Below are 57,671 nucleotides of genomic sequence, written 5' to 3'. Positions count from 1 at the left end.
AAAAGATGAGCGTCTGAAGCAAGAGAAATCAGGTGAAAGCGCACGTCAAAAGACGATCGAGAAAGAACTTGAGTGGGTTCGTCAAAACCCTAAAGGTCGTCAAGCTAAATCTAAAGCTCGTATGGCTCGTTTCGAAGAACTAACGACTGGCCAATACCAGAAGCGTAACGAAACCAACGAACTGTTCATCCCGCCAGGTGAGCGTTTAGGTGACAAGGTACTTGAAGTTAAGAACCTAACGAAGTCATTTGGTGATCGCGTTCTTATCGACGACCTATCATTCAGCATGCCTAAAGGCGCTATCGTTGGTATCGTTGGTGCCAACGGTGCAGGTAAATCAACACTGTTTAAGATGCTAAGTGGTGCTGAACAGCCAGATTCAGGTACAGTTGAACTTGGCGAAACGGTTAAGCTTGCTTCTGTTGATCAGTTCCGTGACAGCATGGACGACACTAAAACAGTATTCCAAGAGATCTCTGAAGGCGCTGATATCATTAAGATCAACAACTTCGAAATCCCTGCTCGTGCATACTGCTCTCGTTTCAACTTCAAAGGCAACGACCAACAGAAAATCATCGGTCAGCTTTCTGGTGGTGAACGTAACCGTGTTCACCTTGCTAAACTGCTGAAAGCGGGCGGCAACGTACTGCTACTCGATGAACCAACCAATGACCTTGATGTCGAAACTCTACGTGCACTTGAAGAAGCGCTGCTTGAGTTCCCTGGCTGTGCAATGGTTATCTCGCATGACCGTTGGTTCCTTGACCGTATTACGACCCATATCTTAGACTACCGTGATGAAGGTCAAGTTAACTTCTACGAAGGTAACTATACTGAATACACAGAGTGGCTGAAAAAGACTCTGGGCGCACAAGCGGCTGAACCGCACCGTATCAAGTACAAGCGTATTGCTAAGTAAATTAGCTTGTATTTTGAACAAAGGCCGCGATAATAGCGGCCTTTGATATATCTGGCTTACTATTTACCTATTGATATAGAGAAATTACCTATGCTTGAAAGACGTCAATTTTCACGAGTTATTTATCAAGTCCCGACTGAGATCTCACAAGGACAAGTAAATGTATCAGGCTCGGTGCAAGACTTATCTCTTCATGGTTTACTCATTCAGTGTGATAAATGGCAGCAACTCAGCCATGATATTCCTGTTCAAGTCAGCTTTAAGCTCACCAACAGTGATATCAATATTCAGTTAGAAGCAACGATAGTCTCTACCATCAATACCTCAATGCGTTTACGCATAGAGCATTTAGATATTGATAGTATTAGCCACCTTAAGCGCCTTGTTGAGCTTAATGTCGGCGATGATGAACTGCTTTATAGAGAGATTGAACACCTTACCGATTTGGGTCAGGAATAATATCTCCATTACCCTTTTTTCTATTAGAAGCATTTAGTTAATACAGAACCATGTCTAAAAAAATTTCCATTACTATTCCCTCTAACAATGGGGAACAGACGTTTTACTTCGGCCGAAAAGCCGTGCTCATGTGCACCACTGCCATTTTTTCAGTACCGCTGTTAATTGGCGGAGCTGCATACATGCACGTCGAAGGTAAACAAGAACTCGCGATGCAAGCGGGCGATGCACAACAATTGATTGAAACGCTGATTGTTGAAAAAGAGCAAACCGAGTTTCTTTACGCTGAACAGGTAGAAACCAATCACTCGTTATCGCAAACACTCACCGAGAAAGAAGGCACTATTCAACTGCTTGGTAAACGTGTATTTGATGTGGAATCCGTGCTTGGCCTTGCCGATGAAGAGCTGCTTACCGATGACGTCTCTTTAGAAGATCGCATTGATGCGGCTGCGGTAGATTCAGCAGTAAGAGCCACGATGTTTCGCTTGATTCCAAACGACAGTCCGATGGCTTATCAACGTATCTCTTCTTCTTATGGTAGCCGCACTAACCCTATTTCAGGTAAACGCCATGTACATACTGGCATCGACCTTACGTGTAAACGTGGTGAAGATATTGTAGCGCCCGCCGATGGAGTCATTGAAACGGTACGCCCAAGTAAAAAAGGCTTCGGTAACTTTATTACTATGCGTCACTCGTTTGGTTTCATGAGTTCTTACGCACACCTACAAAAATTCAAAGTACGCAGCGGTCAGTTTGTGAGTAAAGGTGATGTGATTGCTAGCTGTGGCAACTCAGGTAACTCAACCGGGCCACATTTGCATTACGAAGTACGCTTCCTTGGTCGTTCACTAAACCCTCAATACTTGATGGATTGGACACCAGAGAACTTCAACTACGTGTTCGAGAAAGAGAAAAAGGTTAAATGGGGCCCACTGGTTCAACTGATTGATAATGTGGTTCGCTTGCAGATCAACCTGACTAACGTGCCTTACATCAGTTCAACCATCGACACGGTATCGAGTGAAGAGAGCAAAAAACCTATCACGACTAACTAGTTGTTAATGAATAACTATTTGTTAATGGCTAAGATCTGTTGGTTTGGCCTATGATGATCTAATTGCTTTTAGACTACTGCAGGCCAAATGCTTTCATAGCGTTCAGCACAAACAAAAAGAGCGACCATCAGGTCGCTCTTTTTTTTATGATTTCAAATAGTGATTAGCCACGATGAATCGAGTCATGTGCTTGCTTTAAAAGATTTTGACTCTCTTGCAAGAACTGCTGCGAGTAGTCGCCAAACCAATCACTGACTTGATTAAAGCTATCAACGAACTTGGCTTTATCTTTCCCATCCAAGATTTCTAATGCTTCACCGAAACGACTATGGAAACGTCGAATCATCTCAATATTCTCATCTGAAGAAAGAATGATATCACCGTACAAGTTCGGGTCTTGAGCAAACAGACGACCCACCATCGCAATCTCAAGACGGTAGATTGGTGAGCTTAACTTCAAAAGCTGGTCGATGTTCGGGTTCTCTTTACTCAGGTGTAAGCCGTAAGCAAAAGAGGTGAAGTGGCGAAGTGCTTGAATCAAAGTCATACCATGGTCGTGTTCAGCAGCATCCATTTGGCACAGGCTAGCGCCCCAGATACCAAATTGATTCAGCAACCATTGGTAGCTTTCAGAACCACGTCCATCACTGTAAACAATCACTTGTTTCGCAAGGCTTGGAACATCAGGACCAAACATTGGGTGTAATCCAACTACAGGGCCTTGGTGCATGTTCATCATGGCTTGTAGAGGCTTTGATTTAATCGACGTCAAATCACAAAGAATACAATCGCTTGCTAGGTTACCTAGCTTCGCAATCACACCTTCCGTTAGGTGAATTGGAACCGTAACAACCACAAGACCGGCATTATCTAAGATCTCATCGGCTCTATCCCAATCTTGGCTGCCAAGAATTTTTACTTCGTAACCAGAAAGCTTGAACATACGGCCAAACAGGCCGCCAAGTTGACCATTACCACCAACGATAACCACTGAACGCAACTCTGGGTTAAGACACTTAAAACCAGAATCTTTTTCACTGGCATAAGACTCACGCATCGTACGACGCAAAATATCTTCGATTAACTGTGGCGGAACCCCTATTCTCTCGGCTTCTTGACGACGAGATGCCAACATCGCGGCTTCACGTTCCGGTACATAAATAGGTAAACCATGTTCACTTTTCACTTCGCCGACTTTCTCTACTAGAGCCAGTCGTTGAGCCAGTAAATCCAACATTTGTTTATCGACAGCATCGATTTGGTCGCGTAATTCGTTCAGTTCAACGGCCATTTTATTCCTTACTAATCTATAAGCCCGTACTAATCTAAAAGCCCGCATTGACGCAGGTTCGTTAGCGACAGATCTTAAAATGCCCCATTAGATGAGGCACTTAAATTTAAACTCTGACTAACCTTTCAAGCGGTTCTCTAAGAACGGGACTAATTCCGTATGTGCATGCTTCAATAGTGCCTCAGTTGAATCCCAATTGATACATGCGTCGGTAATAGATACACCGTATTTCATCTCATCGAGAGGTATATCTGAAGATTGGTTTCCTTCGTTAATATGGCTCTCAATCATTAAGCCAATAATAGAATTGTTACCTTCACGAATCTGGTGAATGACATCTTCAGCTACTAACGTCTGACGTCGGAAATCTTTGCGAGAGTTTGCGTGGCTACAGTCGACCATTAACGCAGCCTCTAAGTTAGATTTACCCAGCTCTTGCTCACATTCATGTACTGATACTGAATCGTAGTTAGTCTGCTTACCGCCACGTAAAATCACATGGCCATTTGGGTTACCCTGAGTCGTGAGTAGTGCAACTTGTCCTTCACGGCTGATACCCATGAAACGGTGGCTAGAAGAAGCCGCCTGCATTGCATTGATTGCAGTACCCAAGTTGCCGTCTGTACCGTTTTTAAAACCGATTGGCATTGAAAGACCACTCGCCATTTCGCGGTGAGTTTGTGATTCAGTCGTACGAGCGCCGATTGCTGCCCAGCTGAATGTATCTGCTAAGTATTGCGGGCTGATTGGATCTAGTGCTTCTGTCGCTAGTGGAATTTCCATCTCAGCGAGTTCAACAAGTAGCTCACGACCAACATGCAAACCATGCTCAATATCGAAAGTGCCATCTAGGTGAGGGTCATTGATCAAGCCTTTCCAACCAACAGTGGTACGAGGCTTCTCAAAGTAGACACGCATTACAATATACAGTTGGTCGCTAAGCTGCTCTGATAAAGCTTTTAAGCGTTTCGCGTATTCTTTCGCAGCTTCAATATCATGGATAGAACATGGGCCACATACTACAAGCATGCGATGATCTTTCTTATGAATGATATTCGCAATCGTTTCACGAGATTCTTGAATGAAACGACGAGCATTATCACTCAAAGGTAATTTCGCTTTTAACTCCTCTGGAGTAATCAGTACCTGTTCGTCGATGATATTGACATTGCTTAATTCACTTTTTTGCATAACTCAACCTGTATATATATTTTTACACCCAATATTTCCATTTGGGCTAACAATCTTTAAAAACACAATAACAGCTACAAAAACGATTGCAAGTGTAAACAATAAAAAACATTTACTGTAAATTTAAATTTACACACCCTCTTTAATTCACTCTGATACACAAACCAGTTTAAATCTCGCCCCACGCATACAAAAAAGGCGATATTTCTCATATCGCCTTCTTCAAACTTATAGAGTGTTTATTTATCACCCAGCGTTTAACATTCGCTTAATTTGCTCTGAGGCCTTTTTCCATCGACTATCCGAGTGAAGCGTCGATAAATCAAAGCTGTGCTTTTTAAGCAATGAATTGGCTAAAGGCACCTCTTGAATCGCTAAATGATCAAGAGCCTCAATTTGTGCATCTCGCTTATTACACATCAGCACCATGTCACACCCCGCATTTAGAGCAGCCTTCGCTCTATCAGCTGGCCCACCCATAATGGCAGCGCCTTCCATAGTTAGGTCATCAGAGAACACCAAGCCTTTGAATCCAAGCTGCTGCTTCAATACTTTCTGTAACCAATACTCAGAGCCACTCGCTGGTTGATCATCATAGTGAGAGAAAACCACGTGTGCTGGCATCATGGCATCTAATATTCCAGCTTCAATTTGAGCCTTGAAGATGGCCATGTCGGTTTCAAATATATCGTCTCTAGGATCGTAAGGCGTTTCTAAGTGAGAGTCAGCAATCACACCGCCGTGTCCTGGGAAGTGCTTCCCTGTTGTCGCCATTCCAACCGATTTCATGCCCTTAATAAAAGCACTACTGTGGCGAACGATAGTATCAATATCTTCACCAAACGCTCGGCTACCAATCGCTTTACAGTCGTGACCTTTATCTAATACGGGCGCAAAGCTCAGATCGATATCATGGGCAATCAATTCTGCCGCCATCAGCCAACCGGCTTGTTCTGCTAACTGCTCACCATTATTCTTAGTCGCGAATTCTTGAGCGGCAGGGATAATTGAAAAGCCATCACGGAAGCGCTGAACTCGGCCACCTTCTTGGTCAACACCAATCAAAATAGGACGTTTCGCTACCTTGCGGATCTCTTTGTTTAACGCCGAAAGCTGTTTGCTATCGTGGTAGTTTCGAGCAAATAAGATGAGACCACCAACGGTTGGATGCTCTAAAATTTCTCTGTCTTCAGCTGTCAGCTCATAGCCCGCAACATCTACCCACAACGGTCCCATATTTATCCCTTATTAAACCTAATTTCATAAACTTCCCGAGATTATTCTCTTTAAATTTGCTTTACAATGTTTTTAAACCAATCTGTGGAAGACTTTAAGAATGCAGGGCAAGAGCTTAGGAATGGATCATAAAGAACTGTATATCGGTGTGATGTCGGGAACGAGTATGGACGGTGTTGATACAGCGTTAGTCTCGATTGAAGACGATAGCATCACACTGCTTGCTCATGATGAGTTCCCGATGCCTGATGAGCTCAAAGCGCGTCTGCTTGAAGTTTGTATTGGTCAGAAAACGGATTTGATTGCTATTGGCGAATTAGACCACCAGCTTGGTCACCTATTTGCTGATGCGGTTCTGCAGCTGCTCAAAAAGTCAGATACTCTAACATCAGCTGTGACAGCCATTGGTAATCATGGCCAAACGGTATTCCATCAGCCAACGGGTGATTCACCATTCACCATACAGCTAGGCGATGCCAATATCATTGCCGCTAAAACGCAGATTCAAACAGTCGCTGATTTCCGACGTAAAGACATGGCGCTTGGCGGACAAGGGGCGCCATTAGTACCAGCGTTTCACCATACGATTTTTCACCCGCAAGACAGCTCGGTTGTGGTCTTGAATATTGGTGGTATCTCGAACATTTCAGTACTGCGCCCTAATCATCCTACGCTTGGCTATGATACTGGCCCGGGCAATATGTTGATGGACGCTTGGGTAGATAAACACACGGGTGAGAAGTTTGACCGTGATGCGCAGTTCGCACTAAAAGGCCAACTGAATCAAGCCTTGCTCGAACAGCTTCTAAGTGAATCTTATCTATCTCAAATGCCACCGAAAAGTACTGGTAGAGAACTGTTCAACCTACCTTGGCTAGAGCAACAATTAACAAAATTTAAAGACCTTGCAGCAGAAGATGTTCAGCGCACACTTTGTGAATACACCGCATTGACGATAGCCAATGAAGTGGAGACTTATCGCTTGGGTGACCAACCTGCGCTGTATGTGTGTGGCGGCGGTACAAGAAATCCATTGTTGATGAAGAGACTGTCTGAACTGCTTCCTAGTTGGGAAGTTGAGTCGACGACCAGTAAAGGCGTTGATGCCGATTATATGGAAGCCATAGCCTTTGCATGGCTTGCTCAACGTCATGTTCACCAACTTCCAAGCAATTTACCAGAAGTGACTGGCGCAAGCAGAGCGGCCTCTCTAGGCGTTCTCTATCGTGCAAATTAATTTGATAGCGCAGCTAACTTAGTCACAAGACTGACTTCGCGGTGCTGTCTAAACAAGTTTAGAACCATCATTTTAGAATCACCATTTAAGGATCATTATGAGTAACGACGCTCTCATATCAGCGCTCTCGCACCTCGTTTCGGAGGGGAGAAACCCTGACACTATGGATATTGATCTACTCACCTCTCTCGAAGTGGTCGAAAAGATTAATCAACAAGACAAGCAAGTTCCATTGGCGATCGAAGTAGAGCTGCCACAGATCGCTCTAGCCGTTGATAAAATCGCTCACGCTTTTCAAAACGGTGGCCGACTGATTTATATGGGTGCGGGCACAAGTGGTCGATTGGGCGTATTAGATGCCTCAGAATGTCCTCCAACTTTTGGGGTTTCTGACAAAATGGTGATCGGGCTAATTGCAGGCGGACCAGAAGCAATTTTGAAAGCCAAGGAGGGAGCGGAAGACTCGTTGACTCTTGGTATTGAAGATCTAAAAGCGATTCAGTTTTCAGAAAATGATGTCGTGGTAGGCATAGCTGCCAGTGGCCGCACACCTTACGTAATTGGTGCACTCAACTATGCGAATCAGGTTGGTGCAGTCACAGTTGCGCTGTCTTGTAACCCTGGCTCTCCAATTGCTGAGATTGCTCAAATCGCGATAAGCCCAGTGGTTGGCCCAGAAGCATTGACCGGTTCCACACGATTAAAATCAGGTACCGCGCAAAAATTGGTTCTCAACATGCTAACGACTGCGAGCATGATTCGCATTGGCAAGAGCTACCAGAATCTGATGGTCGATGTAAAAGCGACTAATGAAAAGTTGGTTGCTCGTGCTGCTCGTATCGTAATCCAAGCTACTGAGTGTGACAAAGCCCGTGCTGTTTCAACACTTAAAACGACCGATTATGATGTGAAGCTGTCTATTTTGATGATTCTGACAGGGCTGGATTTAGAATCAGCCAAGGCTCAGCTTGATCAACAAAATGGTTTCTTGAGAAAAGCAGTCGAGAATAATCAGTAATCTCAATTTGATTTGTAGCTTCTCATCTAGACAGCGACTTTAACGACAGACAAAAAGACCAGTACACATACGGCACTGGTCTTTTTAGTTTTTAATTTTTAATCGCTAACTTGAGCTTAGTAGTCGTTTGAGAACTCATCCCAGCCACGCTGCCATTCCATGCGAAAACGTTGAGCATCTTCCGTACCAGAACACACGCCTTCATACACCTGACCAGATAAGCCGATCTGATAAGCATGATTAGGATTACAATATTCAGTCACGCCTAGGTGATAACCTTCTGTGTAACTGGCTTGATCAACAGCACCAAGCTCAGTCATATCTGAATACGAACGCTGAGTGTGCCCTTTAATACCGTCACGGTAGCCGATCTCTTGCCAATTACCTTCAGCCGCTAAGTCTTGAACATTGGCGCTGCATCCTGCAAGGCTAAATGCTACAGCGAATAGTGCGATTATTTTTTTCATTTCAATCCTTTATTTTTACTGAACCACTTCCTGACGAAGCATTGCTTTGTTTGTGATTCTCCGCTGAACACCAACCGATGTCCACTCATTGTCTAATCTTCGCCGCTTTCGGCCGGTAACAAACCACTCAATCAGTTATAGCACCACTAAATTGACTATTCGACCACTCACTCTCGTAGCGGAAGTTTCTTCTCATCGACTCCTTTAATATACACCCTGACTTAATTAATACATTCAGGGATAACAAATTATGATGTGGTTTCTTACCTGTGTTGCAGCACTCATTGGTGGCTACTTTATTTACGGTGCCTTTATCGAGAAAATTTTCGGTATCAATGAAAAGCGTCAAACACCAGCTCATACTAAGCAAGATGGCGTGGACTACGTTCCAATGTCGACTCCAAAGGTTTACCTAGTTCAACTGCTTAACATTGCAGGTGTAGGTCCAATCTTCGGCCCAATCATGGGTGCCCTTTACGGCCCAGCAGCAATGCTTTGGATCGTGCTAGGTTGTATCTTCGCAGGTGCAGTACACGACTACTTCTCAGGTATGTTATCTATCCGTAATGGTGGTGCTTCGGTTCCAACCATCACTGGACGTTACCTAGGCAATGGCGCAAAACACTTTATGAACATCTTTGCCATTGTTCTACTACTTCTGGTTGGTGTTGTATTCGTTTCTGCTCCAGCAGGCATGATCACTACCTTAGTGAACGACCAAACTGATTTCGCAATGTCTACAACGACTATGGTTGTTATCATTTTTGCCTACTACATCGTCGCAACGATTGTCCCTGTCGATAAAATCATTGGTCGCTTCTACCCACTATTCGGTGCGTTGCTTATCTTTATGTCTGTTGGTCTAATCACTGCGATTGGTTTATCTGACGAGCACCAAATCATGGGTGGCTTTGAGATGAAAGACATGTTCACCAACATGAACCCTAACGATCTACCGCTTTGGCCTGCTCTATTTATCACCATCGCTTGTGGTGCTATCTCTGGCTTCCATGCAACTCAGTCACCACTGATGGCTCGTTGTATGGAAAACGAAAAGAACGGTCGCTTCGTATTCTACGGTGCAATGATTGGTGAAGGCATCATCGCCCTAATTTGGTGTGCACTTGCTCTGTCATTCTTCGGTTCAGTTGAGTCTCTATCTGACGCGATTGCAAACGGTGGCCCTGGTAACGTAGTTTACAGCGCTTCATTTGGCCTACTGGGTGTATTTGGCGGTATCCTTGCTTTCCTTGGCGTGGTTATCTTACCTATCACTTCTGGCGACACTGCATTCCGTTCAAGCCGTCTTATCCTTGCTGAATACTTCAACATGGAACAGAAAACACTGCGTAACCGCCTACTGATGGCTCTCCCATTGTTCGTTCTTGGTGGCATCCTGACTCAAGTTGATTTCGGTATCATCTGGCGTTACTTCGGTTTTGCTAACCAATCAACAGCAGTAATGATGCTATGGACAGCTTCGGCTTACCTACTTCGTCACAATAAATTGCACTGGGTAACCACGGTTCCAGCTATCTTCATGACATCTGTGTGTATCACATTCATCCTGAACAATAGCCAACTGGGCTTCGGTCTGCCAATGCAACTTTCAACCATCATCGGTGTGGTGAGTGCATTCGGTGTTGCGGCTTACGTTATCAAAATTTCAAAAGGCAAAGGCGATATCGACCTTGCTGATGAAGACGAAAAAGAAGCAAAAGGTGTCACCAAAACCGCCTAGTTCTTTCAGACTCTTGATAACAAGAGACACGTCTTCATAGAGAGACTAAAGAACAAGCCAAACACACTTCGCTTGCTCCCGTAATCACTCAGTGATTCGTGGAAACTAAGATTAAAGCCCATCCACCGTGATGGGCTTTACTGTATCTCAGCTTGAGAAGTAATAACCATTCGATATAACCAATGAAAACACAAGCAAAGCTACCGTTATCACACAATGAGCTTTACACTTAACCAGCGTCTCAATAGGTGAAAATATGGAACTCATTCTCTCTCTGCTGCAACAAACCTGTGTCTACTTAGTGATTGCTTACATGCTAAGTAAAACCCCGCTGATTCTCCCTTTGTTGAGCATCTCTTCGCGCTTAAGTCATAAAGTCAGCTGCTATGTTCTATTTTCCCTGTTCTGTATTATGGGCACCTATTTTGGGCTGCAGATTAATGACGCGATAGCCAACACTCGTGCGATGGGTGCGGTAATGGGTGGTCTGTTTGGTGGCCCTGTAGTCGGCTTTGCAGTTGGTTTTACAGGCGGTATCCATCGTTACTCTTTGGGTGGTTTTACTGACTTAGCTTGTGCTATTTCAACCACAGCAGAAGGCTTAATTGGCGGCCTATTGCACGTTTACTTAGTCAGAAAGAACAAAGCCAGTCAGCTGTTTAATCCGTTGGTTGTGTTTTCGGTGACCCTTTTTGCAGAAATCATTCAAATGCTGATTCTGCTAGCGGTCGCAAAACCATTTGAACAGTCCTATGCTCTGGTTTCTGATATTGCCGCGCCAATGATCATTGCTAACTCTGTGGGTGCCGCATTGTTCATGAGTATCATCCAAGACCGGAAAACCATCTTCGAGAAGTATTCGGCAACTTTCTCACGCCGCGCATTAACCATCGCCGAGCGATCAGTGGGTATTTTACATGGCGGATTCAATTCGGATAACGCGCAAAAAATCGTACGTATCGTTTATGAGGAGACCAATGTTGGGGCAGTAGCAATTACCGACCGAGAAAAAATCCTCGCGTTCATCGGTATTGGCGATGAACACCACATTCCAAACACCCCTATTTCATCGAAAAGCACGCTGACTTCGATGGAACAGAACGACATCATCTACCTTGATGGCAAAGAGAACCCATATCAATGTTCCCTGTCGAAAGAGTGTAAGTTAGGTTCTGCGCTCATTATCCCATTAAGAGCAGGAAACGAAGTCATCGGAACCATCAAACTGTATGAGCCAAAGCTGAAACTATTCTCGACCATCAATATGTCGATGGGTGAAGGTATAGCTCAACTGTTATCGAGTCAGATCCTGTTTAGTAATTATCAACAACAGCAAACGCTGCTCACCCAAGCCGAGATCAAACTGCTGCACGCTCAAGTGAACCCTCACTTCTTATTCAATGCGCTTAATACCATCAGTGCAGTAACGCGCCGCGACCCAGATAAAGCACGAGAGCTGATTCAACATTTGTCTCACTTCTTTAGAAGTAACTTGAAGCAGAACATCAACACCGTAAAGCTCAAAGACGAACTAGCGCACGTCAATGCTTACCTGACCATTGAAAAGGCGCGTTTTACCGATCGATTAGAAGTGGAATGGGATATCGACCCACAACTGTATGAGTCGCAACTGCCAAGCTTTACCCTACAACCACTAGTAGAAAATGCCATCAAGCATGGGATTTCTAACATGCTGGAAGGCGGTAAGGTGAAGATCTATAGCGAACCTTTCGAGTACGGGTTCAAGTTAATCGTTGAAGACAACGCAGGCAATTATCAGGAACCATCTCAAGATCATATTGGATTAGGCATGGAAATTGTTGATAAACGACTCACTAATTTCTTTGGACAAGACTCTGCACTAAAAATAGAATCTCAACCACAGCAATTTACTCGAATGAGCTTTATCATACCTATAATGAAATAAGAGCATTTTCGGAGACGAATTGCTCCGAGTAGAAACATTTGGAAGCAAGCAGTTAAAAGAAAAACGTGAATCAAGCAGGGATAGGACCAAGATGAAGATTGTAGGATGTTAAAGGCATTAGTTGTCGATGATGAGCTTTTTGCTCGCGAAGAACTGATTGAGCTACTAACCGAAACCGGAGAAGTGGAAATCATTGGCCAAGCGAGTAACGCGATCGAAGGACTGAAACAAATCAACCTGCTCAAGCCTGATGTCGTATATTTAGATATCCAAATGCCTCAGGTTACAGGGATTGAACTGTTAAGCATGCTTGATCCTGACACCATGCCTTACGTGGTATTCGTCACTGCCTACGACCAATATGCAATTCAAGCATTTGAAGATAATGCTTTTGACTACCTACTCAAGCCGGTTGAACCTTGTCGATTAAATAAGAGTGTTTGTCGTCTAAATAAAGTCATCAAACAAAACCAAAAAGTGCCAGAACAAGATATATCTGCGATCGCTCCCTGCCACTTAGAACAGATACCATGTATCGGCCACAACCGCATTGTGATCATGGCTAGCCAAACGGTCGAGTGCGCTTATTCAGATATCAGTGGTGTGCATGTTCGTAGCTCATCACAAACTGCGACCTCACAGTTAACTCTGAAGATCCTAGAAGAAAAGACCGATTTGATCCGCTGTCATCGCCAATATTTGATCAACATTAAATCGATCCAAGAGATCAAATTATTAGAAAATGGATTAGCAGAGATCATCACACTGACTGGCTTTGAAGTACCTGTCAGCCGTCGTTACCTCAAGACACTGAAAGAGCTGCTCGGTCTCCAGTAACCCGTTCGAAACTCGACAACCTGATCCAAAGCACGATCAAAAAAGCCAACGCATCAACGTTGGCTTTCTACTGTTTGCAAATCGATAGTATTTACGAATCGATAGTGTTACGAATCGATCTTGTCACCAATCAATAGCGATTAGTCGACTTGCTTAATCTGCAACTCTTTCGGCACTTCGAAGAACATGTTCTCTTCACGACCTTGAATCTCTTCAACCTCGGTAGCACCTAGCTCACGAATACGATCTAAGATTTGGTTTACCAACTCTTCAGGAGCAGAAGCACCGGCTGTCACACCAATTTTCTTTTTACCTTCAACCCATTCTGTCTGGATGTCTTCAGGGCAATCGGTTAAGTAACCTGGCGTGCCTAGCTTCTCAGCCAACTCTTTCAAACGTGTTGAGTTAGATGAGTTCTTAGAACCAACAACAATCACGACATCAACATCACCGGCCATCTCACGAATTGCGTCCTGACGGTTTTGAGTCGCGTAGCAGATGTCGTCTTTACGTGGGCCTTGAATCTCAGGGAACACGCGGCGCAGCTCTTCAATAACATCCGCCGTTTCATCCACTGACAACGTGGTTTGGCTAACATAATGTAAGTTACTAGGGTCGTTCACTACTAGGGTCTGTACGTCCTCTGGTTTCTCAACCAAGTACATACCACCAGTTTGGCTAGCGTACTGACCCATAGTGCCTTCCACTTCAGGGTGACCCGCGTGACCAATCAGCACCACTTCCATATGTTTGCGGCTCGCACGAGCAACTTCCATATGGACTTTAGTTACCAAAGGACACGTTGCATCAAATACCGTGAGTTCGCGCTCTTTCGCTTCTTTACGAACGGCTTGAGAAACACCGTGAGCAGAAAAGATCACGATGTTATCGTCTGGCACTTCACTTAACTCTTCGACAAAAATAGCACCACGTTGCTTTAGCCCTTCAACAACAAAGCGGTTGTGTACCACTTCATGACGAACATAGATCGGTGGCTGATACATTTCCAGTGCGCGTTCTACGATACTGATCGCACGATCGACACCGGCACAAAAGCCACGAGGGTTAGCTAACATTATTTTCATTTCATTGCTCATCATTTACCGCGGTACTAAGGTTGTTTCTATAGAGTTCGCTGTTAGCGAGGCTCGCATTCTACAGTGAAGCGTCTAGACAGTGAAGCTCTGGGTTACATCACAGGTGTAAGGCGGTGCTATTCTATCGTTGAGATAGCTATTTTACCGTTAAGATAGCAACTCCATCGCTAAGATAGTTCGTCCACCGTTGAAATAGCTACTCCACCGCAAAGAAGTTAATCCACAGCTAAGATGTTGACGTCAAACGTAACGTCTTGGCCCGCTAATGGATGATTAAAATCAACCGTCACTGAATCACCCGCGATCTCAGTAATAATACCAGGGATTTCCATACCATCAGGACCAGAGAAAGCCATAATAGTGCCAACTTCGACTTCAGAATCACCAACAAATTTAGCACGATCCATATGATGAATATGATCTGGATTTGGCATACCAAACGCGTCTTGCGCCTTCAATTCGATAGACTTTTCAGTCCCCGTTTCAAGACCAATCAGGCACTGTTCAAAGTTCTCACTTAGGCTGCCATCACCCATGACAAACTTCGCAGGCTTACCCATATTTTCGGTGCTATCGGCAACTGAACCATCCTTCATTTTAATCGTAAAATGTAGAGTTACTGCTGAATCATTTTTAATTGCTGCCACGTTACTTTCCTTAGATTTCTTTATTATTTGAGGGCGAATTCTGCTTTGCTCCCTTATTAAGTGCAGCATAAAAAAAAGCGCCGTCGGAATCAACCGACAGCGCTTAGGGCTATTCTATTCTGTGAGTCATAGACTGACTTTAGGGCAATCTATTTCAAAGCGATTTGCTTAATACTCATTAATGCTTGAGTAACCTATTTGCTTTCGTCTTTCTTGCGGAAGCCATCTAAGATGATCATCGCAGCACCGATACAGATCCCCATATCCGCTAAGTTAAACGCAGGCCAATGATAAGTGCCCCAGTAGAAGTCTAAGTAATCGACAACAAAGCCATGTACGACTCGATCAAATACGTTACCAACCGCGCCACCAATGATGATTGCGTAAGCTATATTGTTCCACTTTTCTGTCGCCGGTAGTTTGCTCATCCAGTATGTCAGCATACCCGTTACCGCAAATGCGATACCCGTAAACAACCAACGCTGCCAGCCGCTCTGATCGCTCAGAAAGCTAAATGCCGCACCATAGTTATGAACATACAAAAAGTTAAAGAATGGTAACACCTCAATACGGTTTGCCCAGCCATAACCCATATTGTCCATGACGAATAATTTGATGCCAATATCTGCCAAGAAGACCAACAGAGCCAGCCATAACCAACGCACACCAGATTGTTTTAACGAAACTTCACTCATTTCTATTCCTAGTATTTACGAAGCCAGCACCCATTTAATCGTCCCGTTTAAGGGATGATGAGCACGCAACTCGGTTAAACACATTTCCTATAATTAAAAATAACCCCAGTTGATACTGGGGCTATGATTTTTACAAAAAGTTCAGTCTTTCTCTGAGTCGTTATGCGTATTTACGCACTTCGCCTTCACCGTCGATGTTCGACACACAACGACCACAAATTTTCTCGTGACCTTTAATTGTGCCTACATCTGGAGTGTGGTGCCAGCAACGGTCACACTTCTCAGCTTCAGTTGCTGCAACTTCAACGTATAGACCTGCAACGTCTGTCGCTTGAGCTGCATCAGACTTATCGCTAAGTGGCTTAACAACAGCAGCAGAAGTAATAAGTACGAAACGTAGCTCATCTTCTAGCTTGTTGATTTTAGCAGCCAGTGCGTCGTCAGCGTATAGAGTCACTTCAGCCTGCAGAGCACCACCGATTGTTTTCTCTTTACGAGCATCTTCAAGAAGCTTGTTCACTGCGCCACGAACAGACTGGATTTCAGTCCAGAATTCGTTGCTTAGCTCTTCGTCGTCAGCAAGACCAAATAGGCCTTCGAACCACTCGCCTGTGAATACAAACGTGTCGCGTTCGCCAGGCATCTCGTTCCAGATTTCATCTGCAGTGAACGACATGATAGGCGCCATCCAACGAACTAGAGCTTCTACGATGTAGTAAAGCGCCGTTTGACAGCTACGTTGAGCATGACTGCCCTGTTTCGCTGTGTACTGACGGTCTTTAATTACGTCTAGGTAGAAAGAACCCATTTCGATAGAACAGAACTGCATTAGACGTTGAGTCACACCGTGAGTGTTGTACTCACCGTATGCTTTAATGATCTCTTCTTGTGCAGCTTGAGCACGACCAACAGCCCAGCGATCAAGTGCTACCATTTCTTCAGCAGGCACTAGGTCAGTTTCAGGGTTGAAACCGTTCAAGTTCGCTAGGAAGAAACGAGCCGTGTTACGAATACGACGGTAAGCATCAGCAGAACGCTTAAGAATCTCGTCAGAAACCGCAACTTCGTTAGTGTAATCCGTAGAAGCAACCCATAGACGTAGAATATCTGCGCCTAGCTTGTTGGTTACATCTTTAGGAGCAACCACGTTACCGATAGATTTAGACATCTTACGGCCGTTACCATCAACCACGAAACCGTGCGTTAGCACTTGCTTGTATGGTGCTTCATCTTTCATCGCGATAGATGAAATCAAAGATGACTGGAACCAGCCACGATGTTGGTCAGAACCTTCAAGGTACAGATCAGCACTGTGCGTTCTTTCTTCATTCGGGAAGTTGTACTCTTCACGAGAATCCACAACAGAGAAGTGCGTTACACCTGAGTCGAACCATACGTCTAACGTATCAAGTACTTTCTCGTACTTGTCAGCGTCTTCAGCACCCATAAGTTCAGCAGCATCTACATCCCACCAAGCTTGAATGCCTTTTTCTTCCACAAGCTTCGCTACTTTTTCAATAAGAGCTGGGCTATCTGGATGAAGTTCTGATGTTTCTTTATGAACGAACAGAGCAATTGGCACACCCCAAGTACGTTGACGAGAGATACACCACTCAGGGCGACCTTCGATCATACCTTCGATACGGCTTTGACCCCATTCTGGCATCCATTCAACACTCTTCGTTGACTCAAGTGCTTTTGCACGTAGGCCAGCTTGATCCATAGAGATGAACCATTGTGGTGTTGCACGGAAGATGATTGGAGTTTTGTGTCTCCAACAATGTGGGTAGCTGTGCTCGTAAGCGTGGTGATGCAGTAGTGCACCTTTCTCTTTTAGAACTTCTAAAACAGAATCGTTCGCTTTGAATACATGCTGACCAGCAAATAGCTCAGTATCTGGCAGGTAAACGCCGTTAGAGCCTACTGGGTTAGCGATTTCTAGGTCGTACTTCTTACCAACCACGAAATCCTCTTGACCGTGACCAGGCGCAGTGTGAACCACACCAGTACCTGAATCCGTTGTAACGTGGTCGCCAAGAACAGCAGGAACTGTAAAGTCGTAGAACGGATGGTTGAACTGAGAAAGCTCAAGCTCAGCACCAGTAGCAAAACCAAGGTTATGGAAGTGCTCGATACCTGCACGATCCATTACGTCTTTTGCTAGTTCAGAAGCAACAACGATACGTTGAACTGGCTGTTCGCCATTCGCTTCAACTTGGATAAGTACGTATTCAAGATCATCACGTAGACATACTGCGCGGTTTGCTGGCAGAGTCCACGGTGTTGTCGTCCAGATAACGATAGAGATTTCGCCCTGACCCGCGTGACCTTCCGCTAGAGTAAATTTCTCTAGTAGAGCCGCTTCGTCAGCTGCTGTAAATTTCACATCGATAGATGGAGATACTTTATCTTTATATTCAACTTCAGCTTCAGCCAAAGCAGAACCACAGTCAGTACACCAGTGAACTGGTTTGAAACCTTTAAGAAGGTGACCTTTATCTGCGATTTTGCCTAAAGAACGAATGATGTTCGCTTCAGTGCCGAAATCCATAGTGCGGTAAGGTTTATCCCACTCGCCCATGATACCAAGACGTTTGAAGCTCTCTTTCTGACCTTCAACTTGGCCCGCAGCATACTTACGACACTCTTCGCGGAATTCAGCAGCTGAAATCTTCTGACCAGGCTTACCTTTCTTCTTCTCAACCATTAACTCGATTGGAAGACCGTGACAGTCCCAACCTGGGATGTACGGTGCATCAAAACCAGAAAGGGTCTTAGATTTGATAATAATGTCTTTAAGAATCTTATTCAGCGCGTGGCCAATGTGAATGTCGCCGTTCGCGTATGGAGGGCCGTCATGCAGCACGAAAGATTTTTTACCTTTCTTTGCCTTACGGATTTCGCCGTAAAGATCTTCTTTGTACCAACGCTTCAGCATTTCTGGTTCACGATTTGCCAGATTGCCGCGCATTGGGAACCCTGTTTCTGGTAAGTTCAGGGTATCTTTATAATCACTCATCGATTCTTAATTCCGTTATATTGGGCGAAGTTAGACATTATGTTAATCGGTGGAATCATCCGACTAATTCTTTAGCTGAAGCAGCCACACCCTTGCGGCTTCAGCATCCAATTCTATTTGATTCTTTAGTGCGTCGAACGATTCAAATTTTATCTCGTCGCGCAGTTTGTGCAAAAGTCGTACTTCTAACTGTTTACCATATAAATTGGCTTTAAAGTCAAAAAAGTGCACTTCTAATTGCTGCCTTACACCATTAACCGTTGGTCGTTGTCCAATATTAGCAACGCCACCGACAGGAACACCGTCGATATCCAATGCTTCAACAACATACACTCCTGATACAGGAGAAACACAACGCTTTAATGGAATGTTAGCGGTAGGGAAACCGATAGTTCTCCCTAGTTTTCGACCATGGGACACACGACCACTAATACTGTAGTCACGCCCTAACATGGTAGCACTTGCAGCCAAATCATCGACCGCTAGTGCATTCCGTATCTCAGTGCTGCTTACTCGTAATTGATTTAAGCAATAGCTTTGGGTGCTGACCACCTCAAAACCATATTTTTCGCCCGCTTCTTTAAGCATCGCGAAATTACCTGTTCGACCTTTGCCAAAGCAAAAATCGTCACCAACCACCAAGAATTTCACACCAAGCTTATCTACCAAAAGATCCTTAATGAATGCTTCTGCGGATAAGCTTGCAAAATACTGATTGAAATTCACACACAACAACCGACTGATATCTAGCTTACTCAGTTGCACATATTTATCTCGTAAGCGAGTTAAACGTGCTGGCGCTTTACCTCGGGCAAACAGCTCCATAGGCTGTGGTTCAAACGTCATGACAACAGAAGGGAGCCCTAATGCTGCAGCTTGTTTAGAAACCTGACTCAGAACCTCTTGATGTCCTAAATGAACACCATCGAAGTTACCTATGGTTAATACACAGCCATGATGCTGCGCTTTAATATTGTGTATACCTCGGATCAGTTCCATTATGATCAGCTAAAACCTGTTATTTGCATCATTTATTGTGTGAAACCGACGGATTATATACTAATCAGTATTAATCTGTCGCTGCTTTTAAATGTTTTACTCGGATACCTAAAATCAGTACCGAAACAATATAAACAAAGCCACCAAGTCCAATCAAGCCTGTTAATGTCAGCGCTCTCTGGCTAAAGCTCCATTCAAGCCAATGTTGCATATTATCCAACTGCCATAAAATCGCCGCAACCATCACTACGCCTGAGGTAATCAATTTGGCACTGAACAACAAGGTTGTCTTAGATAATTGATACACACCAGCAAGATGTAATCCACGATATAACAAGGCCATATTCACAAAGGCAGACAATGCCGTCGCTATCGCCAAACCAACATAGCCATAGAAATACGCAAAAATCGCGTTGAACACCATGTTGGTGACCATGGCGATAATGCCGTACTTCACAGGGGTTTTAGTATCTTGGCGAGAGTAATAGCCCGGAGCTAGCACTTTAATCAACATGAAGTTAAGCAAACCCGATGCGTAAGCAACCAATGACATTGATGCCTGCTGTACATCATGTGGCGAAAACTCACCACGCATGAAGAGCACCATCAGCATCGGCTTAGCTAAAACTATCAGGCCTAACATCGCAGGAATACCAAGCAGCAACACCATACGTACACCCCAGTCCATGGTGTGCGCAAACCCTTCACCTTGAGCTTCAACGTGTTTACGAGACAAAGCAGGAAGAATGACAGTCGCAATCGCAATACCGAATAGACCTAGTGGGAATTCAAGCAGTCGATCTGAATAATACAACCAACTGATCGAGCCGGTTGCTAAGAAGCTGGCAATAAAGGTATCAAACAATAAATTGATTTGGCTGACCGACACGCCGAAAAGAGCAGGGATCATTAGCGTGCGGATCTTTACAACGCCCGGATCTCTCCAGCCCCACTTCGGCTTAACCAGAACACCCGCTTTTATCAAGAAAGGTATTTGGAAAAGGAATTGGACTAAACCACCAAGAAACACACCGATTGCCAAGCCAATTTCCGGTTGCTCTAGATTAGGAGAGATAAACCATGCGGCGCCGATGATCATTACGTTCAAGAACACAGGTGTAAAAGAGGAGACGGCAAACTTACCTAATGTGTTAAGAATGGCACCAGATAAAGCAACAAAGGTAATAAACCATAAATAAGGAAAGGTAATCTTGAGCATAAAGCTCGCCAGCTCAAATTTAGGGGCTGCTGGGCCGTCATTCAACCAGTCGATAAACCAACCTGCACCAAACATCGCAGTGATCGCACCCGAGCCCAAGACTCCGATAACAGTGACTATAGACACTAAAACCCCGAGCGTACCCGACACTTTAGCAATTAAATCTCGTGTCTTATCTTTATCACCTGCGGCGTGATATTCTGTTAATACAGGAACAAACGCTTGAGAAAACGCACCTTCTGCAAAAAGTCGACGTAAGAAATTAGGAATTTTATTAGCGAAGAAAAATACGTCGGCACTCGCTCCTGCTCCCATCAAATTTGCTACTACTACATCACGTACTAGCCCCAACACACGGGAAACAAAAGTCATTGCACTGACAATCAGGCCTGACTTTAATAGTCGTTTACTCACAGAAACCTCTGACACTGGTTGATTACTTTCAAGCAAGGATAAATACTATCCTATCCTTAGAAGCATAATTATTAGCATTGGTCTAAAAATGCTGTTAGAATCCCCGCCATCTTAACCGCGATGACCTTTCCATACCAAAATTTGTTTTGGTTGAGATTGGTTTTTGCACAAATCATTTGACAATTAAGCGCCTATGAGGGATAGTCCTCGCCCTTAAATTGTCACCGAACTAAGTTTTTGGGAGTTAGACCTTGGCAAACAGTAAATCTGCTAAGAAGCGCGCTATCCAAGCTGAGAAACGTCGCCAGCACAATGCTAGCCGTCGTTCTATGATGCGCACTTACATGAAAAAAACTATTGCAGCTATTGAAGCTGGCAATAAAGAAGCTGCAACTGCTGCTCTTGTAGAAGTTACACCTCTTCTAGACCGTATGGCGACTAAAGGCCTTATTCATAAGAATAAAGCTGCACGTCATAAGTCTCGTTTCGCTGCTGCAATCAAAGCTCTTTAATAGAAATTTGATTACAACGCAAAACGAAAAAAACCGGCCTCGGCCGGTTTTTTTATATCTAAATTTTGAGTAACACTGTGATTTGTCTTACTGAACGTTATTTTTCTTGCCTAAAGGCATGTAGCTTGTAGCTTGCTGACAGGTACTTGCTTCCCAAAAGGCATTTAGCTAACTGACAGGTATATCGCTTATTAAAAGGTATATCGCTTATCGATAAACAGCTAAGCAGATAAAAACAAACAACTAGAAAATAGACAGACAAGAAGGTAGGTAGGTAAATAGATATGCAGTAACATTCGATATGAAATACTGACACTTCCTTGTGTCGTTCTATCACTGATAAGAAATCCCCCTCCCACCAGCAACAAGCTACTTGCAGTAAATACCATGCAGTAGGTTAATCATCGCTTTTACTTCTTCACTGCTCAATGTGTAATACACAGTTTGAGCTTCTTTGCGAGTTTCGACCAAACCATCTCTTCTCAACCAAGCAAGATGTTGAGATAAAGCAGACTGACTCAGTTCCAACTTGCCACACAACTCCCCAACTGACAGCTCAGTACCATGTAATAGGCACAAAATCTGTAAGCGACGCTCGTTGGCCATAGCTTTGAGTAGAATCACAGCTTGCGCTGAGTTCTTCTCCATCTCTTTTAAGTTCATAGTTTGGCTCCCTACAACCTTTACACCAACTACGGGCTATTAGTATTTCCGGCATATGGTGGAGTTATGATAATCGATATCAATTCATTAACAAACCGCCTCACTCGAACAATTTGCTAAAATCTGCGTCACATACGTTTTTAACTGCTGGATGTTGGATCATCCTCTCAGCAAATATGACGTAGTACTCCTCTTTTAATTCTTCAATACCACCCAATAACTGCAGTGATGAATCCTCTTCAACTTCAGACATATAAAGCGTAGGCGCTAAGAAGATAGCGTCATCGTGATAACGAGCAAAAGCCTTCATCAATGCCGCATCATCAAACTCCCCTAAAATATCGGGTTTAAGTCCTTGTCTATCAAACCATTGCAGCACTTTACGCCCCATTGAGGTACGACTGCCTGGAATTAATAGCTTTCTTTGTTCTAATACCGCTGGGAAGTTAACACCTTCAACCTTACCTGAGCTAAAAAAGCTCATCCCACTCTCACCCAACTTCTTACTAAACAGGCCAGGGCTTTGACTCGAATCCACCGGACAATCAGATAAGATCATATCAAGCTTATGTTGAGAAAGTTGCTCAAGTAGCATTTCATGGGTCGATTCAAAGCAGCGTAAATGAATACTGTTATCAGGGGGAATGGTCGACATCAGTATCTTGCTAACAAGCCTTTTAGACAGCGCATCTGCAACACCAACATCAAACAGAATATTGGAGTGCTGGCTGTAATTCACGATATCTAGCATCTCGTAACTTAAGCCAAACATACGGTCGGAATATTTAAAGACCAGCTGTCCAAGCTCTGTAGGCTCAACACTGCGACCATTGCGCTTGGTTAACTTGCCATCCATACGTTCTTCTAACGCTTTGATCTGGCCTGTTACCGTTTGTGGCGTTAAAAACAGAGCTTCTGCAGCTTTAGTAACAGAGCCTTGCTTGCAAACCATCCAGAAGTAATAAAGGTGGTTATAGTTGAGGTGCGACATAGATATGCTGTAGTAAAAGAGTAGGTACCCTTTTATATCAAATATGACACCCCCACTCAACAAACTCGGAAAAACCTAACCTAATTGAGAGTTATCACTTATTTTCACGAAGTGTCTGATTTCATAATGTAATAATTCAGCAATTATTTTCAATTTTTTTCTAACTTTTAAGATCTATATCACCCATCAAAAAACCGAACAAAACCAAACAAAAACAATGATTTAAAACAACGCCATTTCAGTGATAAATATTTAAAGAGCAAATCATCACAAAAAAGTCTTACCTAAACCAAAATGTAATATTACTGAAATATTTGTTCTCTAACATCACGCTCAGATTAAACAAACAGACCAAACACAGACTTAAACGGTCCAATGGAGAAAACATTATGAACCAAGCTACTACTGCAGCAGCGCCTATTTCGAGCACTACTCGTTGGCTACGCTGGGCTAACTTGGCATTCATGCTTTACCTACTATTACTTTCAGTTTCAATGGTTGGTACAGGCTTCAAATGGGCAACAGGCGAGCAAGCAAAGGTTCTTTTCGAATTTGCTTCACACCCAGTTGCAGGCTTAATGATTGGTTTAGTGGCAACAGCACTGATTCAATCATCAAGTACAGTTACTTCAATTATCGTTGGCCTTGTGGCAGGTGGTTTACCTGTTGAGCTAGCAATCCCTATGATCATGGGTGCGAACATTGGTACTACAGTAACCAATACGCTAGTTAGCCTTGGTCATGTTCGTTGTAAAGATGAATTCAAACGTGCATTCGCAAGTGCGACAATTCACGACTTCTTTAACTTATTAGCCGTAGCAATCTTCCTACCACTAGAGATGGCGTTTGGTATCCTAGAAAAGATTTCTCACTGGTTAGTATCACCGATGCTAGCAACAGGTGATATGAGCATGGGTGGTCTTAACTTCATCAAGCCAATCACTAAGCCTGTAGTCAGTGCGATTAAAGAGCCACTATCAACGTTTGGCGACACTGTAGGCGGTATCATGCTTATCGTTCTTGGTATCGCAACAATCTTCGTAGCTATCACGGTAATGGGTAAGCTGATGAAGAGCCTAATGGTTGGTCGTGCTCGTGAGATTCTAAAGAACGCAATCGGTCGTGGTCCTATTCACGGTATCGCTTCTGGCTCTATCGTTACTATCCTTGTTCAGTCTTCTTCTACGACAACAAGCTTGATGGTTCCACTAGTAGGTTCAGGTGTTCTTAAAGTACGTGACGTTTACCCGTTCACTCTAGGTGCAAACATCGGTACGTGTATTACCGCTCTATTGGCAGCGACAGCAGTATCTGGTGAGTTCGCAGTATTTGCACTGCAGATTGCTCTAGTACACTTGGTGTTCAACATTATGGCAACGGTATTCATCTTTGGTATTCCGTTCCTACGTGAACTACCAGTAAAAGCCGCTGATATTATTTCTGACATGGCTGTGAAGAATAAATCTGTAGTGGCTGGTTACCTTATTGCGGTATTCCTTGTACTGCCTGGCACCGTGTTAGCACTGACGGCTTAGTCGCTAAATAATTAGATAGCTTAACCGCTAACAAGACACATCGCTTATAGCAAAGCCCGCAACCTCCTAGGTTGCGGGCTTTTTCTTTTATGAGCAGATGAGGGAAGCAAAAAGCAGATACGGGATGCGAGTGAACGAGTAACGAAAAGCCCGTTTTACTCGCATCTATATATCCCCGTCATTCCCTACAGCGAGGCACGAGCATGATAGGGAATCTCACAAACACACCACGAAAGAGATTCCCTGCTCCCTCCTTCGTCAGTCTAGGGAATGACGACACCTCATGCTCTGCGTGATCTACAGATACAAAAAAGACTGCACAGAGGCAGCCTTTCAATCAAACAAAGCAGATTAGATTAGATTAAACCGAGAATGGGTACTTAATCGCTTCGTGACATTCGTAACCTTCAACCCAGAAGTCATCCATCGTTACCCACGTTTCTAAATCCTCTAGAGACTTAATTTCAGGGTTGATATGGAATGTAGGGCCAGCTAGAGGCTCACGCTTCAACTGAACATCGCGCATTGGTGCAAGTTGATCTTCATAGATATGAGCGTTAACAAGCTTGTGATAAGCCACGCCCGCTTTCTTGCCCGTGATTTGCGCCATGATTGCTAGGAATACATACACTTGAACCATGTTGAAGTTCAGACCTAATGGAACATCACAAGAGCGCTGGGTGCTGTTTAGGTACAGAGTGTCACCAAGTAGAGAGAAATGGTGACTGTACATGCACGGACGCAAACAACCCATATGGAACTCACCTGGGTTATAGAAGTTTAAGATCTCACCACGGTCATCAATGCCGTTTGCTAGATCATCAACAATCTTCTTCAGTTGGTCGATATGACCACCATCAGGTTTTGCCCATGCTCGCCCCTGAACACCGTAAACACGGCCCATGTCATCTTCACCCTTGCGATAAGGATTATTCAGCCATGCTTCATTCAAGTTAGAGTTCGCATCCCAAGTTTTAGTCCCTAGCTTACGAAAATCTTCCGCATTGTCGTAACCACGGATATAACCAAGCAGCTCAGCAACTGCGGCTTTCCAAAAACTTTTACGTGTTGTTACCAGTGGGAATTGGTTATTACCAACATCATATTCAAGGTCAGCATTGATTACGGTTAGGCAGCGCTTGCCTGTGCGTTCATTTTCAATCCAAGTACCGTCATCAACGATACGCTGACAGAGATCTAAATACTGTTTCACACCAATTCCTTACTTCGTTTGTTGTGGTAATTCATCTTTGTAGTGACCGCGCTTGTATGCCCAAACCATCATCAGCGCACCGACAATAACCATTGGCAGTGATAGGATTTGTCCCATCGAGATAAACCCACCGAACAATCCAAGTTGAGCATCAGGTTCACGTACGTATTCAACTAGGAAGCGGAATGTACCATATCCTGCTAGGAATAACCCTGATACAGAACCTAGAGGACGCGGCTTTTTAATGAACCAGTTCAAGATGAAGAACAGCACAATACCTTCAAGCGCCATTTCATAAAGCTGAGATGGGTGACGAGGAAGTGGACCACCATTCGGGAACACGATCGCCCATGGCACATCAGTCACACGGCCCCATAGCTCGCTGTTCATGAAGTTACCCATACGCCCCATACCTAAACCAAATGGCACCAATGGTGCAATCATGTCTGCGACACCAAAGAAGGTTCGACCGTTCTTTTTGGCGTACCAAAACATAGCAGTGATAACACCAAGCAAACCACCGTGGAAAGACATACCGCCAGTCCAAACCTTAAAGAGGTAGAGAGGATCTGCGAGGAATAGGTCAAAGTTGTAGAAAATTACGTAGCCAATACGGCCACCAAGCACCACACCTAGAAAGCCAGCAAACAGTAAATCTGACACTTGCTCTCGAGTCCAACCGCTACCAGGTTGATCAGCTCGGCGATTTGCTAACCAAAGCGCGAACATAAAACCAACAAGGTACATTAGGCCGTACCAGCGAACTGAGATTGGTCCTAGTTCAATAAGAACAGGATCGATATTTGGGAATTCGATAAAACCCTGAGACATACTTGGCTCTCTATCTAAAATTGAATAACGGTTAACTCAACAGCTAACGAAAAAGACACTACAGCAGCATAGTAGCTGCTATAAACATTAAAAATACCGCAAAGAATTTCTTCAGTACGGGAGTTGGCAATTGAGTAGCCAGTTTAGCGCCAACTCGCGTGGTCAAAACTGAGGTACAAGATATCGCGATCAAAGCAGGTAGATAAACATAACCTAAGCTATACGCAGGAAGATCATCGACAGAAGATCCGTGCCAAATGAAGCCTAGCATTCCCGAAATCGCGATAACACAACCACACACCGAAGATGAGCCAACCGCTTTACGCATTTCCACACCGTGATGGTTAAGGAAAGGCACCGATAAAGAACCACCACCAATACCAGCTAAGCTTGATACCAAACCAATACCGCCACCACACAACATAGTCTTAGCTGAACCCGGCATCGACTTTTGACTCTTGGAGCGAATCGACAACAGCATCTGCAACGCCAATACCAATACAATCACACCAAAGACTTTTGGCAGATATTGAGCTGGAATAACGTCGGCGACAAAAGAACCTAGGAAACCGCCAATCACCACTCCTGGCATCAACCATTTAACGACAAAAAGCTCTACATTACCCAATTTCAAATGGTTAATCGCAGAGGATCCTGAGGTAATAATGATGGTTGATAGCGACGTAGCCAGTGCCATTTGCATCGCAAACTCTTGAGGAATACCCGCTTTAGGAAGCAAAAATAGCAAGGCAGGAACCACCAGCAAACCACCGCCAATGCCTAGCAAGCCAGCTAAAACACCAACAATAGCACCAAGGCCTGCTAACAAGCCTATCAGTTCATATGACACGTTAAATCCTATTTTTTACCTGCTCGAATGAAGCCTGTAAATTCACGCTCTTCGAAATAGTTCAGCATCATACTATAGATGTCACTACCATATGGTTTTGAAAGCGCTCTATTTGCCAAATCCTGTAATTCGCTCAAGTTAGATTGGCGAATCAAATATTTGGTTCTAGCGACATTCGAGGTATTCATACTTAGCGTCTGATATCCCAACCCAATAAGTAACAATGCGCCCATCGGATCACCGGCTAGCTCACCACAAATACACACAGGCAATTGATATTGCTTACAAGTATCATGAATTTGTTTTAATGCCATGATCACCGCAGGGTGCATTGATTCATAGACATCAGATACTCGTGAATTGTTCCGATCAACCGCCAATAAATATTGAGTTAAGTCGTTGGTTCCGACTGAAACAAAGTCGACCTTATCAGCAATCAGCGGCAGTATGTAAAGCATTGATGGCACTTCAATCATGATGCCAACGCGAGGCATACGCACTCGGTTATCAAGCTCATGAACTTCGTCATACGCTTGTTCAATAAGTTGTAGCGCGTCATCCAGTTCTTGCGCACCAGAGATCATCGGTAGCAAAATACTCAAATTATGGCTTTCACAACTCGCACGTAGCATGGCACGTAACTGAATAATAAAGATGTCAGGATGATCGAGCGTAAAACGAATACCACGCCAGCCAAGGAATGGATTGTCCTCTTCGATAGGGAAATAAGGTAACGCCTTATCGCCACCGATATCGAGTGTACGCATCACCACTTGCTTCTCAGGGTAACTTGCGAGTACAGAACGGTATTGCTTGAATTGTTCGTCCTCTGACGGAAACCTCTGCTGCAACAAGAAAGAAATTTCGGTTCGATACAGCCCTACTCCATCAACACCTTGATTGATAGCGATATTGGTATCGGCACTCAAACCCGCATTAAGCAGGATCTCGACTTGTTGGTTGTCTTGCGTTTTTGCCGGTAAGTATAATTCTCGATTGACCATAGAGGAGAGCTCGCTCTCTTCTAGAATCAGCCCTTGATATTCTTTGAGCAGGTTTTGAGTCGGCTCAATAAAGATCTCGCCACTATACCCGTCAACAATCGCTTGCTTACCATTAGCTTGAGCAAGATTGAGGTTAACCCCCATAACGGAAGGAATACCCAAAGCTCGAGATAAAATCGCGGCATGTGAGTTCGCCGCCCCTTCTAAAGAAATAACAGCTAATAGCTTTTCTTTGGGAATAGAGGCTAATACCGAAGCCGTTAACTCTCGAACCACCAAAATAATTGGCTTATCTAGCGTACGAAGTTCATGTTCAGAGTTGTGAAGGAAATAGAGCAGCCTTTGACCAAGCTCTCGAATGTCTTGTGCCCTCTCCCGAAGGTACACGTCTGACATACGAGCAAAGCGATTCGAGTAGCTCTCAACAACCTGCCTTAATGCCCAATCGGCTTTATCGCCTTTCTGGATTTGGCTCTTAAGATCCTTACGCAACATGGGATCGTTGAGTAAGTGAGTAAACAGGTCAAAGATCGCCAACGCATCTTTATTGATTTCACTGTCCAAGCGCTTGCGCATTCGCTTAAAGTCATTAAGAGCATTTTCAACGGCGACTGCCAGCATTTCATGCTCTCTTTCAACATTAAGCGTCGATGCTGGATAAACATCGGTGAGTTCAGGCTGAGTGTTGTCCCACCATAAATCACCAATCGCAACGCCCGATGAAGCTGCAATACCTTTAATCTTAGGTAGCTTCTGTTGGTCTAAAAGCCAATGGCCTTGAGTTTGAGCGTGCGCCACAATAACCGCAAGTTGTGCTGAGAGTGTGACAAGGAAGGATTCTTCCATCTCACTGAATAAACGAGGGGACTTCTGTTGAATGACCAATACGCCAAGCACTTGCTTGCGATGGATAATCGGAGTGCCGAGAAAAGAGTGATAAACCTTTTCTCCAAGCTCTGGAAAAAACTTATAAGCAGGGTGAGCAGACGCTTGTGCAAGGTTGATAGGTTCAGCACTTCTTTTAACAAGGCCAACCAGACCTTCGTCAAAACCAATGTGAATGCTATTGCCTTTGAAGATCAGGCCTTGAGTTGCCATCAACTCAAGGCGCTGCATATCATTATTTGCTAAATACACGGTGCAACATTCCGTCTGCATCGCACTGCATGTCTCTTTAACCAAAATATCAAGAGCCGTCGACACATCTTCAACTCTTGATACGTGTTCAACTATTTCCCTTAGTTGACTGAGCATGCTTAACCTCTACGCAATTTGCGTTTTCCTTTTGTTTTTCGCTCTTTAAACGGCATTGCTAAAGATGCGAATTCTTTCATCGCTCGACGGTAAACATCTCGCTTGAAAGAAACAACTTGTCGAACTGGGTACCAGTAACTCACCCAACGCCAACCATCAAACTCAGGTGTACTTCCACGCTGCATATTGATATGCGATTCATCGCAATCTAAGCGTAAAAGGAACCACTTCTGTTTTTGTCCAATACAGACAGGTTTAGAATCCCACCGAACCAGTCGTTTGGGCAGCTTATAGCGTAACCAATGACGACTTGTCGCGACGATCTTTACATCCTTTTTAGTAAGGCCAACCTCTTCATACAACTCGCGGTACATTGCCTGTTCCGGAGTTTCACCTTCATCTATTCCCCCTTGAGGGAATTGCCATGAATGTTGCCCGTATCGTTTAGCCCAGAAGACCTGACCATGGTTGTTACAGATTACAATACCAACATTTAATCGGTAACCATCGCCATCTATCACTGGCCAACCTCTATCTAAATTTTTAATTACACTGATTTTTCCACATATCCCCAATCGGAGCAAACTTAGTGACGTGACAAGCGCTATATTTATGAATATTAACTAAGAATATGGATAAGTTTTGCTCAAATTCTAGTTACCCACACAAGAGTGAGACATAGACCACATTTATTCACCTTTTCTGTGAATAACTATGTGAAGAATTACCCGCAATCGTTTTTTTTAATCCATACATTCATCAACACCGAAAGTAACCTTCTCGCCATAAATAACAAAAAACACATAAAATCAGAAAGTTAAAAACAAAATCGTAAAATAAATAATCTTAGAAAACCAAAAGATCTTTTCAAAATCAAACATGGTTAAAGATCAACCACTCCGCTGCTTATCCACACTGGTGGGTCAAAGATTCATTTTGAACCCCATTTGGCAAGCATTTTATCCACCACAAACCCCTGTTTATTTATACACTAAATTAATATTTCAATTAATTACCTTTATGTCCTGTGGATAACCCTGAGTTTGATCCCTTCCCTAACAAGGAGATCATTTCTTAACCAGTCGTCATATGGTGATAACTTCTGGTAAAATCATTTTTTTGATCATGCCTTCTATTATGAAACCAGAACCACAAACACAACAAGAGTTGTTAGACAGGGCGTATGCTATCGCCGGAATGACCTTTAAAGAGCTCGCTGATGAAGCCGAGATGGTGATGCCAAACGACCTCAAGCGCGATAAAGGCTGGGTTGGACAGCTATTGGAATGGCACTTGGGTGCGCCCGCTGGCAGTAAACCAGAACAAGATTTTACCAAACTCGGTATCGAGCTTAAAAGCATCCCGATTAGCTACTCTGGAAAGCCACTCGAAACCACCTTTGTTTGTGTCGCGCCATTGATGGGCGTGCAAGGCATAACTTGGGAAACCAGTCACGTTCGAAACAAGCTGTCTAAAGTGTTGTGGATCCCTGTCGAGGGGGAGAGAGAGATCCCGCTAGCAGAGAGGCATGTAGGATCCCCTTTGTTATGGGCACCTAGCCAAGCTGAAGACGAACTCCTGAAAAGAGATTGGGAAGAGCTGATGGAGTTGATCGTGTTAGGGGATGTTGAACAGATAACAGCAAGACACGGCGAAGCACTACATTTGCGACCAAAAGCGGCTAACAGTCGCGTATTAACAGAAGCTTACGGTGCAAGTGGAAAACCTATCAAGACAAAGCCTCGTGGTTTCTATCTACGGACTCAATTCACCCATAAATTGCTGACAACCCATTACGCGTAGAGCTTTTTACTTAGCATAACTAAACCAAACTATCAGTGCGTTACAGACAATCGGTGCGTTACAAACAATCTGCAACTAGAATCAATCTCTAACTACAAAGGTTCTCTAGTGAGGTTTGAGCGCCAACTCAATATCACAGTAGCTTTGACTTGGCTCATTACCAAACTCATCATACGCGTTGTGTAAGCGAAGATACGCCTTTTCGAAACCGAGTCGGAGTAATTCTTCTTTCACTTGATCCAAAGATCCAAAGTGAAGCGGTTCTCCGTCCTGCTTAACGGGTTCCAGCTTGTGTTTATATTCCACTGCTAATAGATATTCCGAGATATCGGAACAGCCAATAACGTACACCTTAGGTGTTTGATAAGAGTCTTTGTGCTCTCCATGTAACCACATGTCTAATTGATGCTTTTGCATAGCCAGTCTCCCTTGCTCTATAAAGCGTAGTAGAACTCTTTTTCTTTACTAGATAACGACTTAAAAAAGCACAAATAACGGCTTAAAAAGCCAAAAAGAGAAGCAAGTGCTTCTCTTTTTTGGCCAGTTCTAGTTCAAAAGCTTGCACTTCTGACGCCATAACTATCGCTGATATTCATCTTAAGGGGTGAAAGGCGCTATCACCCCACAAGATTACGTCGGTATTCGCGCGCTTAAGACTCGACGAAGGTGACGAACTCGACGTTCAATCGTAACCACTTCAGGTTCAGAAAAACCAATTGGTCGACCATCGGCTTCAAGGCCAATATCTCTCAATAAGTGAGTATTGTTCCATGGTAGATCGTATGAACTACGACGAACTTTTCGTTGCCATTCACGTTCTTCACGACGAAGGTCTGCACGGATAAGGACTGTTGCTAGTTTTAAATATACTGAGTGACGCATAATAACTCTCCAGTTGTGGAATAAACTGAGGAAAAATAGCGTTCTAGATAGTATGAGGGCTTCTCACTTAGCTGCTATTTTTCCGCAGCCAAATAAGGGTACGGATCTATTAGTTAGGTTTATCTTGGGTGTTTCGATCGGCCATGGCTGATGTTTGTGGCATAGAAGCCACCATGTCAGTACACGGATCAAACGACGCGCAAATATGCTGTATAAAATCGAAATGTTTCATTTGCGCCTCCAAACTAACTAAAAAATCCAAAAAGAAATGAGATAATAAAAGCAAATAAGTCTTTGTCAAACCACTGCTTTCACGGTTAAAGTCTAACCAAGTGAGTATATTATTCAACCGATAATTGGTTAACAATTTCAAAACAAATAATTCACCTGAAATATCAGTTGCATATTACTTTATATATAACATATTCACTATGATTATATAAAATCACAGAACATCTATCTTAAAGACCAAGCGTTCAATAGATCAATCTGCCAGCCAATCAACAATCAACTAGAAGTTGTAACGATGGATAACAAAAAAGCCACGCATGATGCGTGGCTCTTAGATTGACACTAACCGAATAGAATCAATGAATAGAGATCTCTAAACAACACCTTCAGAAATCAGGCTATGTTTATTCAACAATCGGTACATGGTTGCACGCGAAACTCCAAGCTCCTTAGCAGCCAACGATACTTGACCGCCATAAGACTCTAGAACAATCAGCAACGCGTCTCGCTCTGAACGCTCACGGATACTTTTGAGGCTGCGGCGCTCATCATTCTGCTTTGGTAAATCAAGTTGTTGATCCTCAATGATCACAGCATCCGACATCAGCACGACACGCTTAATTTGATTCATCAGCTCACGCACATTACCAGGCCAGTGATAACGATTCATCGAGCGGATAGCATCGTCTGAAAAGCTCTTCGCTTGAGCATTAAACTCTTTTGAATACTCACGCAGAAAATGATTAGCCAGTACTGAAATATCACTCACTCGCTCTTTCAAGCTCGGAACGTGAATACGTAGAACATTGATGTAATGATAAAGCTCTTCATTGAAATCACCCTCGATCAATGCCTTTTCGATATCAGAAGAGTTCGCGGCCAGAATACGCACATCGACAGGTTTAGGACCATCCGCAGTTTCAATTTTACCTTCTTGTAAGAAACGCAGCAGGTTCAGCTGCTGATTACGTGGCATCGCCAATACATCATTGAGTAAGATAGTTCCACCATCGGCTTCTTCCAACATACAAGGTGCTGTTACTGGCTGTGCTGAGATACCAAAGACCTCGGCTTCTATTCGCATCTCAGACAAGGCGCGGCAATTCACTGTTAGAAACGGTTTCTGCGCTCGCGACGAATTTTGATGAATTGAGCGTGCAACAGTCTCTTTGCCTGATCCACTCTCTCCGTAAATCAGGATACTGACGTCTGTCGGCCCAATGCGCTTTACTTGGTCTCTCAAGCGCTTTACAGCAACAGAGTCGCCAAGCAAGCCCATATTGTTGTTAATACCGTAGTTTGGCCATACTTTCTGCTCAAGCTTGAGCATACCCAGTTGGTGACCAATGGTACTCAATAACTGGGCATCTGGGATTGGCGCCGTAAAAAAGTCGATACAGAAGTTCACGATAAATTGGCAAATGGTATCAGAGCTCAATTGTGACTCACGAATAAAAGCGAGCCATCTTACTTGCTTGTTGTTGCTCACGAGGTTAGCGATACCGTTAAGGCTAAACTCATCATGACTAAGATCCACAATGCCAATGCATGGGCCAATGTCAGCAATCAAGGCATCGGCTTTTCGTAAATCTGCACACTGGGTACATTGCCACCCCACTTGCTCTAACACTGATAACCAGGGTTCGTACGCACCACCAACGACGATAAGAGAACCTGGTAAGGAATCCATCTTAAATTGAGTTCCCATCCTTCTTCCTTATTCTATTTTTATTTAAATCAGGCCAATACGAGTCACTGCTTCATCGTTCGACAAAATGCCACGAGATCGTATTCAGCGCAGGACGTATAGTAGTGAGACTATCTTAGATTTTATGTCTCAATAGTAAGACTATGTCAGAAATAATAGTTTTTCGAATCAAGAGTGCGGTATAGGCAAGGTTTTGGATACTTATAAACAGAAAAAGCCACCCGAAGGTGGCTTTTAAATTGAATCGGCTGTTACGGCCTGTCAGCGAAGATTACGCTTGTGGACGCATTGCCGGGAACAAGATCACGTCACGGATAGTGTGCGTGTTAGTAAATAGCATCGCTAGGCGATCGATACCAATACCTTGACCAGCTGTTGGCGGAAGGCCGTGCTCTAGTGCAGTAATGTAGTCTGCATCGTAGTACATTGCTTCATCATCACCTGCATCTTTCGCGTTAACTTGCGCTTTGAAACGCTCATCTTGGTCTTGTGCATCGTTAAGCTCAGAGAAACCGTTCGCTACTTCACGGCCACCGATGAAGAACTCAAAGCGGTCTGTGAAGAATGGGTTGCTGTCGCTACGACGAGCCAGTGGAGAAATATCCGCTGGGTAGCCAGTGATGAACGTTGGTTGAATTAGCTGAGGCTCAGCCGTTTCACCAAAGATCTCTTCAAGAAGCTGACCACATGTCCAGAACTTCTCAACGTACAGACCCACTTCTTCTGCAATTTTAACCATCAATTCTCTGTTCTGAAGATCGTCTTCAGTAAGAGCTTGAATGTTTGCATTTTCAGGCGTGTAGTGTTTGATTGCATCGAACATGCTCATGCGAGCGTAAGTGCCACCGAACTCAACCGTTTCGTCACCGTAAGGCATAGAAGTAGAACCAAGAACGTCCATCGCTGCTGTGCTTAGCATCTCTTCCGTTAGATCCATTAGATCTTTGTAGTCAGAGTACGCTTGGTAGAATTCCATCATTGTGAATTCTGGGTTGTGACGCGGAGAAAGACCTTCGTTACGGAAGTTACGGTTGATCTCGAATACACGGTCAAAACCACCAACCACTAGACGCTTGAGGTAAAGCTCAGGTGCAACACGTAGGTACATGTCGATGTCTAGTGCGTTGTGATGAGTGATGAATGGGCGTGCTGTTGCACCACCTGGGATCACGTGCATCATTGGCGTTTCAACTTCTAGGTAGCCTTTTGAGCTCATGAAGTTACGGATTGAAGACACAAGCTTAGAACGCACGATGAACGTGTTACGAGAGTCTTCGTTCACGATTAGGTCAACGTAACGCTGACGGTAACGCATTTCTTGGTCAGTTAGACCGTGGAACTTCTCTGGCAGAGGACGAAGTGCTTTCGTTAGCAGTTCAAACTCTTCCATGTTCACGTAAAGGTCACCTTTACCAGATTTGTGAAGCGCACCTTTAACACCGATGATGTCACCGATATCTAGGCCTTGGTACTTCTCTTTCAGTACTTTTTGTACGTCTTTCGCTGCGTATGCTTGGATACGACCAGAAGTTTCTTGAATCGCAAGGAATGGACCACGCTTCGCCATAACACGACCAGCGATCGCAACGATGTGGTTAAGCTCTTCTAGCTCTTCCTTAGTCTTCTCACCGAATTCCGCTTGAAGATCGCCAGCTAGGTGCTCGCGACGGAAATCATTTGGGTGACCGTTCGCTTTGCAGTTCAAGCGGATGTGATCCAGCTTGCTGCGGCGCTCAGCGATTAGTTTGTTCTCTTCAGGTGAAGAAGCTTCTTGTGCGTTTTCGTTTTGAACAGCATCAGTCATTAGAGATGTACCCTGCTTTTATAATTTGGACAGCTATATTTTTGAAAATATAGGCATTTTTACCAATATTATTGGTAAAGCTTAATAGTTGGTAAAGCTTACAGACCTGATTTCAGGCTAGCTTCAATAAACTTGTCTAAGTCACCGTCAAGAACCGCTTGAGTATTGCGATTTTCGATGCCGGTGCGCAAATCTTTGATACGAGAATCATCCAGTACGTAAGAGCGGATTTGACTGCCCCAACCGATGTCTGATTTCGTTTCTTCGCTCGCTTGTTTTTCAGCATTTTGTTTTTGAATCTCAAGTTCAAAAAGCTTAGCACGTAGCTGCTTCATCGCTTGGTCTTTGTTCTTATGCTGCGAACGGTCATTCTGACATTGAACCACGGTGTTGGTTGGAACGTGAGTAATACGTACCGCCGATTCCGTGGTGTTTACGTGTTGACCACCAGCACCAGAGGCACGGTATACGTCAATACGTAAGTCAGAAGGATTAATATCGATCGTAATGTTGTCATCAATCTCTGGGTAGATAAACGCAGATGCAAATGAAGTATGACGACGGCCACTTGAATCAAATGGTGACTTACGAACTAGACGGTGAACACCTGTCTCTGTACGTAACCAACCATAAGCGTATTCACCAGAAATACGTACCGTTGCGCCTTTAAGGCCAGCAACATCACCATCAGACACTTCGATCACTTCGGTCTTGAAGCCTTTCGAATCTGCCCAACGTAAGTACATACGCAACATCATTGAAGTCCAATCTTGAGCTTCTGTACCGCCCGAGCCTGACTGTAAATCGATGTAGCAATCTGATGCGTCGTGATCGCCAGCAAACATACGACGGAATTCCAGTTTTTCTAGCTTAGCTTCTAGCTCTGCCAGTTCTGGTTCGATTTCGTCAAACGTTTCTTGATCTTCTTCTTCAACCGCAAGCTCTAATAGACCCTCAACATCCTCAACACCTTGGTCAAGTTGATCGATCGTTTCTACTACTGCTTCCAATGCAGAACGTTCTTTACCTAGTGCTTGAGCACGCTCAGGTTCGTTCCATACATCCGGTTGTTCTAATTCTGCGTTTACTTCTTCTAGACGCTCTTTTCTAGCGTCATAGTCAAAGATACCCCCTCAGGATATTTGTGCGTTCAGACACATCCTGCAGACGGTTTTTAATAGGATTGATTTCAAACATTTTAGCTCATCATTTATGAGTAGAATTTAACCGAAGAATTGTACTCAAAAGTGTGACGGAGATACAGAATTTTTTAGAGCGGAAAGCCAAGATTCAACAACTTAATGGAATATAAAATTGACAGACAGAAAAAACACGTGAAATTTGTAAGGGAAAGAAAGAAAACAAGCCCTGTTTTTGAACAGAGCTTGTTGAATTCGGGGCTAAATGATGAACATCATTCAGTGAACGATAACGCTATTTGGCTTCAACTATTTCGCTTCGATATGGTCAACCATCAACTGCAACGATTGGTTGCCACGAAACTCGTTGATATCCAGCTTAAATGCAAGATGAACCGTTTTCACCGATGCATCGGGCCAACGACGTAAGTCAACATTGAAAGCAATACCATCAATCATCACATTGGTTGGGTGGCCTTTGTATAGAGGTTCTAGCATCAATTTAAGATGTTTTTCACCTACTAGTTTTTGATGCAGCACTTTAAACTCACCATCAAAGATGGGTTCTGGGAAAGCTTGGCCCCACGGACCACCTGAACGCAACGTCTCAGCGGTATGCATTGAGAACTCTTCAGGTAACAGCTCACCATCAGACAAGATAATGCCCTTAAGTGCCGTCTCACCGAGCTCTTTACGCACAACGTCATCAAACATCTTGCTGAATCGATCGAAGTCTTTTTCCATAATGGTTAAGCCGGCAGCCATTGCGTGACCACCAAACTTCAAGATCAAGCCAGGATTTTGAGTATCGATTCTGTCTAGCGCATCGCGCATATGCAAACCTGGAATCGAACGACATGACCCCTTGATACTGCCTTCACCACCATCAGCAAATGCGATCACTGGGCGGTGGTATTTGTCTTTGATACGCGAAGCCAAAATACCAATCACACCCTGGTGCCAATCACGTTGGAAAAGCGCCAAGCCAGAAGGCAAATCGTCTTTACCAAATTCAAGGCGCTCACAAAAAGCCATCGCTTCTTGTTTCATGCCCTCTTCGATCTCTTTACGTGTTTGGTTTAAGCCATCTAACTCACTCGCCATTCGACGCGCGGCATGGATGTTATTGCTCATTAGCAGCTCAACACCAAAAGACATGTCATCTAATCGGCCTGCAGCATTGATACGTGGACCAAGCGCAAAACCAAAATCAGAGGCGACTAAACGCTTAGCATCTCGCTTAGCAATTTCAATCAAGGCTTGAATACCCGGACGAGCTTTACCCGCACGAATACGTTGTAGCCCTTGGTGTACCAAGATTCGATTATTCTCATCGAGTGGAACCACATCCGCGACCGTACCCAGTGCCACAAGGTCAATCAGTTCCATCAGCTTGGGTTCTGTCATACCGCGCTCTGCAAACCAGTTCAATTTACGCATATGAACACAAAGTGCCATCATCAGATAGAAAGCGACACCAACACCCGCCAAGGCTTTCGAAGGAAAAGCGCAGCTTTCTAGGTTCGGATTGACCATCGCATCGGCAATTGGCAGTTCATTGCCCGGTAAGTGATGGTCTGTAACCAGAACGTCTAGCCCTTTATCTTTAGCGAAACGGACACCGTCAATCGAAGAAACACCATTGTCCACGGTCATGATCATTTCAGCGCCAAGTTCAATCGCCTGCTCAACCACCTCAGGGCTCAAGCCATAGCCATCTTCAAAACGGTTTGGGACGAGATAGTCGACGTTGGAACTGCCTAACATACGAAGTGCAAGCACAGACAGTGCAGAACTGGTGGCGCCATCGGCATCAAAATCACCGACAATAATGATGCGTTTTTGCTGCTGAATGGCTTTGAACAATAATTCAACCGCAGCATCAATGCCACCCAGTTTTTGATAAGAGTGCAAGCCTTTCGCTGCTGTCTCTAGTTGGTCAGCACTGTCGATTCCGCGACTCACATAAATGCGCTTTAACAAGTCAGGTAAGTGAGCAGGTAGGACTGAAGTGTCGACCTCAGGACGGCGTTGGATCTCTATCATATAAAATGGGCCTGATATTAATCAGGCCACTCCTTAAATCAAAAACATGGAGGACAAATTGGCAATACAGAAACGATATTATTGCTCTAAACGTTGAAGAAGTTGTGCTGGCGGTAAGTAACCACTCACCAACTCACCGCTTGCTAGCACGATAGCAGGTGTGCCATTGATGCCAAGCTCACGACCCAATTGGTATTGTTTCGCAATAATTTGCTTTTGCTCTGTGAGATCAGTACCAGCCGATGGCATTTCACGATTAACTTTCGCATTGTGCATCGCTGCTTTTGGATCTTCTGATGCCCAGATTGCTGCCATTTGGTCGGCAACTTGTCCTGTCGCACCTTGACGTGGGTAAGCCATGTAGCGAACGGTGATACCTAGGTCGTTATAGCCTTGCATTTGGCTATGCAGACGAACACAGTAACCACACGTAATGTCAGTAAATACCGTCACGACGTACTTTTCGTTATCGGCTTTATATTCGATAACCGTATCCGACATCGCCGCGACCTTTTCAGCATTAAGCGGAGCTTGACGCTCAGCCAAAACGTCACTGAATTTTCCGTTATCATCCAAAGAATAAAGAGTGCCGGCTAGAAAGTGATCGCCCTCTGGAGAAGAAAAGATAATGCCACTGTTAGTTTGAATCTCTAATAGGCCATCGATGTCTGAAGGGACGATCTTCTCTACCTTGATACCGATTTTTTCAAAACGTTGAGTTAACGCTGCTGTATCAATAGCTTGAGCTGGAGCAACTTCTACGGCTGTTGATGTTTGTTCTACTTTCGCTTCTGATGCATTACATGCAGTAATCATGAGAGGAAGCACTAATAGAGGAAGACGGCGTAATACGCTCATTAAGTTCACCTTAAAAATAAATGGATTTAAGCACGTGGGTGATGCTGCGCGTGAATTTGCTTCAGCCTTTCTGTCGCCACGTGAGTATAAATTTGGGTTGTCGATAAGTCACTATGCCCAAGCAACATCTGTACGACCCTGAGATCTGCACCATAGTTCAGTAAATGAGTCGCAAAAGCGTGTCTTAATACGTGTGGTGACAATAGTTCTGTGTCTATACCAGCAATAACTGAGTAATGCTTAATACGATACCAGAACGTCTGACGGGTCATTTGCTTGGCGCGTTTGCTAGGGAAAACGACATCAGAACTCTTTTCACCGAGTAATTGCGGACGACCTTGTTCAATAAAAGTCTCAATCCAGTCCACGGCATTTTCGCCCATTGGCACCAAGCGCTCTTTGCCGCCCTTACCAATAACACGAACCACGCCTTGTCTTAAGCTAATATTTTCCATCGTTAAACTGACCAGTTCAGTAACACGCAGCCCAGTAGCATAGAGTAACTCAAGCATCGCTTTGTCACGAAGCTCAATAGGATCGTTGGGATCAGGTGACTCAAGCAAGGCGTCAACTTGTTCTTCACTCAAATCTTTCGGTAGGCGTTGTGGCAGTTTAGGGCTGATCAACAATGCACTTGGGTCATCCCCTCTCACTTTCTCGCGGTGCAAGTATTGGAACAGACGACGAATTGCCGACAACATGCGAGCACGGGAAGTCTGCTTAAAATCAGCGTCGGCTAACCAACCTTGATAGTCTTGTAGACCCGAAAGGCTAATAAAGTCGAGGCGGTAGTTGTTCTTTTCCATCCACGTTAGAAGCTTGGACAAATCGGTACGATATGAGACAAGCGTATTCTCCGATAATCCCCTCTCCATCCACATAGCATCTAAAAACTGCTCAACGAGACCGTGGTCTGCGCTCTGCCCTTGAGGCGACTGCATAGTGTTACTCACAATATTGGAAACTGTTTTGAGAGTATGTCAGAGCAAATATGAATGCCATAAAAATTACGACTTGAGCGGATAATCGCTGCAATCGAAGTCGATTTATGGTTAGAATTCGCCATCTGAAATTAAAATCGAACGTTTGCTATGAAAATTGGATTATTTTACGGCTCAACCACCTGCTATACCGAAATGGCAGCAGAGAAAATTCGCGGCATTATTGGTGAAGACCTAGTTGATATCCATAACGTGAAAGAAACCCCTCTTTCTTTTATGGCGGACTACGACCTTTTACTGCTGGGTATCTCAACGTGGGATTTCGGTGAAATTCAAGAAGATTGGAATGAGTTGTGGGAAGACATCGCAACAACGCCAATGAAAGGCAAGGTTGTGGCTCTGTTTGGTCTAGGTGATCAAGAGGGCTACGGTGAATGGTTCTTAGATGCGATGGGTCTATTGCATGATGAACTGAAAACCGCAGGCGCTGAGTTTGTCGGCTTCTGGCCAAATGATGACAGCTACGAATTCGAAGCATCTAAAGCCCTGACAGAAGACAAATCGCAATTCGTTGGTTTGGCTCTGGATGAAGACTCACAATACGAACTCAGCGACGAACGTATCGCAACTTGGGTTGAACAAGTACTCGTCGAGTACAGCGAAAAGCTATAAGTTCTGCTTCCTTAGAGTTCAGATCTAAGAGCTACTAGCTAAGGACTAAGAGCTAAGCGCTTCAGGCAGAAAGAACATCATCGATTAGATACAAAAAGGCCTCATTACTGCGAAGTAATGAGGCCTTTTCTATTCAACTTTATATTGAATACGGACTAACGATTTAATCTCAACGGAAGATTAAACGGTCTCTTCAGCCATCTCTTGTTCTGTTGCTTTACCAACAAAGAACATGCAGATGATTGCTGCAGCAGTTGGAAGTAACCAACCCATACCGATCTCAAATAGTGGCAGCATTTTAAGTGCAGATACATCTACACCCGCTACTTTTGCGCCATCAATAAGAGCAAACAGAAGCGACACTAATACAACCACACGGTAAGCGGCTTTTGGATTAGGGAAACGGCTACGCAAGAACGTCAGTGCGACTAGAGCGATAGCGACTGGGTACAGTGCAAACAGTACTGGAACAGACAGAGAAATCAGTTGAGAAAGGCCAACGTTCGCAACGGTTGCACAAGCTACACCGTTGATGATTACCCAAGTTTTGTAAGACAGAGGCGTTAGCGAGCTGAAATAATCAGAACATGCTGAAACAAGGCCAATCGCCGTTGTTAGACACGCCAACAATACGATCACTGAAAGTACTAGCTGACCTGATGGACCAAACAGTGATTGAACGTAAAGACTTAAGATAGCGCCGCCATTGTCCGCACCCGCTGCGACTGTTGCGCTTGTTGCGCCCAAGAAGAACAGAGAGATGTAAACAAACGCTAAACCAGCCGCGGCAATACAACCTGCGCTGATAAGGTACTTAGTCGTCGCTGCACGATCAGTAATGCCCTTGCTGCGAATCGCATCAACGATCAACATACCAAACATCAGCGAAGCAAAAGTATCCATAGTGTTGTAGCCTTCAAGGAAACCTTTGGTCAGTGGTTGAGTAATGTATTCACCGTGAGCCGCAAGAATGTCACCTTGTGGGTTAACAAATACAGCAACCGCAAGTACAACTAAACCAACGAATAGTGCTGGCGTAAGTACCTTACCAATGACGTCGATAAGCTTACCTTGCGACCATGAAAAGAACATCGCTACTACAAAAAATGCAATCGAAAAGAGAGTTAGGTGAGCTTGAGAGGCATCGATGAAGAACGGTTTCACCGCCATCTCATAAGCAACAAGGCCGGTACGTGGCGCAGCAAATGCAGGGCCGATGATGATAAAGATCAACACAGCCATGATGGTTGCAGCTCGCTTTGGAAGATCTTTGGTTAAATGACCCCAAGAGCCACCAGCCACTGCAACTGCGACGATAGTGATTAACGGCAGACCAACGGCGGTCAGCAGAAAACCAGACATCGCTGGAAGAAAGTGGTCACCAGCCAATTGGCCAGCTAGAGGTGGGAAGATGATGTTACCCGCACCCAAGAAAAACGCAAAAAGCATAAAGCCCAATGCCATTATATCTGTTAGTTTTAGACTCTGTTTCACAGATAATCCTTAATTATATTTATGAATTTATGTTGTGTTTACATGAATGTTACAGCTCAAGGCTGCCAATCAATCTTTAAAATAGTCGCGCATAATGACGAAACACTTAGCTAGCTGCAAGTCACCACAAAAAAACACCATATAAATTTGCATATGCGAACAAAAAGCAGTGGATTACACTGGATATGGAAAAATAGACATAATTATAAACTAACCATAACGCACAACAATAGTTACCCAACCAGAACATTGATCCATACAACTGGTTAACATTAGAGCTAATCACTTAAAATATCTCGATACTCAGAACATTAATGACAGATAAAACAATAGAAACCAAAAGCTTCAATTTCAAAAAATTCTCTATTTACGGAGGACAAAGTGGCATGCCCGTAAGTACTGATGGCGTGTTACTTGGCGCTTGGGCAAACCTTGCGCCGAAATCATCGGTACTCGACATAGGGACAGGAACAGGGTTGCTGGCCTTGATGGCTGCACAGCGTTTTGAAGACACCTATATCTCAGCGATCGATATTGATCAGCACGCCATTGATGCAGCAACAGTCAATATTAAACAGTCGCCATGGCAAGATCGTATTTCCCTTCATCATGGCAGCGTATTAACCACGGAGTTCTCGAAACGATTTGATGCAATAATTTGTAATCCGCCTTACTTCAACTCTGGAGAGCAGGCACAGCAAAGCCAAAGAGCTATCGCAAGACACACCGATAGTTTGGATCATCTTGAGCTTGCTCAGCGTTGTTTCGAGATAACGACTACTGCCGCTACAGCCAGTTTTATCCTGCCGACGACCGAGGGAGAAGGCTTCATCAAGCTTGCCCAACAATGTGGTTGGTACCTAGCAAAGCGCCTTGATGTGAAAACAACAGACAGAAAACCGGCAATTCGAGTTCTGTTTGAATTGTCTAAAGATCCTGTTTGTGAGCAAGATTTGCAGCGTGAATCGCTTACGATCCATAACAATGGCGGTTATAGCGAGGCATTTATTGCCCTTACTAAAGATTTTTATCTCAAGATGTAGCAAATACCATGTGATCCTAATCACTAATGCTTCTATAATGTCCGACTACTCTTTTTTATCGTCTGCTTTTTGAGGCAGAAACATTTATTGCTTGTGGAGAAACAACAGTGATCAGAACCTTTGCAGAACTCGATCTAAACCAAGAGCTGCTTAAAGCAATTGACGAAATGGGCTACGAACGCCCAACACAGATACAAGCTGAAGCAATCCCACAAGCGTTAGATGGAAGAGACGTTTTGGCTTCTGCGCCAACAGGTACTGGTAAAACAGCATCATTTGTATTGCCAGCACTGCAATACCTACTGGATTTCCCACGTAAGAAATCTGGCCCTGCACGTATGCTTATCCTGACGCCAACGCGTGAACTAGCAATGCAGATCACCGAACAAGCACGTGAGCTTGCTAAATACACCAGCCTGAACATCTTCACGATCACGGGCGGTGTGATGTATCAAGAGCACGCAGATATCTTAAGCACGACTCAAGATATCGTAGTGGCAACACCTGGTCGTTTAATGGAATACATTGAAGGCGAGCGTTTCGATTGTCGTGCGATTGAGTGGCTAGTATTGGATGAAGCCGACCGTATGCTAGACATGGGCTTTGGTCCTGTTGTTGACCGTCTGTCTGCAGAGTGTCGCTGGCGTAAACAAACTTTACTGTTCTCAGCAACGCTAGAAGGTAAAGGCATTGAAGGTTTCACTGAAGATCTACTGAAAAATCCAGCAGAGATCGATGCTAAATCATCGTTGCGTGAACGTAAGAAGATCACTCAATGGTATCACCGCGCCGATTCAGCTAAGCACAAGCTTGATATCCTAAAACATATCATCACAGAGCAAGCTGAACGCAGCATCATCTTCTTGAAGACGCGTGACCGCCTAGGTGAGCTACGAGGTCAACTAGAAAGCGCACAGATCCCGTGTGTGTGGATCCAAGGTGAAATGCCTCAAGATCGTCGTAACAACGCGATTTCTCGTTTCCGCGATGGTTCTATCAACGTACTGCTAGCAACTGACGTAGCAGCTCGTGGTATCGATCTTCCAGATGTGAGCCACGTTATTAACTACGACATGCCGCGTACAGCAGATGTCTACCTTCACCGTATCGGCCGTACGGCTCGTGCAGGTAAGAAAGGTAACGCGGTTTCTATCATTGAAGCGCACGATCAGCTAATGATTGAACGTGTGGCTCGTTACACTGAAGATGCGATCAAAGAACGCTTCATCGAAGGCATGCGCCCAACGCATAAGAAAGCCGCGGTAACGAAGAAGAAGAAACCGAAGAAAGAAGACAAGAAAGCGGTCGCGAAGCAAAAAATTGCTAAGAAAAAGAAAATCGCTAAGAAAAAGAAAGCCGTTAAGAACAAGTAATCTAACCGCCTTTCAATGATTCAATAAAAAGCCCCATGCAGTTCTCTGTATGGGGCTTTTCTTTGTCTGGTTTATTATTGTTTGGCTTGTGGTCAGGCTAAATAGCTCGGTATCTAAGTTTAATTCTAGGCTCAGACCGAGAGTAACTAGTTAACCAAGAGTGACTAATTAACCAAGAGCCACTAGTTTTGCTCTTCACGCTTGAAGACTAACTCTTTCGCGTTCGACTCTTCTTCAACGAAGTAGTAACCCGCCGTATCAAATTTGGTCAGCGCTTCAACGGAATCGATTTTGTTCTCAATGATGTAGCGAGCCATCATGCCACGCGCTTTCTTGGCGTAAAAGCTGATCACCTTGTACTGACCATTCTTACAGTCTTTAAAAACTGGCGTGATGATTTGACCATCAAGGCTCTTCGGCTTCACTGCTTTAAAGTATTCGTTCGATGCTAGGTTGATCAACACATTATCGCCTTGAGCATTCAGCGCTTCATTCAGCTTGTCTGTGATAATGTTGCCCCAGAACTGGTACAAGTTAGTACCACGAGCATTAGCCAAGCGTGTACCCATCTCTAGGCGGTATGGCTGCATCAGATCTAACGGCTTAAGCAAGCCATATAACCCAGAAAGCATACGCAGGTGGTTTTGTGCGTAGTCAAAATCTTCGTCCGATAACGTTTCAGCATCTAGGCCAGTGTAGACGTCACCTTTGAACGCCAAAATAGCTTGGCGAGCATTCTCTTGGGTAAAGGTCTCGCTCCATTGCTCAAAGCGCGCTACGTTCAGCCCAGCAATCTTATCGCTTACTTTCATCAGAGCTGAAACATCAGCAGGTGTCAGCTTGCGGCACTCTTCAATAAGCTCTGCAGAGTGTTCAACAAACTCTGGCTGGCTGAAGCGCTCAGTCGCTAATGGTGATTCGTAATCTAATGTCTTGGCTGGAGAAACGACAACTAACATAACTTTACCCTAATCGGTTATCTAACTGGATGCAGCTAGAGTATAGAAAAAACATCAACTTGTCTTTATGACTCTTCCTATTACTTTGATAGACAGATCTAGCTATAAGTCGCTTACAAAGAAGAATTGCTTACAAAGAAAAGGTCGCAGACACATAGAAATTGCAAACAGAAAAAAATCGCAGGCAAAGAAAAAGGCTAAGGTCGAAACCTTAGCCTTTCTAATGATTTTAGGATGAGTGATGAATCACTCCAACAAGCTTACTTCTTCTTGTTGTTAACCCAAATACCATCTTCCAATTGAGCCTTAAGCTCTGGGAAATCATCCGCATCGAACGTTGGTACTTTACCCGCTTCTAATTGACGGTTGTAGTCTTTCGCTAGCTTAATCACGATACCCGATAGCAGGATAATCGCCGCCAAGTTTACAATCGCCATTAGGCCCATCGATACGTCAGCCAGTGCCCATACTGTTGGCAATGTCGCCAAAGAGCCGAACATAACCATACCCAGAACAACGATACGGAATAGCACTAGGCCTTTCTTGTTGTTGTGCTCAAGGAAGATAAGGTTCGTTTCAGCGTACGAGTAGTTTGCAATGATTGAAGTGAAAGCGAAGAAGAAAATCGCTACCGCTACAAAGATACCGCCCCATTCGCCCACTTGTGCCGTTAGTGCACGTTGCGTGAGTTCGATACCCGTTACTTCACCATGTGGTACATATTCACCAGACATCAGGATGATTGCTACTGTTGCTGAACAGATAACAATTGTGTCCATGAATACGCCTAGCATTTGCACGTAACCTTGCGATGCTGGATGCGGTGGGTAAGGCGTAGCAGAAGCTGCTGCGTTTGGCGCAGAACCCATACCCGCTTCGTTCGAGAACAAACCACGTTTGATGCCGTTAATCATTGCTTGTGCGATCGCGTAACCTAAGCCACCCGCGGCTGCTTCTTGCAGACCAAAAGCACTCTTGAAGATAAGAGCCAGAACTTCAGGCACTTTCTCAATGTTCATTAACATTACGTAGATAGCGATAGCTAAGTAAGCCAATGCCATGATTGGAACAATGATTTCTGCAGTACGAGCGATCTTACGGATACCACCGAAGATAACGAATGCAGAGATAATTACGATACCAACACCAACGTAGCCGCGCTCAAAATCGAATGCCGTATTCATTGCGCTTGCAATTGCGTTTGCTTGAACCGCGTTGAAGACTAGACCAAATGCGATGATTAGGAAGATAGAGAATAGAACCCCCATCCAACGCATACCTAGGCCTTTCTCCATGTAGTATGCAGGGCCACCACGGTAGTTACCGTCGTTATCACGAGTTTTGTATAACTGTGCCAGTGTGCTTTCTGCAAACGATGTTGCCATACCTAGCATGGCGATTAGCCACATCCAGAAGATAGCACCAGGGCCACCAGCGGTTAGTGCCACAGCAACACCTGCCATGTTACCTGTACCAACACGAGCAGCTAGACTAGTACAAAGAGCTTGGAAAGAAGAGATACCAGCACTGTCTGCTTTACGGCTGTTTTTAAGAACAGAGAACATGTGGCCGAAATGGCGGAATTGAATGAAGCCTAGTCGTACAGTGAAGTAGATACCCACACCAACGAGTAAGTAAACTAAGATAGATCCCCAAAGGAGATCGTTCATCAAATTGATTAAGTCTGTCACGTGAACCTCGTAATTGAGTTTAAGCACTGATCTTGCTTCCGAGCCTTCCTCTAGATCACCTATGCCAGTGTCAATAGTTGTGTCGGCATTAGTTTTATATTTATTTGCTGCGATCTAGATTGTAAATGTCGCTTCATGCATCCATTTTACGTATCAGTGTATTTTTTGACGGGCGGATAATGCAGCGAGACGGCCTAAAAATCAATATGCAATAGAGTTTATATTTAAATGACGTTTCACTAATAACACACCTTTTGTTAACACAATTTTCAACAATAAAGCCCAATAAAAGTCACATTGTCGGGACATAATATCAACAACAACCAAGGCTCCACCATAACAAGAACGACATCCTATAAAAATGACGTCAGCCTAGGTTTTACAAGGTACAGTGAAGATCTGTAATTTTTTCTACAGCGATTAAATCCCTATCCCTCATCACATAATACGCAGCTGTATGCATTGTCGTTAAAGCACTATTCCTTTCGCACAATGAATTAACATTAAAGCACGCGTAATTTAATCGTTTACGTTAGTCTGTTTGCTTGTTTTTTATACAGAAAATAAAGAGTAATGTGTGAGCATGCATAGGAAACACAAACAAAACTTTCATTAATTTGAAACAAATGAGAAACAAATCAAGGTTATTGTAGAACCAAATATGGTATCTAATAGTCTGTAAAGACTAGCCCACGGATGGAGATATAGCTTATGGACAACTTTCAATTTGATGAAATATCAGAACTAGAAATGCCTCGTGTAACTCAAAAAACTCGCTCTAAACCACTCAAACGTAAATGGCGTGAAATCGAGGCCATCAACGATCGTAGACAGCTTGAGAGAGAACTGAGAGAGATGAATCTAGGTCTCGATTTTAGTCTTGACGATACAAAGCTCTAATCAGTTAGGCAACCATCAATATTGAACACTGCAGACCTAAGAAAGGCACCGATAACGGTGCCTTTTTCATCTCTATTTTACCTATAATTTGTGCGTTGTTCTTTATATATAGAAGCAATGCTAAATTTATAGAAGCGACGCTAAATATATAGAAGCAACGCTAAATACACAGAAGCAATGCTAAAACTAGCGTGCTAAACCACTCTATTTCTAGCAAGCTAACCTATTCGCTATACACACTCTTTTTCGTTTTGACGTACTCGCGCAGCTAGTTGGCGATATTGATCGGCGATAGTGTCTCCAAAGACAGGGTCGTCTTCCGGTTGGAGCCATTGCGATTCAACCTCTTGCCAATCTTTAACAGTAAAAGTCTCAACAATCATTGGCAATACATGCTTCTCTTCATATTCCATGTGTTTTCGCTGCGCTTTGACAAAGGCTTCGAGCTGTTCAATAAAAACCTGTTGAGGCACAACCGCATCTTGGAGAATCATGTCGAGCACACCTAGAAAGTCAGCCGTTTTCTCAGAAAGCAACTGATGCTCCAGTTCTAAGTCTTCAATCACTTGATCACTGCCATATTGCTTAAGGTAGTAACGATAAATGACGTCTTCTTTCGGGTGATGCACCTTATCTGAATGGTTCATGAGATAATGAACCACCTCTGCGATCAGGCTATAGTTTATTTCTCGCTCTTGTTTTAGATGCTCTAACTTATTGTTGAGTATCGCGAGCAAACGAGCCATATAGCCATGCTCTCGTCTTATCCTTTCAATCATCATAGTATTGCACTCCATTACACCTACTATTTACAAGTGTATACGAAGATGCTTCTTTATGGTTTGACCCTGCTCAGAAAACCATCAATCTACAATTCTGTTGGTAGCCGCCAATCGATAGGTTGTTGATCCATAGAAGAAAGCAGCTTATTAGTGGTTGAGAAATGCTGACAACCGAAGAAGCCACGATGGGCGGATAATGGCGATGGATGAGGAGCAGTCAACACGTGGTGCTTGTCTGCATCAATGGCTTGGCCTTTCTTTTGGGCATGCGCGCCCCAGAGTAAGAAGATGATCGGCTCAGAACGCTGATTTAACTCAGCAATGATGGCATCGGTAAAGGTTTCCCAACCACACTTAGCATGTGAGTGTGCTTTTGCCTCTTCTACTGTAAGGACAGTGTTCAACATCAACACCCCTTGAGATGCCCAAGAATCGAGGTAGCCATGACTCGGGATCTCAAAGCCTTCGATATCTTGTGCAAGTTCCTTGTACATATTACGCAGCGAAGGTGGGATTTTCACGCCAGGAAGCACAGAGAACGCTAAGCCGTGAGCTTGGCTGACACCGTGATAAGGGTCTTGACCTAAAACAACCACTCGCACGGACTCGAAAGGGGTCATATCGAAAGCACTGAACACTTGCTCTTGAGGAGGGTAGATGGTTTTCCCACTATTACGTTGCTGTTCGACAAAAGCGAGAACACTTTGAAAGTACGCTTTCTCACGTTCATCATTAATAATGGATTCCCAAGTCTTTGGTGCGCTCATCGTTTTACTTCCCAATCATCAAGGTTTCTATGGCCTTTCGCCAGACAAAAAAATAGCTGTATCGGCTAACTGCCCTAAATAAGGCTCTAGTTATACCTCATACAGCTATCAATAAACATGATGTGTAGGGTTCACTTGTTGATGAATAATAATAATCAGTTCAAGTTGTGTTTATCTCGATTAACCACTTTTCTGCTGTGTACGGTGGTGACCGTGGTTATGCACATGACGGTTTGGGGTCGGTAAACGGCGAGCAGCAGAAACAGTTGAAGTTTGGGCTTGTGAATACATAAAGGCACCTCCTCTAAGACATCGTGAACTACATATTCACTTTAATACTATGAAAGAAAGGTGCCAATTTTAGGAGTAGAAGGAAATTAATGATTCCCTCTATTATTACGCTTCTTCGCTCGCTAGCGTTGCTGAGCGATGAAACATCCTAAGTTGTTGAATTTCCTCTTTCCAAATAGTCGAATCAATGGTTTCTAAAATGAGAGGGATACCATTAAAGCGAGAATCAGAGGCTATATACTCAAAACAATCCCAGCCTATTTCGCCTTTTCCTAAAGAATGGTGTCGATCTACACGGCTTGCAAACTCAGCTTTTGAATCATTGATGTGCATTGCTCTTAGATAGTGCATGCCCACAATGCGGTCGAACTCAGTAAAAGTATGCTCGCACGCTTCTTTTGTCCGTAGGTCATAACCGGCCGTAAACGTATGGCAAGTGTCTAAACACACACCGACACGCGACTTATCTTCTACCTGCTCGATAATTTCAGCTAAGTGCTCAAACTTCCAACCAAGGTTAGTGCCCTGCCCTGACGTATTCTCGATCACCGCTATCACATCAGGCACCGCTCGATGAGCCAAATTGATAGACTCGGCGATCTTCGCCAAACATTCACTTTCTGAGATTTTCTTTAAATGACTCCCAGGATGAAAATTCAAAAGCGTTAATCCAAGTTGATTACAACGCTCCATTTCATCAATAAAAGCCGCTCGTGATTTCTCTAGCTTCTCTTCTTCCGGTGCTCCTAGATTAATAAGATAGGAGTCATGGGGAAGAATGTGCTCAGCACCGAAGCCCAACATTTTGCAATTGGCTTTAAAGGCGCTGATGGTTTTCGCTTCTAGCGGCTTTGCCGCCCATTGTCTCTGGTTCTTGGTAAACAGTGCGAACGCATTGGCGCCAATTTCACGCGCACGCATAGGCGCCTGATCAACGCCGCCTGCAGCCGACACATGAGCGCCAATAAACTTAATATTTGTTTCCGGTTTTGAGGATGAATTATTGTTTGTCATTAAATCACTTTACACTTTCAGAATGCTTAATAAATAAAGGGTCGTATCAGTTGTAGTTCAATAAAAACACAACAAATGTAGTAAATTTACAACAAATATTACTGTTAAATATTTTTTATACTTTAAAATATTTTGTAATTAGTTTGTTTTCAAAGGTTTTATTGATTTACCTCAATATAATCACCTTTGTAAAAATATGGTTTTTGGTTGTTTTTTGACTTAAATCAATGTTAACCTTACGGATATTAGGTATATATTACCCAGCTCAACAAAAATCGAAAGTTAACACCATAATCAAACCACATTCAGTGGACTAGGAGATAGTTATGATCCAAGGTATTCAAATTACTAAAGCAGCAAACGATGACCTACTAAACTCAATCTGGCTACTAGACAACGAAAAGAATGAAGCTCGTTGTGTTGTTGCTACTGCAGGTTTCGAAGCTGACCAAGTTATCTCAGCTGCAGACCTAGGCGACTACGAAAGCCGTGAAGTTGCAATCGAAGCAGCACCACGCATCGAAGGCGGTCAACACTTAAACGTTAACGTTCTTAAGCGTGAAACGCTAGAAGACGCTGTTGCTCACCCAGAAAAGTACCCACAGCTAACTATCCGTGTATCGGGTTACGCTGTACGCTTCAACTCTCTAACGACTGAACAGCAACGTGACGTTATCGCACGTACGTTCACTGAGTCTCTATAATCTTTTAGAACTCAGACTAGAATACAAAAACGGCGCTCATTGAGCGCCGTTTTTATTTATTCAACAATACAGATGTGCGTTACGGTTGAACTCGACGAAGCACTACTTTTAGCGCTTCAAAATCATTATCAAGATCTTCAGATAACAACTCCATCGCCGCGTGTTTTGCTAACGGGCCTGGCAGTTCAATATCCGTACCTAGAATGTCATCAACCACTTCTTTGAATTTCGCTGGGTGTGCTGTACACAGGAACAAGCCAGTTTCATTCTCTTGCAATTGCTCCTCTAGTAGACGGTAAGCAATCGCACCATGAGGTTCACACAGGTAACCTTGAGCTTTTAGATCGCGTACTGATTCAGCACTCTGCTCATCAGATACTTTACCTTTGCCCAAAGTATCCAGCCCCCAACCTTTCAGTTGGCACAACTCTTCGATACGTGGCCAGTTGTTTGGTTGGCTCACATCCATCGCGTTCGATGTTGTTGCAACCGTTGGTTTTGGATCCCATTGACCTGTTTCAAGGTAACGAGGAACCGTATCGTTTTCGTTAGTTGCTGCGATGAAGCGTTTCACAGGTAACCCTAGAGCTTTAGCCAAAAGGCCTGCCGTTAGGTTACCAAAGTTACCACTTGGTACTGAGATAACAAGGTTCTCACGTTGCTCTTTGGTTAGCTGAGAAGCCGCTTCAAAGTAGTAACAGATCTGAGCCATCAAACGGCTGATGTTGATTGAATTTGCCGAGTTAAGGCCAATCTCTTTACGCAATTCAGCATCGTCAAATGCGTCTTTCACTAGCGCCTGACACGCATCAAAATCGCCATCAATCGCCACAGTGTGGATATTTTTACCTAGCGTACAGAACAGCTTTTCTTGCAGTGGACTGATCTTGCCTTTCGGGTAAAGGATCACAACATTGATGTCTTCCATACCATAGAAAGCATGCGCAACCGCCGCACCAGTATCACCGGATGTTGCCGTTAAGATAGTGATTTGGCCTCCATCAGAAACAGCAGCTAAAGATTGAGCCATAAAGCGGCCGCCAAAATCTTTAAACGCGAGTGTTGGACCATGGAAAAGCTCAAGTGCGTAAACACCGTCTTTTACTTGCTTGATAGGTGCAGGGAATTGGAACGCCGCATCCACCAATTGTTCAACCTGTTCTTTTGGTAACTCATCGCCGATTAAAGCCGAAAGAATCTTTGAACTACGAGGGACAAAGTCCTCTGCTAGCAGCGCATCGATGTCATCAAACTTTGGCAGTTCAGATGGGAAAAATAGACCTTGATTACGGCCTAGGCCTTGACGAACGGCTTGGCCAAAAGAGACTTGCTCGTCATTTTCTTTGATGTTGTACAGCTTCATAACTCACTTCCTGTAACGATCGAACCTTGCTTATCTAAACGACAAACGTGGACGAATCCTTCTTCATTTTGTACGTAATTTTGTTCTAACCAGCGTGCAACACGCTCGGCGACATCTTGTTCTTTGCAAATGCTAAATAGCGTAGGGCCGCTACCAGAAATTCCAGTAGCCAATGCTCCTGCGGACGTTGCATATTTGCGAGCATCAGCAAACCCTGGAAGCAGTTTCTCACGATATGGTTCAGCAATCACGTCTTTGATCATCTTAGCGGCTAGCTCCGGCTGACCAGAGTGGCAAGCATGGATGAAACCTGCTAAATGACGACCATGAGCAATGACATCTTGACGGCGATACTGAGAAGGCAAAATCTCTCGCGCTTCAGCCGTTGAAACCTTAATACCCGGATACGCCATTACCCAGAACCAGTCATCAAAACACGGTACTTCTTGGCTAATGATGCCTAACTCTTCCAGCATTAATTGCACACCACCAAGGTAACAGGGTGCAACGTTATCGTAGTGGATACCGCCTGAAATCTTACCTTCCATTTCGCCCATTAGAGCAAGCAGTTCAGTCTCATTCAGTGGTTGACCATGAAAACGGTTTAAAGCATCCAGTGCCGCGACAATTGAACAGGCACTTGAACCTAAACCAGAACCAATAGGCATGTTCTTTTCTAGTGTCATTTCTAAAGGCTTAACTGAGATACCTTTTTTGTCTAACTCGCGAGAGAACACAACCCAGCAGTCGTAGACAATATTTTCTTTGGTTTCAGTTGGCAGCTTAGAAACAAAGCTGCCTGCTGTTTTTAGTGAGAAAGGTTCATCACCGGCTTTCACCATTACTCGATCACCAAGTAATGTACCATCCACTGGAGACACAGCGGCCCCCAGTACATCAAAACCTACACTGACATTACCGATTGATGCAGGAGCATAAACGACAACATCCATATCACTTGAACTCATTCCTAAACTCCTAATTTCCAACCAAGAGTACGCATCACATCAGAGAATACGCCTGCTGCTGTAACTTCAGTACCTGCACCGTAGCCACGCAAAACGAGTGGAATTGGCTGGTAGTAACGGCTGTAGAATGCCAGAGCGTTCTCGCCATCTTTAATCTTAAACATTGGGTCATCGCCATCAACCGCTGCGATACGAACCTTACATTTACCTTCAGCGATCTCACCAACATAACGAAGTACTTTGCCTTCTTCTGCTGCGATAGCTGACTGCTCTTTAAAATATGCATCCGCTTCTGGCAAGCGAGTCATGAACTCATCAACGGTACCTGAATCATCAAAACCAGGTGGCAATGCTTGGTCAACTTCAACATCTTCAAGTTCAAGCGCCATGCCCGCCTCACGAGCAAGGATAAGCAGTTTACGTGCGACATCCATACCTGATAAATCATCACGAGGATCAGGCTCAGTAAAGCCGTTATCTTTTGCAATATTGGTTGCTTGGCTTAACGTCATACCTTCATCAAGCTTGCCGAAGATGTAAGACAGTGAACCAGAAAGAATGCCGTTGAACTTCTCAAGTTCATCACCTGCAGAGATTAGGTTCTGTAGGTTTTCGATTACCGGTAGACCTGCGCCTACTGTTGTTTCGTACATCAGCTTACGACGAGAGTTACGTGCAACCTCACGAAGCTGATGGTAGTAAGCCATGCTCGCTGTATTTGCTTTCTTATTTGGTGTTACCACATGGAAACCAGCCGCTAGGAAATCAGCGTATTGCGACGCAATGCCTTCGCTAGACGTACAGTCAACCAATACTGGATTGATAATGTGGTTACGTTGAACAAGTGCATTCAAGCGCGCTAAGCTAAACTCTTCTGTCGCGCTCGACATGCGATCACGCCACTGCTCTAGCGGCAGACCATCGCTATCGAGCAACAAGCCTTTGCTGTTCGCTAAACCACATACGCGAATCACGATGCCTTTTTCAGCCAATTTGCCTTGTTGACGCTGGATCTGGTCAACAAGCTCACCACCCACACCACCAACACCAACAACGAATACATCAAGGAAGTGCTTAGAGTTAAATAGGTTCTCGTGACACGCTTTGATCGCTTCAGAGATTTTATCTTCAGGGATAACCGCAGAGATCGCACGTTCAGAAGAACCTTGCGCGATAGCAACGATGTTGACGTTCACTTCAGCTAAAGAAGAGAAGAACTGAGACGCCACGCCACGTGAAGTACGCATACCGTCACCCACTAGCGTAACAATCGCGACATCGTCCATGAACTCAACAGGCTCTAACAGGCCATCTTTCAGCTCAAGTTCAAACGCATCTGATAGCACTTGCTTCGCTTTCACTTTATCAGCAGATTCAATACAGAAGCTGATGCTGTACTCTGAAGACGATTGAGTAATTAGGACAATAGAAACGCCGGCAGAAGACATCGCGCCGAATACGCGACTCGCCATACCTACCATTCCCTTCATGCCTGGGCCTGATACGTTAACCATCGTTAGATCGCTTAGCGTAGTGATGCCTTTAATTGCTAAGTTATCTTCACCAGTGTCTTGGCCAATCAAAGTACCCGCACCTTGTGGGTTAAAGCTGTTTTTGATCAGGCAAGGAATATGGAACTGTGCGATAGGCGCGATGGTCTTCGGGTGTAGAACCGAGGCACCAAAGTAAGAAAGCTCCATCGCTTCTTGATAGCTTAGTGATTTTAGAAGGCGAGCATCATCCACTAAACGCGGGTCACAGTTGTAAACGCCGTCTACATCTGTCCAGATCTCACAGCAATCAGCGCGTAGACATGCTGCGAGAACCGCTGCTGAGTAATCAGAACCGTTACGACCAAGCGTGACTAACTCACCTTTTTCATTACCAGCCGTAAAGCCCGGCATGATGTTC

At 44.2% G+C, this 57,671-nt stretch carries 51 protein-coding genes (2 of these 51 running past the window's edge); 16 read left to right on the top strand and 35 right to left on the bottom strand.

All coding sequences use genetic code 11. The features are described 5' to 3' along the window. The 3 genes from ettA to BCU75_RS02890 form a co-directional block, all read left to right on the top strand. Window positions 1–919, top strand: partial view of an energy-dependent translational throttle protein EttA gene (gene ettA / locus BCU75_RS02900; protein ID WP_102472875.1) — the 3' portion only. Its footprint begins 749 nt before the window's first position; only the last 919 of its 1,668 coding nucleotides appear in the window; its start codon lies beyond the left edge, outside the window; its stop codon occupies window positions 917–919. Window positions 920–1,009: 90 nt separating this feature from the next. Continuing rightward, window positions 1,010–1,378, top strand: a complete 369-nt coding sequence (locus BCU75_RS02895; protein WP_102472874.1) for a PilZ domain-containing protein — start codon at window positions 1,010–1,012, stop codon at window positions 1,376–1,378. A gap of 50 nt (window positions 1,379–1,428) precedes the next feature. Then, on the top strand, window positions 1,429–2,439 hold the full coding sequence (locus BCU75_RS02890; RefSeq protein WP_102472873.1) for a M23 family metallopeptidase: 1,011 nt from the start codon (window positions 1,429–1,431) through the stop codon (window positions 2,437–2,439). Window positions 2,440–2,602: 163 nt separating this feature from the next. On the opposite strand, the gene tyrA is transcribed toward BCU75_RS02890, so the two are convergent. The 3 genes from tyrA to nagZ form a co-directional block, all read right to left on the bottom strand. Beyond that, the gene (gene tyrA / locus BCU75_RS02885) at window positions 2,603–3,730 is read right to left on the bottom strand and encodes a bifunctional chorismate mutase/prephenate dehydrogenase (protein ID WP_102472872.1); all 1,128 of its coding nucleotides are present in this window, start codon (window positions 3,728–3,730) and stop codon (window positions 2,603–2,605) included. A gap of 117 nt (window positions 3,731–3,847) precedes the next feature. After that, window positions 3,848–4,921, bottom strand: coding sequence for a 3-deoxy-7-phosphoheptulonate synthase (locus BCU75_RS02880; RefSeq protein WP_102472871.1), 1,074 nt, complete (start codon window positions 4,919–4,921; stop codon window positions 3,848–3,850). A 246-nt stretch (window positions 4,922–5,167) separates the two neighbouring features. Next, entirely contained in the window at window positions 5,168–6,157 is a 990-nt protein-coding gene (gene nagZ, locus BCU75_RS02875) for a beta-N-acetylhexosaminidase (RefSeq protein WP_004735045.1), read from the bottom strand. A 121-nt stretch (window positions 6,158–6,278) separates the two neighbouring features. Between nagZ and BCU75_RS02870 the strand changes: the two genes are divergently transcribed. Further along, window positions 6,279–7,394: an anhydro-N-acetylmuramic acid kinase gene (locus BCU75_RS02870; RefSeq protein ID WP_102472870.1), complete on the top strand. Its 1,116-nt coding sequence runs from the start codon at window positions 6,279–6,281 to the stop codon at window positions 7,392–7,394. A gap of 97 nt (window positions 7,395–7,491) precedes the next feature. After that, on the top strand, window positions 7,492–8,412 hold the full coding sequence (gene murQ / locus BCU75_RS02865; RefSeq protein WP_102472869.1) for an N-acetylmuramic acid 6-phosphate etherase: 921 nt from the start codon (window positions 7,492–7,494) through the stop codon (window positions 8,410–8,412). A gap of 116 nt (window positions 8,413–8,528) precedes the next feature. Here the strand turns inward: murQ and BCU75_RS02860 are convergent, their stop codons facing one another. Then, window positions 8,529–8,879 carry a DUF2799 domain-containing protein gene (locus BCU75_RS02860; RefSeq protein WP_102472868.1) on the bottom strand — a complete coding sequence of 117 codons (351 nt, stop codon included), beginning with the start codon at window positions 8,877–8,879 and terminating at the stop codon, window positions 8,529–8,531. Between the two features lie 250 nt (window positions 8,880–9,129). On the opposite strand from BCU75_RS02860, the gene BCU75_RS02855 reads away from it, so the two are divergent. The 3 genes from BCU75_RS02855 to btsR all read left to right on the top strand — a co-directional run bounded on the left by BCU75_RS02855 (window position 9,130) and on the right by btsR (window position 13,384). Beyond that, window positions 9,130–10,620, top strand: a complete 1,491-nt coding sequence (locus BCU75_RS02855) for a carbon starvation CstA family protein (RefSeq protein ID WP_102472867.1) — start codon at window positions 9,130–9,132, stop codon at window positions 10,618–10,620. 256 nt (window positions 10,621–10,876) lie between these two features. After that, window positions 10,877–12,547 carry a sensor histidine kinase gene (locus tag BCU75_RS02850; protein WP_102472866.1) on the top strand — a complete coding sequence of 557 codons (1,671 nt, stop codon included), beginning with the start codon at window positions 10,877–10,879 and terminating at the stop codon, window positions 12,545–12,547. A 105-nt stretch (window positions 12,548–12,652) separates the two neighbouring features. Continuing rightward, on the top strand, window positions 12,653–13,384 hold the full coding sequence (gene btsR / locus BCU75_RS02845; RefSeq protein ID WP_102464586.1) for a two-component system response regulator BtsR: 732 nt from the start codon (window positions 12,653–12,655) through the stop codon (window positions 13,382–13,384). 140 nt (window positions 13,385–13,524) lie between these two features. Here the strand turns inward: btsR and ispH are convergent, their stop codons facing one another. From ispH to murJ, 6 genes are all read right to left on the bottom strand, one after another. Then, window positions 13,525–14,481, bottom strand: coding sequence for a 4-hydroxy-3-methylbut-2-enyl diphosphate reductase (gene ispH, locus BCU75_RS02840; protein WP_076673986.1), 957 nt, complete (start codon window positions 14,479–14,481; stop codon window positions 13,525–13,527). A gap of 215 nt (window positions 14,482–14,696) precedes the next feature. After that, complete coding sequence (gene fkpB, locus BCU75_RS02835) at window positions 14,697–15,128, bottom strand: FKBP-type peptidyl-prolyl cis-trans isomerase (RefSeq protein WP_012603277.1); 432 nt, start codon at window positions 15,126–15,128, stop codon at window positions 14,697–14,699. Window positions 15,129–15,322: 194 nt separating this feature from the next. Next, window positions 15,323–15,823 carry a signal peptidase II gene (gene lspA / locus BCU75_RS02830; RefSeq protein ID WP_004739521.1) on the bottom strand — a complete coding sequence of 167 codons (501 nt, stop codon included), beginning with the start codon at window positions 15,821–15,823 and terminating at the stop codon, window positions 15,323–15,325. 160 nt (window positions 15,824–15,983) lie between these two features. After that, window positions 15,984–18,842, bottom strand: a complete 2,859-nt coding sequence (ileS, locus tag BCU75_RS02825; protein WP_102472865.1) for an isoleucine--tRNA ligase — start codon at window positions 18,840–18,842, stop codon at window positions 15,984–15,986. A 63-nt stretch (window positions 18,843–18,905) separates the two neighbouring features. Next, window positions 18,906–19,841 (bottom strand): bifunctional riboflavin kinase/FAD synthetase, encoded by a 936-nt coding sequence (gene ribF, locus BCU75_RS02820; protein WP_017077722.1) that lies wholly within the window; start codon window positions 19,839–19,841, stop codon window positions 18,906–18,908. 70 nt (window positions 19,842–19,911) lie between these two features. Next, a complete protein-coding gene (gene murJ / locus BCU75_RS02815; RefSeq protein WP_102472885.1) occupies window positions 19,912–21,474 on the bottom strand; it encodes a murein biosynthesis integral membrane protein MurJ in 1,563 nt (520 codons plus the stop codon). A 251-nt stretch (window positions 21,475–21,725) separates the two neighbouring features. On the opposite strand from murJ, the gene rpsT reads away from it, so the two are divergent. Then, the gene (gene rpsT, locus BCU75_RS02810; RefSeq protein WP_012603273.1) at window positions 21,726–21,986 is read left to right on the top strand and encodes a 30S ribosomal protein S20; all 261 of its coding nucleotides are present in this window, start codon (window positions 21,726–21,728) and stop codon (window positions 21,984–21,986) included. A 369-nt stretch (window positions 21,987–22,355) separates the two neighbouring features. On the opposite strand, the gene BCU75_RS02805 is transcribed toward rpsT, so the two are convergent. Both BCU75_RS02805 and nhaR read right to left on the bottom strand, forming a co-directional pair. Further along, a complete protein-coding gene (locus BCU75_RS02805; RefSeq protein ID WP_004735028.1) occupies window positions 22,356–22,649 on the bottom strand; it encodes an ArsR/SmtB family transcription factor in 294 nt (97 codons plus the stop codon). A 100-nt stretch (window positions 22,650–22,749) separates the two neighbouring features. Continuing rightward, window positions 22,750–23,640 carry a transcriptional activator NhaR gene (gene nhaR, locus BCU75_RS02800; RefSeq protein WP_076673827.1) on the bottom strand — a complete coding sequence of 297 codons (891 nt, stop codon included), beginning with the start codon at window positions 23,638–23,640 and terminating at the stop codon, window positions 22,750–22,752. 389 nt (window positions 23,641–24,029) lie between these two features. Between nhaR and BCU75_RS02795 the strand changes: the two genes are divergently transcribed. Further along, window positions 24,030–25,175, top strand: coding sequence for a Na/Pi symporter (locus tag BCU75_RS02795; protein WP_004735026.1), 1,146 nt, complete (start codon window positions 24,030–24,032; stop codon window positions 25,173–25,175). A 361-nt stretch (window positions 25,176–25,536) separates the two neighbouring features. Here BCU75_RS02795 and BCU75_RS02790 read toward each other — a convergent pair whose 3' ends face one another. The 5 genes from BCU75_RS02790 to rppH are packed head-to-tail and all read right to left on the bottom strand — an operon-like array spanning window position 25,537 to window position 30,848. Then, the gene (locus BCU75_RS02790) at window positions 25,537–26,388 is read right to left on the bottom strand and encodes a thymidylate synthase (RefSeq protein ID WP_102472864.1); all 852 of its coding nucleotides are present in this window, start codon (window positions 26,386–26,388) and stop codon (window positions 25,537–25,539) included. A 9-nt stretch (window positions 26,389–26,397) separates the two neighbouring features. Further along, window positions 26,398–27,219 carry a prolipoprotein diacylglyceryl transferase gene (gene lgt, locus BCU75_RS02785; protein WP_017106781.1) on the bottom strand — a complete coding sequence of 274 codons (822 nt, stop codon included), beginning with the start codon at window positions 27,217–27,219 and terminating at the stop codon, window positions 26,398–26,400. Between the two features lie 58 nt (window positions 27,220–27,277). Next, window positions 27,278–28,069, bottom strand: coding sequence for a sulfite exporter TauE/SafE family protein (locus BCU75_RS02780; RefSeq protein ID WP_076673834.1), 792 nt, complete (start codon window positions 28,067–28,069; stop codon window positions 27,278–27,280). Between the two features lie 8 nt (window positions 28,070–28,077). Beyond that, on the bottom strand, window positions 28,078–30,327 hold the full coding sequence (ptsP, locus tag BCU75_RS02775) for a phosphoenolpyruvate--protein phosphotransferase (protein WP_076673836.1): 2,250 nt from the start codon (window positions 30,325–30,327) through the stop codon (window positions 28,078–28,080). Between the two features lie 2 nt (window positions 30,328–30,329). Next, window positions 30,330–30,848 (bottom strand): RNA pyrophosphohydrolase, encoded by a 519-nt coding sequence (gene rppH / locus BCU75_RS02770; protein WP_009848435.1) that lies wholly within the window; start codon window positions 30,846–30,848, stop codon window positions 30,330–30,332. Window positions 30,849–31,464: 616 nt separating this feature from the next. Here rppH and mutH point away from each other — a divergent pair. Further along, window positions 31,465–32,130: a DNA mismatch repair endonuclease MutH gene (gene mutH / locus BCU75_RS02765; RefSeq protein ID WP_277868896.1), complete on the top strand. Its 666-nt coding sequence runs from the start codon at window positions 31,465–31,467 to the stop codon at window positions 32,128–32,130. A 105-nt stretch (window positions 32,131–32,235) separates the two neighbouring features. Here mutH and BCU75_RS02760 read toward each other — a convergent pair whose 3' ends face one another. From BCU75_RS02760 to xerD, 9 genes are all read right to left on the bottom strand, one after another. After that, window positions 32,236–32,547: a DUF6482 family protein gene (locus BCU75_RS02760; protein WP_004735016.1), complete on the bottom strand. Its 312-nt coding sequence runs from the start codon at window positions 32,545–32,547 to the stop codon at window positions 32,236–32,238. Between the two features lie 213 nt (window positions 32,548–32,760). Then, complete coding sequence (locus tag BCU75_RS02755; protein ID WP_004735015.1) at window positions 32,761–33,012, bottom strand: hypothetical protein; 252 nt, start codon at window positions 33,010–33,012, stop codon at window positions 32,761–32,763. Window positions 33,013–33,121: 109 nt separating this feature from the next. After that, the gene (locus BCU75_RS24655) at window positions 33,122–33,244 is read right to left on the bottom strand and encodes a hypothetical protein (protein WP_277868895.1); all 123 of its coding nucleotides are present in this window, start codon (window positions 33,242–33,244) and stop codon (window positions 33,122–33,124) included. Between the two features lie 372 nt (window positions 33,245–33,616). After that, entirely contained in the window at window positions 33,617–34,951 is a 1,335-nt protein-coding gene (vpsR, locus tag BCU75_RS02745) for a cyclic-di-GMP-binding transcriptional regulator VpsR (RefSeq protein WP_076673840.1), read from the bottom strand. 271 nt (window positions 34,952–35,222) lie between these two features. Further along, window positions 35,223–36,755 carry a lysine--tRNA ligase gene (gene lysS, locus BCU75_RS02740; RefSeq protein ID WP_004735013.1) on the bottom strand — a complete coding sequence of 511 codons (1,533 nt, stop codon included), beginning with the start codon at window positions 36,753–36,755 and terminating at the stop codon, window positions 35,223–35,225. Between the two features lie 98 nt (window positions 36,756–36,853). Continuing rightward, a protein-coding gene (gene prfB / locus BCU75_RS02735; RefSeq protein WP_099426155.1) for a peptide chain release factor 2 occupies window positions 36,854–37,952 on the bottom strand; the annotation gives its coding sequence in 2 pieces (ribosomal slippage) (window positions 36,854–37,876 and window positions 37,878–37,952; 1,098 coding nt in all). A 251-nt stretch (window positions 37,953–38,203) separates the two neighbouring features. Next, complete coding sequence (gene recJ / locus BCU75_RS02730) at window positions 38,204–39,940, bottom strand: single-stranded-DNA-specific exonuclease RecJ (RefSeq protein ID WP_102472862.1); 1,737 nt, start codon at window positions 39,938–39,940, stop codon at window positions 38,204–38,206. Window positions 39,941–40,018: 78 nt separating this feature from the next. Beyond that, window positions 40,019–40,798: a thioredoxin fold domain-containing protein gene (locus tag BCU75_RS02725; RefSeq protein ID WP_102472861.1), complete on the bottom strand. Its 780-nt coding sequence runs from the start codon at window positions 40,796–40,798 to the stop codon at window positions 40,019–40,021. A 26-nt stretch (window positions 40,799–40,824) separates the two neighbouring features. Next, window positions 40,825–41,739 carry a site-specific tyrosine recombinase XerD gene (gene xerD / locus BCU75_RS02720; RefSeq protein ID WP_029224741.1) on the bottom strand — a complete coding sequence of 305 codons (915 nt, stop codon included), beginning with the start codon at window positions 41,737–41,739 and terminating at the stop codon, window positions 40,825–40,827. 150 nt (window positions 41,740–41,889) lie between these two features. Between xerD and fldB the strand changes: the two genes are divergently transcribed. Next, a complete protein-coding gene (fldB, locus tag BCU75_RS02715) occupies window positions 41,890–42,411 on the top strand; it encodes a flavodoxin FldB (protein WP_004735008.1) in 522 nt (173 codons plus the stop codon). Window positions 42,412–42,591: 180 nt separating this feature from the next. On the opposite strand, the gene brnQ is transcribed toward fldB, so the two are convergent. Then, window positions 42,592–43,905 carry a branched-chain amino acid transport system II carrier protein gene (gene brnQ / locus BCU75_RS02710; RefSeq protein ID WP_017077715.1) on the bottom strand — a complete coding sequence of 438 codons (1,314 nt, stop codon included), beginning with the start codon at window positions 43,903–43,905 and terminating at the stop codon, window positions 42,592–42,594. A gap of 314 nt (window positions 43,906–44,219) precedes the next feature. Between brnQ and BCU75_RS02705 the strand changes: the two genes are divergently transcribed. Together BCU75_RS02705 and srmB are read left to right on the top strand one after the other, a co-directional pair. After that, complete coding sequence (locus tag BCU75_RS02705) at window positions 44,220–44,948, top strand: tRNA1(Val) (adenine(37)-N6)-methyltransferase (RefSeq protein WP_102472860.1); 729 nt, start codon at window positions 44,220–44,222, stop codon at window positions 44,946–44,948. Window positions 44,949–45,055: 107 nt separating this feature from the next. Beyond that, entirely contained in the window at window positions 45,056–46,321 is a 1,266-nt protein-coding gene (srmB, locus tag BCU75_RS02700) for an ATP-dependent RNA helicase SrmB (RefSeq protein ID WP_054547801.1), read from the top strand. A gap of 182 nt (window positions 46,322–46,503) precedes the next feature. On the opposite strand, the gene yaaA is transcribed toward srmB, so the two are convergent. After that, the gene (gene yaaA, locus BCU75_RS02695; RefSeq protein WP_102472859.1) at window positions 46,504–47,280 is read right to left on the bottom strand and encodes a peroxide stress protein YaaA; all 777 of its coding nucleotides are present in this window, start codon (window positions 47,278–47,280) and stop codon (window positions 46,504–46,506) included. A 260-nt stretch (window positions 47,281–47,540) separates the two neighbouring features. Continuing rightward, window positions 47,541–48,971, bottom strand: a complete 1,431-nt coding sequence (locus BCU75_RS02690; RefSeq protein ID WP_102472884.1) for an alanine/glycine:cation symporter family protein — start codon at window positions 48,969–48,971, stop codon at window positions 47,541–47,543. 711 nt (window positions 48,972–49,682) lie between these two features. On the opposite strand from BCU75_RS02690, the gene BCU75_RS02685 reads away from it, so the two are divergent. Then, a complete protein-coding gene (locus BCU75_RS02685) occupies window positions 49,683–49,871 on the top strand; it encodes a DUF3545 family protein (RefSeq protein WP_076673850.1) in 189 nt (62 codons plus the stop codon). A gap of 230 nt (window positions 49,872–50,101) precedes the next feature. On the opposite strand, the gene BCU75_RS02680 is transcribed toward BCU75_RS02685, so the two are convergent. The 3 genes from BCU75_RS02680 to nfo form a co-directional block, all read right to left on the bottom strand. Then, window positions 50,102–50,653 (bottom strand): hemerythrin domain-containing protein, encoded by a 552-nt coding sequence (locus tag BCU75_RS02680; protein WP_076673852.1) that lies wholly within the window; start codon window positions 50,651–50,653, stop codon window positions 50,102–50,104. Between the two features lie 86 nt (window positions 50,654–50,739). Next, a complete protein-coding gene (ung, locus tag BCU75_RS02675) occupies window positions 50,740–51,420 on the bottom strand; it encodes a uracil-DNA glycosylase (RefSeq protein ID WP_102472858.1) in 681 nt (226 codons plus the stop codon). A 396-nt stretch (window positions 51,421–51,816) separates the two neighbouring features. Beyond that, complete coding sequence (nfo, locus tag BCU75_RS02670) at window positions 51,817–52,725, bottom strand: deoxyribonuclease IV (RefSeq protein WP_102472857.1); 909 nt, start codon at window positions 52,723–52,725, stop codon at window positions 51,817–51,819. A 326-nt stretch (window positions 52,726–53,051) separates the two neighbouring features. Here nfo and grcA point away from each other — a divergent pair, with 326 nt between their 5' ends. Then, entirely contained in the window at window positions 53,052–53,429 is a 378-nt protein-coding gene (gene grcA, locus BCU75_RS02665) for an autonomous glycyl radical cofactor GrcA (protein ID WP_102464869.1), read from the top strand. Window positions 53,430–53,508: 79 nt separating this feature from the next. On the opposite strand, the gene thrC is transcribed toward grcA, so the two are convergent. The 3 genes in view from thrC to thrA are tightly spaced (at most 17 nt apart) and all read right to left on the bottom strand, a layout consistent with a single transcriptional unit that may run on beyond the window. Continuing rightward, window positions 53,509–54,792, bottom strand: coding sequence for a threonine synthase (thrC, locus tag BCU75_RS02660; protein WP_076673860.1), 1,284 nt, complete (start codon window positions 54,790–54,792; stop codon window positions 53,509–53,511). Continuing rightward, window positions 54,789–55,745 carry a homoserine kinase gene (gene thrB / locus BCU75_RS02655; RefSeq protein WP_076673992.1) on the bottom strand — a complete coding sequence of 319 codons (957 nt, stop codon included), beginning with the start codon at window positions 55,743–55,745 and terminating at the stop codon, window positions 54,789–54,791. Before thrB ends, thrC begins: the two co-directional genes overlap by 4 nt. A gap of 17 nt (window positions 55,746–55,762) precedes the next feature. After that, a protein-coding gene (gene thrA / locus BCU75_RS02650; RefSeq protein ID WP_102472856.1) for a bifunctional aspartate kinase/homoserine dehydrogenase I crosses the window boundary here: on the bottom strand, window positions 55,763–57,671 show its 3' portion. It continues 551 nt past the right edge of the window; only the last 1,909 of its 2,460 coding nucleotides appear in the window; the start codon falls outside the window, past its right edge; the stop codon is at window positions 55,763–55,765.

The organism is Vibrio splendidus (assembly GCF_002873455.1).
In the GTDB taxonomy this organism is placed as follows: domain Bacteria; phylum Pseudomonadota; class Gammaproteobacteria; order Enterobacterales; family Vibrionaceae; genus Vibrio; species Vibrio splendidus_J.
Note: the sequence above shows the minus strand (reverse complement) of the source record. Positions and strands in the feature narration are given on the sequence as shown.

What these genes read in the sequence shown, in the direction of transcription:
- BCU75_RS02895 (WP_102472874.1), top strand. Translation starts at nt 1,010, where the DNA reads ATGCTTGAAAGACGTCAATTTTCACGAGTTATTTATCAAGTCCCGACT.
- BCU75_RS02890 (WP_102472873.1), top strand. Translation starts at nt 1,429, where the DNA reads ATGTCTAAAAAAATTTCCATTACTATTCCCTCTAACAATGGGGAACAG.
- tyrA (WP_102472872.1), bottom strand. Translation starts at nt 3,730, where the DNA reads ATGGCCGTTGAACTGAACGAATTACGCGACCAAATCGATGCTGTCGAT.
- BCU75_RS02880 (WP_102472871.1), bottom strand. Translation starts at nt 4,921, where the DNA reads ATGCAAAAAAGTGAATTAAGCAATGTCAATATCATCGACGAACAGGTA.
- nagZ (WP_004735045.1), bottom strand. Translation starts at nt 6,157, where the DNA reads ATGGGACCGTTGTGGGTAGATGTTGCGGGCTATGAGCTGACAGCTGAA.
- BCU75_RS02870 (WP_102472870.1), top strand. Translation starts at nt 6,279, where the DNA reads ATGGATCATAAAGAACTGTATATCGGTGTGATGTCGGGAACGAGTATG.
- murQ (WP_102472869.1), top strand. Translation starts at nt 7,492, where the DNA reads ATGAGTAACGACGCTCTCATATCAGCGCTCTCGCACCTCGTTTCGGAG.
- BCU75_RS02860 (WP_102472868.1), bottom strand. Translation starts at nt 8,879, where the DNA reads ATGAAAAAAATAATCGCACTATTCGCTGTAGCATTTAGCCTTGCAGGA.
- BCU75_RS02855 (WP_102472867.1), top strand. Translation starts at nt 9,130, where the DNA reads ATGATGTGGTTTCTTACCTGTGTTGCAGCACTCATTGGTGGCTACTTT.
- BCU75_RS02850 (WP_102472866.1), top strand. Translation starts at nt 10,877, where the DNA reads ATGGAACTCATTCTCTCTCTGCTGCAACAAACCTGTGTCTACTTAGTG.
- btsR (WP_102464586.1), top strand. Translation starts at nt 12,653, where the DNA reads ATGTTAAAGGCATTAGTTGTCGATGATGAGCTTTTTGCTCGCGAAGAA.
- ispH (WP_076673986.1), bottom strand. Translation starts at nt 14,481, where the DNA reads ATGAGCAATGAAATGAAAATAATGTTAGCTAACCCTCGTGGCTTTTGT.
- lspA (WP_004739521.1), bottom strand. Translation starts at nt 15,823, where the DNA reads ATGAGTGAAGTTTCGTTAAAACAATCTGGTGTGCGTTGGTTATGGCTG.
- ileS (WP_102472865.1), bottom strand. Translation starts at nt 18,842, where the DNA reads ATGAGTGATTATAAAGATACCCTGAACTTACCAGAAACAGGGTTCCCA.
- ribF (WP_017077722.1), bottom strand. Translation starts at nt 19,841, where the DNA reads ATGGAACTGATCCGAGGTATACACAATATTAAAGCGCAGCATCATGGC.
- BCU75_RS02805 (WP_004735028.1), bottom strand. Translation starts at nt 22,649, where the DNA reads ATGAACTTAAAAGAGATGGAGAAGAACTCAGCGCAAGCTGTGATTCTA.
- nhaR (WP_076673827.1), bottom strand. Translation starts at nt 23,640, where the DNA reads ATGTCGCACCTCAACTATAACCACCTTTATTACTTCTGGATGGTTTGC.
- BCU75_RS02795 (WP_004735026.1), top strand. Translation starts at nt 24,030, where the DNA reads ATGAACCAAGCTACTACTGCAGCAGCGCCTATTTCGAGCACTACTCGT.
- lgt (WP_017106781.1), bottom strand. Translation starts at nt 27,219, where the DNA reads ATGTCTCAGGGTTTTATCGAATTCCCAAATATCGATCCTGTTCTTATT.
- ptsP (WP_076673836.1), bottom strand. Translation starts at nt 30,327, where the DNA reads ATGCTCAGTCAACTAAGGGAAATAGTTGAACACGTATCAAGAGTTGAA.
- mutH (WP_277868896.1), top strand. Translation starts at nt 31,465, where the DNA reads ATGAAACCAGAACCACAAACACAACAAGAGTTGTTAGACAGGGCGTAT.
- BCU75_RS02760 (WP_004735016.1), bottom strand. Translation starts at nt 32,547, where the DNA reads ATGCAAAAGCATCAATTAGACATGTGGTTACATGGAGAGCACAAAGAC.
- BCU75_RS02755 (WP_004735015.1), bottom strand. Translation starts at nt 33,012, where the DNA reads ATGCGTCACTCAGTATATTTAAAACTAGCAACAGTCCTTATCCGTGCA.
- BCU75_RS24655 (WP_277868895.1), bottom strand. Translation starts at nt 33,244, where the DNA reads ATGAAACATTTCGATTTTATACAGCATATTTGCGCGTCGTTTGATCCG.
- vpsR (WP_076673840.1), bottom strand. Translation starts at nt 34,951, where the DNA reads ATGGGAACTCAATTTAAGATGGATTCCTTACCAGGTTCTCTTATCGTC.
- lysS (WP_004735013.1), bottom strand. Translation starts at nt 36,755, where the DNA reads ATGACTGATGCTGTTCAAAACGAAAACGCACAAGAAGCTTCTTCACCT.
- recJ (WP_102472862.1), bottom strand. Translation starts at nt 39,940, where the DNA reads ATGATAGAGATCCAACGCCGTCCTGAGGTCGACACTTCAGTCCTACCT.
- BCU75_RS02725 (WP_102472861.1), bottom strand. Translation starts at nt 40,798, where the DNA reads ATGAGCGTATTACGCCGTCTTCCTCTATTAGTGCTTCCTCTCATGATT.
- xerD (WP_029224741.1), bottom strand. Translation starts at nt 41,739, where the DNA reads ATGCAGTCGCCTCAAGGGCAGAGCGCAGACCACGGTCTCGTTGAGCAG.
- fldB (WP_004735008.1), top strand. Translation starts at nt 41,890, where the DNA reads ATGAAAATTGGATTATTTTACGGCTCAACCACCTGCTATACCGAAATG.
- BCU75_RS02705 (WP_102472860.1), top strand. Translation starts at nt 44,220, where the DNA reads ATGACAGATAAAACAATAGAAACCAAAAGCTTCAATTTCAAAAAATTC.
- yaaA (WP_102472859.1), bottom strand. Translation starts at nt 47,280, where the DNA reads ATGTTAGTTGTCGTTTCTCCAGCCAAGACATTAGATTACGAATCACCA.
- BCU75_RS02685 (WP_076673850.1), top strand. Translation starts at nt 49,683, where the DNA reads ATGGACAACTTTCAATTTGATGAAATATCAGAACTAGAAATGCCTCGT.
- BCU75_RS02680 (WP_076673852.1), bottom strand. Translation starts at nt 50,653, where the DNA reads ATGATGATTGAAAGGATAAGACGAGAGCATGGCTATATGGCTCGTTTG.
- ung (WP_102472858.1), bottom strand. Translation starts at nt 51,420, where the DNA reads ATGAGCGCACCAAAGACTTGGGAATCCATTATTAATGATGAACGTGAG.
- nfo (WP_102472857.1), bottom strand. Translation starts at nt 52,725, where the DNA reads ATGACAAACAATAATTCATCCTCAAAACCGGAAACAAATATTAAGTTT.
- grcA (WP_102464869.1), top strand. Translation starts at nt 53,052, where the DNA reads ATGATCCAAGGTATTCAAATTACTAAAGCAGCAAACGATGACCTACTA.
- thrC (WP_076673860.1), bottom strand. Translation starts at nt 54,792, where the DNA reads ATGAAGCTGTACAACATCAAAGAAAATGACGAGCAAGTCTCTTTTGGC.
- thrB (WP_076673992.1), bottom strand. Translation starts at nt 55,745, where the DNA reads ATGGATGTTGTCGTTTATGCTCCTGCATCAATCGGTAATGTCAGTGTA.